At 67.8% G+C, this 55015-nt stretch carries 57 protein-coding genes (1 of these 57 cut by a window edge); 29 read left to right on the forward strand and 28 right to left on the reverse strand.

The window, feature by feature from the left end:
* The 4 genes from IT40_RS15690 to IT40_RS15705 all read right to left on the reverse strand — a co-directional run.
* A partial coding sequence (locus IT40_RS15690; RefSeq protein WP_036757170.1) for an adenine nucleotide alpha hydrolase family protein occupies positions 1 to 212 on the reverse strand: 212 nt, incomplete at its 3' end.
* Positions 212 to 970, reverse strand: a complete 759-nt coding sequence (locus IT40_RS15695) for an electron transfer flavoprotein subunit beta/FixA family protein (RefSeq protein WP_036752139.1) — start codon at positions 968 to 970, stop codon at positions 212 to 214. The genes IT40_RS15690 and IT40_RS15695, both read right to left, overlap by 1 nt.
* 35 nt (positions 971 to 1005) lie before the next feature.
* On the reverse strand, positions 1006 to 3291 hold the full coding sequence (locus tag IT40_RS15700) for a 3-hydroxyacyl-CoA dehydrogenase/enoyl-CoA hydratase family protein (RefSeq protein WP_052096011.1): 2286 nt from the start codon (positions 3289 to 3291) through the stop codon (positions 1006 to 1008).
* A 13-nt stretch (positions 3292 to 3304) separates the two neighbouring features.
* Positions 3305 to 4084: an enoyl-CoA hydratase/isomerase family protein gene (locus IT40_RS15705; RefSeq protein ID WP_036757173.1), complete on the reverse strand. Its 780-nt coding sequence runs from the start codon at positions 4082 to 4084 to the stop codon at positions 3305 to 3307.
* A gap of 280 nt (positions 4085 to 4364) precedes the next feature.
* Here IT40_RS15705 and bktB point away from each other — a divergent pair, with 280 nt between their 5' ends.
* Together bktB and IT40_RS26815 are read left to right on the forward strand one after the other, a co-directional pair.
* On the forward strand, positions 4365 to 5540 hold the full coding sequence (bktB, locus tag IT40_RS15710) for a beta-ketothiolase BktB (RefSeq protein ID WP_036757176.1): 1176 nt from the start codon (positions 4365 to 4367) through the stop codon (positions 5538 to 5540).
* A 292-nt stretch (positions 5541 to 5832) separates the two neighbouring features.
* On the forward strand, positions 5833 to 7008 hold the full coding sequence (locus IT40_RS26815) for a DcaP family trimeric outer membrane transporter (RefSeq protein WP_052096013.1): 1176 nt from the start codon (positions 5833 to 5835) through the stop codon (positions 7006 to 7008).
* A 73-nt stretch (positions 7009 to 7081) separates the two neighbouring features.
* Here IT40_RS26815 and IT40_RS15720 read toward each other — a convergent pair whose 3' ends face one another.
* From IT40_RS15720 to IT40_RS15730, 3 genes are read right to left on the reverse strand one after another with little or no spacing between them, the layout of a single operon-like run.
* Positions 7082 to 8239, reverse strand: a complete 1158-nt coding sequence (locus IT40_RS15720; RefSeq protein ID WP_036757179.1) for an acetyl-CoA acetyltransferase — start codon at positions 8237 to 8239, stop codon at positions 7082 to 7084.
* Positions 8229 to 8615, reverse strand: coding sequence for a Zn-ribbon domain-containing OB-fold protein (locus IT40_RS15725; RefSeq protein ID WP_036757181.1), 387 nt, complete (start codon positions 8613 to 8615; stop codon positions 8229 to 8231). Before IT40_RS15725 ends, IT40_RS15720 begins: the two co-directional genes overlap by 11 nt.
* Before the next feature lie 8 nt (positions 8616 to 8623).
* Positions 8624 to 9916: a CaiB/BaiF CoA transferase family protein gene (locus tag IT40_RS15730; RefSeq protein WP_243700246.1), complete on the reverse strand. Its 1293-nt coding sequence runs from the start codon at positions 9914 to 9916 to the stop codon at positions 8624 to 8626.
* 152 nt (positions 9917 to 10068) lie between these two features.
* On the opposite strand from IT40_RS15730, the gene IT40_RS15735 reads away from it, so the two are divergent.
* The 6 genes from IT40_RS15735 to IT40_RS15760 are packed head-to-tail and all read left to right on the forward strand — an operon-like array spanning position 10069 to position 15024.
* Entirely contained in the window at positions 10069 to 10830 is a 762-nt protein-coding gene (locus IT40_RS15735; protein ID WP_036757183.1) for an SDR family NAD(P)-dependent oxidoreductase, read from the forward strand.
* A 20-nt stretch (positions 10831 to 10850) separates the two neighbouring features.
* Positions 10851 to 12131: an aromatic ring-hydroxylating oxygenase subunit alpha gene (locus IT40_RS15740; RefSeq protein ID WP_116171213.1), complete on the forward strand. Its 1281-nt coding sequence runs from the start codon at positions 10851 to 10853 to the stop codon at positions 12129 to 12131.
* Positions 12118 to 12582 (forward strand): MaoC/PaaZ C-terminal domain-containing protein, encoded by a 465-nt coding sequence (locus IT40_RS15745; protein ID WP_028710216.1) that lies wholly within the window; start codon positions 12118 to 12120, stop codon positions 12580 to 12582. The genes IT40_RS15740 and IT40_RS15745 overlap by 14 nt, the downstream gene beginning before the upstream one ends.
* Positions 12583 to 12594: 12 nt before the next feature.
* The gene (locus IT40_RS15750) at positions 12595 to 13338 is read left to right on the forward strand and encodes a ThuA domain-containing protein (protein WP_036757276.1); all 744 of its coding nucleotides are present in this window, start codon (positions 12595 to 12597) and stop codon (positions 13336 to 13338) included.
* Positions 13335 to 14228 (forward strand): alpha/beta fold hydrolase, encoded by an 894-nt coding sequence (locus IT40_RS15755; protein ID WP_051419585.1) that lies wholly within the window; start codon positions 13335 to 13337, stop codon positions 14226 to 14228. The genes IT40_RS15750 and IT40_RS15755 overlap by 4 nt, the downstream gene beginning before the upstream one ends.
* Positions 14221 to 15024 carry an SDR family NAD(P)-dependent oxidoreductase gene (locus IT40_RS15760; RefSeq protein WP_036757191.1) on the forward strand — a complete coding sequence of 268 codons (804 nt, stop codon included), beginning with the start codon at positions 14221 to 14223 and terminating at the stop codon, positions 15022 to 15024. Before IT40_RS15755 ends, IT40_RS15760 begins: the two co-directional genes overlap by 8 nt.
* A 103-nt stretch (positions 15025 to 15127) precedes the next feature.
* Here IT40_RS15760 and IT40_RS15765 read toward each other — a convergent pair whose 3' ends face one another.
* From IT40_RS15765 to IT40_RS15775, 3 genes are read right to left on the reverse strand one after another with little or no spacing between them, the layout of a single operon-like run.
* Positions 15128 to 16840 carry a class I adenylate-forming enzyme family protein gene (locus tag IT40_RS15765; RefSeq protein ID WP_036757194.1) on the reverse strand — a complete coding sequence of 571 codons (1713 nt, stop codon included), beginning with the start codon at positions 16838 to 16840 and terminating at the stop codon, positions 15128 to 15130.
* A 9-nt stretch (positions 16841 to 16849) separates the two neighbouring features.
* Positions 16850 to 17677, reverse strand: coding sequence for a ThuA domain-containing protein (locus IT40_RS15770; protein WP_036757197.1), 828 nt, complete (start codon positions 17675 to 17677; stop codon positions 16850 to 16852).
* 11 nt (positions 17678 to 17688) lie between these two features.
* The gene (locus IT40_RS15775; RefSeq protein WP_028710211.1) at positions 17689 to 18450 is read right to left on the reverse strand and encodes an SDR family NAD(P)-dependent oxidoreductase; all 762 of its coding nucleotides are present in this window, start codon (positions 18448 to 18450) and stop codon (positions 17689 to 17691) included.
* Positions 18451 to 18629: 179 nt separating this feature from the next.
* Here IT40_RS15775 and lpdA point away from each other — a divergent pair, with 179 nt between their 5' ends.
* On the forward strand, positions 18630 to 20069 hold the full coding sequence (lpdA, locus tag IT40_RS15780; protein ID WP_036757200.1) for a dihydrolipoyl dehydrogenase: 1440 nt from the start codon (positions 18630 to 18632) through the stop codon (positions 20067 to 20069).
* A gap of 49 nt (positions 20070 to 20118) precedes the next feature.
* On the opposite strand, the gene IT40_RS15785 is transcribed toward lpdA, so the two are convergent.
* The 6 genes from IT40_RS15785 to IT40_RS15810 all read right to left on the reverse strand — a co-directional run bounded on the left by IT40_RS15785 (position 20119) and on the right by IT40_RS15810 (position 26881).
* Positions 20119 to 21843 (reverse strand): FAD-dependent oxidoreductase, encoded by a 1725-nt coding sequence (locus tag IT40_RS15785; RefSeq protein ID WP_036757284.1) that lies wholly within the window; start codon positions 21841 to 21843, stop codon positions 20119 to 20121.
* 75 nt (positions 21844 to 21918) lie between these two features.
* Entirely contained in the window at positions 21919 to 23103 is a 1185-nt protein-coding gene (locus IT40_RS15790; RefSeq protein WP_166436124.1) for an AMP-binding protein, read from the reverse strand.
* Positions 23104 to 23122: 19 nt separating this feature from the next.
* Positions 23123 to 24004: an SDR family oxidoreductase gene (locus tag IT40_RS15795; protein ID WP_208021378.1), complete on the reverse strand. Its 882-nt coding sequence runs from the start codon at positions 24002 to 24004 to the stop codon at positions 23123 to 23125.
* 5 nt (positions 24005 to 24009) lie between these two features.
* Positions 24010 to 24810, reverse strand: a complete 801-nt coding sequence (locus tag IT40_RS15800) for an enoyl-CoA hydratase/isomerase family protein (protein ID WP_028710206.1) — start codon at positions 24808 to 24810, stop codon at positions 24010 to 24012.
* Between the two features lie 3 nt (positions 24811 to 24813).
* On the reverse strand, positions 24814 to 26040 hold the full coding sequence (locus tag IT40_RS15805; protein ID WP_243700247.1) for an aromatic ring-hydroxylating oxygenase subunit alpha: 1227 nt from the start codon (positions 26038 to 26040) through the stop codon (positions 24814 to 24816).
* A gap of 166 nt (positions 26041 to 26206) precedes the next feature.
* Positions 26207 to 26881 (reverse strand): GntR family transcriptional regulator, encoded by a 675-nt coding sequence (locus tag IT40_RS15810; RefSeq protein WP_028710204.1) that lies wholly within the window; start codon positions 26879 to 26881, stop codon positions 26207 to 26209.
* Positions 26882 to 27163: 282 nt separating this feature from the next.
* On the opposite strand from IT40_RS15810, the gene IT40_RS15815 reads away from it, so the two are divergent.
* The 9 genes from IT40_RS15815 (at position 27164) to IT40_RS15855 (ending at position 35175) form a co-directional block, all read left to right on the forward strand.
* A complete protein-coding gene (locus IT40_RS15815; RefSeq protein ID WP_052096016.1) occupies positions 27164 to 27721 on the forward strand; it encodes a VOC family protein in 558 nt (185 codons plus the stop codon).
* A 27-nt stretch (positions 27722 to 27748) separates the two neighbouring features.
* Complete coding sequence (locus IT40_RS15820; protein ID WP_036757215.1) at positions 27749 to 28066, forward strand: 2Fe-2S iron-sulfur cluster-binding protein; 318 nt, start codon at positions 27749 to 27751, stop codon at positions 28064 to 28066.
* A gap of 52 nt (positions 28067 to 28118) precedes the next feature.
* A complete protein-coding gene (locus IT40_RS15825) occupies positions 28119 to 29774 on the forward strand; it encodes a class I adenylate-forming enzyme family protein (protein ID WP_036757218.1) in 1656 nt (551 codons plus the stop codon).
* 170 nt (positions 29775 to 29944) lie between these two features.
* Positions 29945 to 31072 carry an ABC transporter substrate-binding protein gene (locus tag IT40_RS15830; RefSeq protein ID WP_036757221.1) on the forward strand — a complete coding sequence of 376 codons (1128 nt, stop codon included), beginning with the start codon at positions 29945 to 29947 and terminating at the stop codon, positions 31070 to 31072.
* A gap of 67 nt (positions 31073 to 31139) precedes the next feature.
* Positions 31140 to 32030 (forward strand): branched-chain amino acid ABC transporter permease, encoded by an 891-nt coding sequence (locus tag IT40_RS15835; protein ID WP_036757225.1) that lies wholly within the window; start codon positions 31140 to 31142, stop codon positions 32028 to 32030.
* On the forward strand, positions 32027 to 32926 hold the full coding sequence (locus IT40_RS15840) for a branched-chain amino acid ABC transporter permease (RefSeq protein WP_024844832.1): 900 nt from the start codon (positions 32027 to 32029) through the stop codon (positions 32924 to 32926). The genes IT40_RS15835 and IT40_RS15840 overlap by 4 nt, the downstream gene beginning before the upstream one ends.
* Positions 32907 to 33677: an ABC transporter ATP-binding protein gene (locus IT40_RS15845; RefSeq protein ID WP_036757227.1), complete on the forward strand. Its 771-nt coding sequence runs from the start codon at positions 32907 to 32909 to the stop codon at positions 33675 to 33677. The genes IT40_RS15840 and IT40_RS15845 overlap by 20 nt, the downstream gene beginning before the upstream one ends.
* A complete protein-coding gene (locus tag IT40_RS15850; RefSeq protein WP_036757230.1) occupies positions 33667 to 34371 on the forward strand; it encodes an ABC transporter ATP-binding protein in 705 nt (234 codons plus the stop codon). The genes IT40_RS15845 and IT40_RS15850 overlap by 11 nt, the downstream gene beginning before the upstream one ends.
* A gap of 6 nt (positions 34372 to 34377) precedes the next feature.
* Positions 34378 to 35175 carry a sugar phosphate isomerase/epimerase family protein gene (locus IT40_RS15855; RefSeq protein WP_052096021.1) on the forward strand — a complete coding sequence of 266 codons (798 nt, stop codon included), beginning with the start codon at positions 34378 to 34380 and terminating at the stop codon, positions 35173 to 35175.
* Positions 35176 to 35187: 12 nt separating this feature from the next.
* Here the strand turns inward: IT40_RS15855 and IT40_RS15860 are convergent, their stop codons facing one another.
* Positions 35188 to 35523: a Rieske (2Fe-2S) protein gene (locus IT40_RS15860; protein WP_036757234.1), complete on the reverse strand. Its 336-nt coding sequence runs from the start codon at positions 35521 to 35523 to the stop codon at positions 35188 to 35190.
* Positions 35524 to 35594: 71 nt separating this feature from the next.
* Positions 35595 to 36758, reverse strand: coding sequence for an acyl-CoA dehydrogenase family protein (locus IT40_RS15865; RefSeq protein WP_036757236.1), 1164 nt, complete (start codon positions 36756 to 36758; stop codon positions 35595 to 35597).
* Positions 36759 to 36884: 126 nt separating this feature from the next.
* On the opposite strand from IT40_RS15865, the gene IT40_RS15870 reads away from it, so the two are divergent.
* Genes IT40_RS15870 through IT40_RS15880 form a run of 3 tightly spaced genes read left to right on the forward strand, consistent with a single transcriptional unit; the run spans position 36885 to position 40303 of the window.
* Positions 36885 to 37850 carry a thiamine pyrophosphate-dependent dehydrogenase E1 component subunit alpha gene (locus IT40_RS15870; RefSeq protein ID WP_036757238.1) on the forward strand — a complete coding sequence of 322 codons (966 nt, stop codon included), beginning with the start codon at positions 36885 to 36887 and terminating at the stop codon, positions 37848 to 37850.
* Between the two features lie 9 nt (positions 37851 to 37859).
* Positions 37860 to 38873: an alpha-ketoacid dehydrogenase subunit beta gene (locus IT40_RS15875; protein WP_024844825.1), complete on the forward strand. Its 1014-nt coding sequence runs from the start codon at positions 37860 to 37862 to the stop codon at positions 38871 to 38873.
* Between the two features lie 2 nt (positions 38874 to 38875).
* Positions 38876 to 40303, forward strand: coding sequence for a 2-oxo acid dehydrogenase subunit E2 (locus tag IT40_RS15880; protein WP_036757240.1), 1428 nt, complete (start codon positions 38876 to 38878; stop codon positions 40301 to 40303).
* A gap of 44 nt (positions 40304 to 40347) precedes the next feature.
* Here the strand turns inward: IT40_RS15880 and IT40_RS15885 are convergent, their stop codons facing one another.
* Positions 40348 to 40821 carry a VOC family protein gene (locus tag IT40_RS15885; protein ID WP_052096024.1) on the reverse strand — a complete coding sequence of 158 codons (474 nt, stop codon included), beginning with the start codon at positions 40819 to 40821 and terminating at the stop codon, positions 40348 to 40350.
* Entirely contained in the window at positions 40818 to 41384 is a 567-nt protein-coding gene (locus IT40_RS15890; RefSeq protein ID WP_036757242.1) for a nuclear transport factor 2 family protein, read from the reverse strand. The genes IT40_RS15885 and IT40_RS15890 overlap by 4 nt, the downstream gene beginning before the upstream one ends.
* A 114-nt stretch (positions 41385 to 41498) precedes the next feature.
* Between IT40_RS15890 and IT40_RS26820 the strand changes: the two genes are divergently transcribed.
* The 4 genes from IT40_RS26820 to IT40_RS15910 are packed head-to-tail and all read left to right on the forward strand — an operon-like array spanning position 41499 to position 44302.
* Positions 41499 to 42026 (forward strand): PaaI family thioesterase, encoded by a 528-nt coding sequence (locus IT40_RS26820; RefSeq protein ID WP_052096027.1) that lies wholly within the window; start codon positions 41499 to 41501, stop codon positions 42024 to 42026.
* Positions 42026 to 42442, forward strand: a complete 417-nt coding sequence (locus IT40_RS15900) for a hypothetical protein (RefSeq protein WP_036757244.1) — start codon at positions 42026 to 42028, stop codon at positions 42440 to 42442. Before IT40_RS26820 ends, IT40_RS15900 begins: the two co-directional genes overlap by 1 nt.
* The gene (locus IT40_RS26825) at positions 42435 to 42803 is read left to right on the forward strand and encodes a hotdog family protein (RefSeq protein WP_052096029.1); all 369 of its coding nucleotides are present in this window, start codon (positions 42435 to 42437) and stop codon (positions 42801 to 42803) included. The genes IT40_RS15900 and IT40_RS26825 overlap by 8 nt, the downstream gene beginning before the upstream one ends.
* The gene (locus tag IT40_RS15910) at positions 42803 to 44302 is read left to right on the forward strand and encodes a class I adenylate-forming enzyme family protein (RefSeq protein WP_084197184.1); all 1500 of its coding nucleotides are present in this window, start codon (positions 42803 to 42805) and stop codon (positions 44300 to 44302) included. The genes IT40_RS26825 and IT40_RS15910 overlap by 1 nt, the downstream gene beginning before the upstream one ends.
* Before the next feature lie 19 nt (positions 44303 to 44321).
* Here IT40_RS15910 and IT40_RS15915 read toward each other — a convergent pair whose 3' ends face one another.
* The 7 genes from IT40_RS15915 to IT40_RS15945 are packed head-to-tail and all read right to left on the reverse strand — an operon-like array spanning position 44322 to position 51296.
* Positions 44322 to 45104: an SDR family NAD(P)-dependent oxidoreductase gene (locus IT40_RS15915; RefSeq protein ID WP_052096031.1), complete on the reverse strand. Its 783-nt coding sequence runs from the start codon at positions 45102 to 45104 to the stop codon at positions 44322 to 44324.
* Positions 45097 to 46029 carry an aldo/keto reductase gene (locus IT40_RS15920; protein ID WP_036757248.1) on the reverse strand — a complete coding sequence of 311 codons (933 nt, stop codon included), beginning with the start codon at positions 46027 to 46029 and terminating at the stop codon, positions 45097 to 45099. Before IT40_RS15920 ends, IT40_RS15915 begins: the two co-directional genes overlap by 8 nt.
* Before the next feature lie 12 nt (positions 46030 to 46041).
* Positions 46042 to 46569 (reverse strand): VOC family protein, encoded by a 528-nt coding sequence (locus IT40_RS15925; protein ID WP_036757250.1) that lies wholly within the window; start codon positions 46567 to 46569, stop codon positions 46042 to 46044.
* A gap of 51 nt (positions 46570 to 46620) precedes the next feature.
* Positions 46621 to 47103 carry a VOC family protein gene (locus IT40_RS15930; protein WP_052096032.1) on the reverse strand — a complete coding sequence of 161 codons (483 nt, stop codon included), beginning with the start codon at positions 47101 to 47103 and terminating at the stop codon, positions 46621 to 46623.
* Complete coding sequence (locus IT40_RS15935) at positions 47100 to 48467, reverse strand: FAD-dependent oxidoreductase (protein WP_036757252.1); 1368 nt, start codon at positions 48465 to 48467, stop codon at positions 47100 to 47102. The genes IT40_RS15930 and IT40_RS15935 overlap by 4 nt, the downstream gene beginning before the upstream one ends.
* Positions 48467 to 50110, reverse strand: a complete 1644-nt coding sequence (locus IT40_RS15940) for a GMC family oxidoreductase (RefSeq protein ID WP_052096034.1) — start codon at positions 50108 to 50110, stop codon at positions 48467 to 48469. The genes IT40_RS15935 and IT40_RS15940 overlap by 1 nt, the downstream gene beginning before the upstream one ends.
* 55 nt (positions 50111 to 50165) lie before the next feature.
* Entirely contained in the window at positions 50166 to 51296 is a 1131-nt protein-coding gene (locus tag IT40_RS15945) for an ABC transporter substrate-binding protein (protein WP_083539207.1), read from the reverse strand.
* A gap of 230 nt (positions 51297 to 51526) precedes the next feature.
* On the opposite strand from IT40_RS15945, the gene IT40_RS15950 reads away from it, so the two are divergent.
* The 4 genes from IT40_RS15950 to IT40_RS15965 are packed head-to-tail and all read left to right on the forward strand — an operon-like array spanning position 51527 to position 54754.
* Positions 51527 to 52417, forward strand: coding sequence for a branched-chain amino acid ABC transporter permease (locus IT40_RS15950; protein WP_036757308.1), 891 nt, complete (start codon positions 51527 to 51529; stop codon positions 52415 to 52417).
* On the forward strand, positions 52417 to 53286 hold the full coding sequence (locus tag IT40_RS15955; protein WP_036757257.1) for a branched-chain amino acid ABC transporter permease: 870 nt from the start codon (positions 52417 to 52419) through the stop codon (positions 53284 to 53286). The genes IT40_RS15950 and IT40_RS15955 overlap by 1 nt, the downstream gene beginning before the upstream one ends.
* The gene (locus IT40_RS15960) at positions 53283 to 54041 is read left to right on the forward strand and encodes an ABC transporter ATP-binding protein (protein WP_036757259.1); all 759 of its coding nucleotides are present in this window, start codon (positions 53283 to 53285) and stop codon (positions 54039 to 54041) included. Before IT40_RS15955 ends, IT40_RS15960 begins: the two co-directional genes overlap by 4 nt.
* Positions 54042 to 54043: 2 nt before the next feature.
* Positions 54044 to 54754: an ABC transporter ATP-binding protein gene (locus IT40_RS15965; protein WP_208021379.1), complete on the forward strand. Its 711-nt coding sequence runs from the start codon at positions 54044 to 54046 to the stop codon at positions 54752 to 54754.
* Positions 54755 to 54780: 26 nt separating this feature from the next.
* Here IT40_RS15965 and IT40_RS15970 read toward each other — a convergent pair whose 3' ends face one another.
* A protein-coding gene (locus IT40_RS15970; protein ID WP_052096036.1) for an NAD(P)/FAD-dependent oxidoreductase crosses the window boundary here: on the reverse strand, positions 54781 to 55015 show its end. 950 nt of this gene lie beyond the right edge of the window; the window shows 235 of its 1185 coding nt (coding positions 951-1185); its start codon lies off the right edge, out of view; its stop codon occupies positions 54781 to 54783.

Raw genomic sequence — 55015 nt, forward strand, 5'->3', positions numbered from 1 at the left:
TCGGCCAGCCGGTGGCCGTAGAGCGGGGCTTCCGCCACCAGAACCTTGGAGACGCCGGCGATCTTCGCCGCCTCCTCGCCCGCGGCCTTGGCCTGCGCGCCGGCGCAGAGCACCGTGACATCACCCAAGGACCCGACCGCGCCCACCGCCTTCGCCGTCGCGTCGCGGTTCAGCACCCCGTTCGTCACTTCCCCAAGCAGCAGAACAGCCATCAGATCACCCCCGCTTCCTTCAACTTGCCGACCAGCTCGTCCACCGAGCCGACCTTGATGCCGGCCTTGCGGCCCTCGGGCTCGCGCACCGAGACCACCTCCAGCCGCGGCGCGACGTCGACGCCGTAATCGGCGGCGGTCTTTTCCTCCAAGGGCTTCTTCTTGGCCTTCATGATGTTCGGCAGGCTCGCGTAGCGCGGCTCGTTCAGCCGCAGGTCGGCGGTGACCACCGCCGGCAGCGCCACCGCGATGGTCTGCAGCCCGCCGTCGACCTCGCGCGTCACCCTGGCCTTGCCCCCGTCGATCTCGAGCTTCGAGGCGAAGGTCGCCTGCGCCCAGCCCAGCAGCGCCGCCAGCATCTGGCCGGTCGCGTTCATGTCGTTGTCGATGGCCTGCTTGCCGGCGATGATCAGCTCGGTGCCCTCGGCCTTGGCCACCGCGGCGAGGATCTTCGCCACCGCCAAGGGCTCGATGTCCTGCTGCACGTCGTCCGTAGCGGTGACGAGAATGGCGCGGTCGGCGCCCATCGCCAAGGCCGTGCGCAGCGTCTCCGCCGCCTGCTTGACGCCGATCGAGACGGCGATGACCTCCTCGGCCACGCCCTTTTCCTTCAGCCGGATCGCCTCTTCGACCGCGATCTCGTCGAACGGGTTCATCGACATCTTCACATTCGCAAGATCGACACCAGACCCGTCAGCCTTCACACGGGCCTTCACGTTGTAGTCGATCACGCGCTTCACGGGCACGAGGATCTTCATGGTTTTTCCCTTCCTTGTTCGCATGCCGTCGCGGATCAGTTCCGCAGCGGCTTGCCGGTCCCGAGCATGTGTTCCATCCGCGCCCGCGTCTCGGGCCGGTCGACCAGCTCGAACAGCACCTGCCGCTCGATCGCCATGTTCTCGGCATCGCTGCGGCTGCCGCCGCCGCCCAGGACGCGGGCCAGGCCCCGCAGCACATGGCGGTCGTAATCCGAACCCTCGCCGGCCAGGTCGGAAAGATCGAGCCCGTCGGGCAGCGTTACCGCCAGTCCCGCGGGCGGAGCATAGCCCTGCCGGGCCATTTCGACCGCCATCCGGTGCGCGCTGGCCAGCAGCAGGTCGCGGTTCATCACCAGCCGGTCCTGCGGCAGCAGGATGCCCGCCGCAAGCGCCTCTTCGGCCGAGCCGGATTGGGATGCCGCAAAGATCGTCGCGGCCGCACGCCGCGCCGCATCGTCGGGAGCCAACCCGGCCTGCAATCCGCGCGCCAGCAGGCAGGTGCAGCCGCCCCAGGCCGGGATCAGGCCGACCAGCACCTCGGGCAGGCCCATATGCACCTCGGCATGGGCGACGATGCAATCGGCGTGCAGCGCCAACTCGCAACCGCCGCCCAGCGCAAAGCCGTGAACCGCCGCGACGACCGGCGCGGGTGCATGGCGCAGGCCCAGGAACAGGCGCTGGCCGCGGTCGATGAAGGCTTCCAGTTCGTCGCGGCGCCCGCCCTCGATCAGCGAGAGGATGAAGCGCAGGTCCGCCCCGGCCGAAAAGGCGCGGGGATCGTCATTGCCGATCACCAGCCCCTGCAGCCGCGCGCCCAGCAGGGGCAGCGTCTCTTCGATCACATCCAGCACCTCGGGGTGCAGGCTGTTCATCTTGGTGTGGACCTGCAACAGGCCGATGCCGCCGCCCGCATCCAGCAGCGAAGCCGAACCGTTGCCCAGGATGGCCCTGCCCTGCGCCCGCAGCCCGGCGGCCGTCAGCGGCACCTCCCGCGCCGCGCCGGCGGCGGGTGCGGCAAGGAAATGCCCGTCGCGATAAAAGCCGCCCTTCTCGGCCGCCTGCGCCAGCAGCGGGGGAACGGGCAGGCCGGCCGAATGCAGATGCGCCGCCACCCGGTCCAGCCCCCACCTGTCGGCCAGCACGAAGGGGCCCTGCCGCCAAGCATATCCCAGCTGCATGCCGGCATCGACATCCGACGGGTCGGCGGCGATTTCGGAGGCGTGATCGGCGGCATAGGCCACCACCTCGCCCAGCACGGCGCGGGCATAGCCGCCATGCCGGCCGGGATCGGCCAGCAGCGCCGCCAGGTCCTTGCCGCCGCCGGGCAGCTTGCCCGGCGCGACGGGCGCGGCGGGACGCCAGTCGCCGGTCGCAAGGTCGCTGGCCTCGAGCCCCGCCTCGGTCTTGCGAAAGAAACCGCCGCCCGACTTGCGGCCGAAGCGGCCCTGCCCGACCAGGGTGCGAAACAGCGGATCGGCCGCGATGTCATAGCGGTGGAAACGGTCCGTCGCCGGCAGTCCATCGACCAGGCTGCGCCAGACCTGCGGCACCAGGTCGAGGCCGATCAGGTCGAAAAGCCCGAAGACGCCGGTGCGGGGGATACCCATCGCCTGGTGGACGGCATCCGCCTGTTCCACGGTCAGGCCGTGTTCGCGCGCCAGCAGCGCGGCGGCGGCCATCCAGAAGCAGCCGATGCGATTGGCCACGAAGCCGGGCGTGTCGCGGCAGTCGATGACGGTCTTGCCCAGCAGTTGCCGGGCCGCCTGCCGCGCGCGCTGCAGCAGCGCCGGATCGGTTTCCGGGGTCGAGACGATCTCGAGCAGCGGCATCAGCCGGGGCGGGTTGAAGAAATGCGTGATCAGGAAGGCGCGGCGGAAGGCGTCGGACATGCCCTCGACCAGTTGCGAATGCAGCAGGGTCGAGGTGTTCGAGGACACGATCGACCCCGGTTTGCGCAGCGCGTCGATGCGCGCGTAAAGGTCGCGCTTGATGTCCAGGCGCTCGACCACCGCCTCGACGATCCAGTCGGCCTCGGCCAGAAGCGGCAGGTCGCGGACGACATTGCCGGTGACGACGCGGCCCGGACCGGCCGGCCCCATGAAGCCCTGGATCCTGACCTGCCGGGCCAGCCCCGCCTGCGCGGGGGCATCCGGCGCGCCACCTTCGGGCCCCGGCATGTCCAGCAATATGACCTTCAGCCCGGCATTGGCGAATTGCGCGGCGATGCCGCCCCCCATCGCCCCGGCGCCGATCACCGCGACGCAGGCGATGTCGCGCGGCAACCCGGCCCAGAACGCCTGGCTGGCCATCATCTTGGTCATGTCTGTTTCCCCCTCAGTTGCCGGTGAACCGGGCCGGCCGTTTCTCGAAAAAGGCAGAAAGCGCCTCGGCGAAATCCGCGGTTGCGGCACAGGTCTTGAAGGCCTGTTTCTCGGCCTCCAGCGTCGCGGCGTAATCTCGCCCGAAACTGTCGCACAGCAGATGCTTGAGCGCGCCCGAGGCACCGGGGGCAAGGCCGGCGAGGCGCGCGGCAAGCCTTGCACCTTCTTCTTGCAGCGCCGCGTCGGGGACGACGCGGTTCACCAGCCCCCAGTCCAGCGCCTGCCCGGCCGGCACGGCGCTGCCTTCCAAGGCGATCCAGGCGGCGCGGCGCAGCCCGACGATGCGGGGCAAGGCCCAGGTGATGCCGCAATCCGCCGGCGCGCCGACCCCCAGATAGGCAAAGCTCAGCACCGCCGATTCGGCGGCCAGCGCAAGATCGGCCGCCAGGGCCAGGGACAGGCCCGCCCCCGCGACCGGCCCGTGCAGAAGCGCGACGGTCAGCGCATCCGATCCGGCCAGCCGCGCCAGGGCGCGGTTCATCGGCGCGATGATCGCCTCGGCCTCGGCGGCGCGATCCTCGGCCCGGCGGAAGGCGGCAAGATCGCCCCCCGCCATGAAGGCCCGGCCGTTGCCCGAAAGCGTCAGCACCCGCACCCCCGCGTCCAGGGCCTGGGCGACGGCGGCCTCGAAGGCGCGCGCGGTGGCCTGGTCGATGGCATTGAGCGCCTGGGGCCGGTCGAAGACGATGCGCCCCAGCGCGGCGTCGAGATGCAGTCGAAGAGGTTCGGTCATCGCAACTCCTTGCAAAAGCCCGCAATGGCGGCGGGCTGGAAAGCCCCTCCTGCCGCGCCCTGATTGCCATGGCCGGCGCGGCTGGGCAAGATATATATACAAACTTCTCTTATAAAAATACAATTATCAGAGCGATCCTGCAGCAACAGCAGCTTCTGCGCCGCAGCTATATAATATTTTTCATTGATTCTATGTATTCATATGGTAGTTGATACATACACAATTGCTGCCAGCCGGCCCTGCTGCATCGCCGCGGAAGGGTCGCAACAAGGGATCATCCATGAACGACATCGTCATCCTGTCCGGGGTTCGGACCGCCATCGGCGGCTTCGGCGGAGCGCTTTCGGGGCTTGCGCCGCACGCCTTGGGCGTCATCGCCGCCCGCGCCGCCATCGAGCGCGCCGGCATCGAGCCCGCCCGGATCGGCACGACCGTCTTCGGCCATGTCATCAATACCGAGCCGAAGGACATGTACCTGTCCCGCCTTGCCGCCATGGGCGCGGGCGTGCCCGACACCACCCCGGCCCTGAACGTGAACCGGCTTTGCGGCTCGGGTGTGCAGGCGGTGATCTCGGCCACGCTGGCCCTGCGCCATGGCGAGGCGGATTTCGCGCTGGCCGGCGGCGCCGAATGCATGTCGCGGGCGCCCTATGCCGTGCAGGCGGCGCGCTTTGGGCAAAAGATGGGCGATGCGGCGATGGTGGACATGCTGGTCGGCACGCTCAGCTGCCCCTTCGGCACCGGCCATATGGGCGTCACCGCCGAGAACGTCGCGGCCGAGCATGGCGTCTCGCGCGCCGATCAGGATGCTTTCGCGCTGGAAAGCCAGCAGCGCGCGGCACGGGCCATCGCCGCGGGCCATTTCCGGGACCAGATCGTGCCCGTCGAGCTGCAGAGCCGGCGCGGGGTGGAGCTGTTCGACCGCGACGAACACCCCAAGGAAACCTCGCTGGCCGCGCTGGAGCAGCTGAAGCCGGTGTTCCGCAAGGACGGTTCGGTCACGGCCGGCAATGCCTCGGGCATCAACGACGGCGCGGCGGCCTTGGTCCTGGCCCGCGCGGATGCGGCCGAAAGGCTGGGCCTGACGCCGATCGCGCGCATCCTGGACCATGCGATCGCCGGGGTGCGGCCCGAGGTGATGGGCATCGGCCCGGTCCCGGCGGTCCGGCAATTGCTTGAGCGCACCGGGCTGAAGGCCGCCGATTTCGACGTGATCGAATCGAACGAAGCCTTTGCCGCCCAGGCGGTTGCGGTGACGCGGGCGCTGGACCTGGACCCGGCCCGCGTCAATCCCAACGGCGGCGCCATCGCCCTGGGCCATCCGGTCGGCGCGACGGGCAGCATCCTGCTGGTGAAGGCGATCAACGAACTCAAGCGCATCGGCGGGCGCCGCGGCCTGGTGACGATGTGCATCGGCGGCGGACAGGGCATCGCCCTGGCCATCGAGATGAACTGAAGGGTCCGAAACCGGACCCTGGAACTTGATGCAGGCTGCGTGAAAACGCGGCCTGCCTGGTCGTTCCGTTTCATACAACCGATTGAAATAACATCAATAATTCTCATTCGTCCTGCAAATAATCCTTGCCCGTTGAACACATTTTTGTCAGTTTCAGTATGCGCAATATGAATATTTGTATGCGCAACTGAGCAGATTCGACAAAGGACCGCCGCCCGCAATTCGGGCGTGACCGTTCCAGCGGATCGACGACACCGCCATGTCCAGGCAAGGACGGTTTGGGAGGAATGGAATGAAAATCAAGGGAAAGATCGGCTCCGTCAGCCAGATGGCCGCGGCAGTCCTGATCGGAGGGACAGGCGCGGCAGCCGCGCAGGATCTGACGGTTCTGGAGGCACGCATTGCCGCGCTGGAGAACCGCCAGGCCGAAAGCGGCCAGTTGACCCTGGCGCCCGGTGTAAAACTGACGTTTTACGGGTATACGAAACTCGACCTCATCAAGGACAACAACTACGATCTGGGCGCGACCACCGGGGCCATGGCCGGGGTGACGGCCGGCAGCCCGCTGGAGGGTTCGGGCTCGAATGCCCATGCCTATGAAAGCCGGCTGGGCCTGCGCGCCAGCATGGACACCGACATCGGCGAGGTGAAGCTGACGCTCGAAGGGGACTTCTTCGGCAGCGGCGGCAATTTCCGCCTGCGCCACGCCTATGGCGAGGTCGGGCCGCTGCTGGCGGGCCAGACCTGGACCAACTGGGTGCCCGCCGAAGGTGGCCCCGCCGCGGTGCAGGACTTCAACGGCCTGGCGGGCGGCAGCTATTACCGCACGCCGCAGGTCCGCTATACCTTCCGGCCCAACGACCAGTGGCGCTTCGCCGTCGCTCTGGAAGAGGATTACGCGCCCGGCACCGCCTCGCGCGTCGCCGTGTCCGGTTTCGCGGGCTATGCCAACGGGCCGCTGAAGATCGGCATGGGCGCGATCTCGCGCGGGCTGGAGACCAGCAGCTTCGGCGACGTCACCGGCTTCGGCTATGCCATCGGCGCCGATTACGAAGCCTGGCAGGGCGGCAAGCTGCATGCGCAATATATCGGCGGCAAGGGCATCTCGACCCTGCTGAACAACGCCGGCTTCTCGGGGCTGGAAGTGGGGACCGCGGGCAAATACGCCTTTGACGTCGATGCCGCGGGCGACCCGGTCAAGGCCAAGGGCGTGAAGCTGGGCGTCACCCAGAAGCTGGGCGAGAAAAGCGACCTTTCGCTGGCGCATGGCTTCCAGCGGTTCGACGATTTTGCCGGCGCCCTGGGCAGCCATACCAAGGAAATCAACTCGACCCACGTGACCTATCGTTACTTCGCGACGAAATCCGTGATGCTGGCGGCCGAGGCGGCCTATGTCGAGCGCGAGCAGTTCGACGGGGCGAGCTTCGACAATACCCGCCTGCAGGGCGTGGTGAAGTTCACCTTCTGAAACACCAAGGCCCGCCATGCCGGCGGGCCTTGTCCTTTCGCGAGGTTGGTCCTTTCGCCTGGGCCGAGCGGGCTCAGACCGTATCCATGCTGCCCAGGATGACGCTGGTCTGCGAGGACAGCACCCCGCCATTGCCGTGGCACAGCGCAAGATCGGCCGCCGCCAGCTGGCGCTCGCCCGCCTCGCCGCGGATCTGGCGCACGGCCTCGACCAGCGTGAACAGCCCATACATGCCCGGATGCACGCAGGACAGCCCGCCGCCATTGGTGTTGACCGGCAGCGCTCCGCCTGGCGCGATGGTCCCGTCCTGCACGAAGCGGCCGCCCTCGCCCTTGGGGCAAAAGCCCAGGTCTTCGAGGAACAGGATCGTGTTGATGGTAAAGGCGTCGTAAAGCTGCACCATGTCCATGTCGGCGGGGCCGTAGCCCGCGGCGGCATAGGCGCGCTGGCCTGACAGCTTGGCGCCGGTGACGCAAAGATCCGGCATGGCGGCGATTTCCTTGTGCGTGGTCTCGGCCCCGGCGCCCAGCACCGCCACCGGCTTCTTGCGCAGGTCGCGGGCACGGGCCCGCGAGGTCACGACCACCGCCGCCGCCCCGTCCGTGACCAGGCAGCAGTCCAAGGCCCCCAGCGGCGAAGAGACGATACGCGCGGCCAGGTATTCCTGCATGTCCAGCGGCTCGCGCCGGAATGCCTCGGGGTTCAGCTGCGCCCAGGCGCGCGCGGCCAGCGCCACCGCGCCCAGCTGCTCCCTGGTGGTGCCATAGTCGTGCATGTGGCGGCTGGCGGCCAGCGCATAGCCGCCGATGGGCATGCGCGCGCCATGCGGCGCCTCATAGACCGAGCCGCGCAGGGCCGAGACCAGCCGTCCCGCCGCCGACCGCTGGTTCGAGCCATAGCAGATCAGCGCCGTGTCCATGTATCCGGCCGAGATCATGAAGCAGGCCGTCATCAGGTGGTTCAGAAAGGACGAGCCGCCGGTGCGGTTGTTGTCCACGAACCGGGCGCCGACACCCAGATATTCCGCAACCGCCAGCCCGCCCAGCAGATCCTCGGGCAGGCAGGTGAAAAGCCCGTCCACGTCGGCAAGGCCCAGGCCCGCATCCTCGAGCGCCAGAAGCCCGGCCCTGGCGGTCATCTCGAGCGCGCTGTAGCCCTCGCACAGGCCGATGCCGAAGGTGGCGGCCCCGGCGATGGCGCAGGCGGCGCGCGGAAAGGCCTTATCCTTCATCCTGTTCCCCTTGCGGCACGAAGAACACATGCGGCGGCTCGCTTTCGCCGGCGATCACCGCGCGCAGGCGCTGGCCGATCGCGACCGGGGCCTCGGCCTGGATCCGCGACAGCAGGCGGAAACCCTCGTCCATCTCGACGATGGCGATGATGCGGCTGGGCGCGGGCGGCTTTTGCGGCTGCTCGGTCACGGCATGGACCCGGCCCCGGCCCGAGGATTGCGCCCATTCCAGCGCCGCCCCGTCGCCGGGCGCGGCTAGGCGGGGCGGAAAGACCGCCCGCCCCTCGGCCGTGCGCTGATAGCAGAAGCGGCCATCGCGCAGGGCTTGCAGATATTCGGCCTCGGGGCCCAAAGACGCTGTGGATGGTGATGCCATGCCTTCCCTCAGATGATCGCTTCGTCGCGCAGCTTCTCCAACTCCTCGGCGGAAAGCGAGAGGCATTGCCGCAGCACCTCGTCGCTATGCTCTCCGGCAAGCGGGGGGGCCGAGCGATAGCTCACCGGCGTCTCGGACAGCCGCAGCGGGCTGCCGACCAGACGCACGGTGCCGGTGACGGGATGCTCCATGGTCACGAACATGCCGCGCGCCTGGAGCTGGGGATCCTCTTCGATGTCGGGCATCTCGTTGATCGGCCCGCAAGAGACCTTGGCGGCAAGGATCCTTTCCATCCAATGCGCACGCAGGTTGGTGGACAGCACCGCGTTCATCTCGGCCGTCAGCGCCACGCGGTTCTCCAGCCGGTCGCGCGAGCGCAGGAAGCGCGGATCCTCGGCCCATTCCGGGTGGCCCAATGCGCCGGCCAGCCGGGCGAACTCGCGGTCGTTGAAGGTCGCGATCAGGATGAAGCCGTCGGCGCATTCGAAGACGCCGTTCGGCACCGCGGTCGGATGCTCGTTGCCGGTGCGGGGCAGCGGTGCGCGCGCGTTCAGCCACGAGCCGATATTGTTCATCAGCAGCGCCACCTGGCTGTCGAACAGCGCGATGTCGATATGCTGGCCCTGCCCGCCGTTCTGGCGATGCAGCAAGGCCGCAAGGATGGCGATGGCGGCATTGTTGCCGGCGGTGATGTCGGCGATGGGCACGCCCACGCGGGTCGGGATGCCGCCATCCGCCTCGGGCTGGCCGGTGACGGCCATCTGCCCGCCCATGGCCTGCACCAGGTAGTCATAGCCCGAACGGTCGTTATAGGGCCCGGTCTGCCCGAAGCCGGTGATCGAGCAATAGATCAGCCGGGGGTTGAGCTTGCGCAGATCCTCGTAGCCCAGCCGGTATCGCGCCAGGGTGCCGGTGCGGAAATTCTCGATGAACACGTCCGATTCGGCGGCAAGCCGGCGCAGAAGCGCGGCCCCCTGCGGGCGCGAGAAGTCCAGCCCGATCGAGCGCTTGTTGCGGTTGACCATCTGGAAATAGGTCGATTGCTCGGGCGCACCGGGGCGGCCCTCGACCCAGGGCGGGCCCAGGGTGCGCAGGTCGTCGCCATCGCCCACGCGCTCGATCTTGATGACGTCGGCGCCCAGGTCGGCCAGGGTCTGCGCCGCCAGGGGTCCGGCCACGACCCGCGTCAGGTCCAGCACCCGGATGCCCGAAAGCACGCCCCGGCAGTCGATCCGGCCTTGGCCGACCGTCGCATCGGTGGCGCATATGTCGAGTTCTTGCATGTCTGTCTGTAGGGTCATGGTTCCTCTGCCCAAGGCTATGCCAAGCAACTTCCGCTTGATTGAATATACAATAGCAATGATTCATTATACAAGAAAAGTATTGTTATTGTTTTTCGCAAGCGGGCATGTAATATTCCGGCAGCAAGCGAAGAACGTCAGCGGAGAGCGCAATGGATCTGCGGTTGAGGGGCCTGAAGGCGGCAGTGACCGGGGGAACTCGAGGAATCGGCAATGCGATCGTGCATGTCCTGGCCGAGGAAGGCTGCGCCCTTGCCACCTGCGGCCGCGCGCCCGAGCGCATCGAATCGCTGTGCCGGCAGATGGACGCCGCCGGGGTCCGTTTCCATGGCGAAACCGTCCAGGGCCGCGACGGCGAGGCCATGCGCAACTGGATGAGGAACTCGGTCGAGGCCCTGGGCGGGCTGGACATCTTCATCGCCTCGCTGTCCGCCGGCGGCGGCACGGACGAGGAACGCTACTGGTATCGCAATTTCGAGATCGACCTGATGTCCGCCGTCCGCGGCGTCGAAGAGGCGTTGCCCGCCCTGCGCCGGTCGCAAAGCCCCTCGATCCTGATCCTGGCGACCATGGCCGCGTCCGAGACCTTCGTCGCGCCCATGGCCTATAACGCCATCAAGGCGGCGCTCGTCACCTGGTCCAAGCAGCTTTCCCAGCAGCTTGCCCCCGAGGGCATCCGCGTCAACTGCCTGTCGCCCGGCCCCACCATGTTCAAGGGCTCGAACTGGGAAATGATCCGCGTCGCGCGGTCGCGCATCTATGACAACGCCGTCCGCCAGCAGCCCACCCGGCGCATGGGCACCGCCGAGGAGATCGCGCGCTCGGCCGTGTTCCTGGCCAGCCCGGCCGCGTCCTGGTGCAACGGATCGCATCTGCTGGTGGACGGCGGCTTTTCCAAGCGCGTCCCGTTTTGAATCTCAGGAAGGTTCCTTTCATGGCCATCGAACGCATCAAGTCGACCGATTTCACCCGCACGCCGGCCGCGCCTGCCGCGAAACCCGATTTCGGCACGGCGATGATCCCCAAGGAACGCTATACCTCGGCCGAATACATGCGCCTGGAATGGGAACGCATGTGGACCAAGGTCTGGCTGCTGGGCTGCCGGACGGACGACATCCCGAATCCCGGCGACTACCACGTCACCACCATCGGCAAGGAAGAGATCATCCTGGTCCGGCAAAAGGACATGTCGGTGCGCGGCTTCTACAACGTCTGCCTGCACCGCGGAAACCGCATCATGGTCGGCGAAGGCAACGCGACCAGTTTCAAGTGCCAGTATCACTTCTGGGAATACGGGCTGGACGGCGCGTTCGAGAACATCCCCGACCTCGAGACCTTCCCGCAGGGCGCGCCGCCCTGCAAGGGCCTGCGCGAGGTGAAATGCGACAGCTGGAACAGCTTCGTCTGGTTCTCGCTGAACCCCGAGGCCGAGCCGCTGCTGGACTATCTTGCGCCCCTGCCCGAGCACCTGGAACCCTATCACTTCGAGCGCATGGTCAAGGTCGCCGACATGACCGTGGAATGGGACTGCAACTGGAAGACCTCGGTCGATGCCTTCAACGAATCCTATCACGTGCAGGGCATCCACCCGGAATTGCTGTATTTCATCGAGGACAAGGACGTCCAGATCGACTGCTACGGCAGGCACAACCGCTATCTGGTGCCCTTCTCGACCATCTCGCACCGGGTCGAGGAAACCACCGAGATCCCGCATCTCATCAAGCACGCGATGAAAGAGGCGGGCATGAACCCCGCCGATTTCGACGGCCGCGTGACCGAGGTGCGCAAGGCGCTGCAAGCCTTCAAGCGCAAGCACGGCCCAGAAATGGGGCTGGATTACAGCGACCTGAACGACGACCAGCTGACGGATGATTACCACTACAACATCTTCCCGAACCTGACGCTGAACACCCATGCCGACGACCTGATGCTGTTCCGCCAGCGCCCGCATCCGACCGATCCCAACAAGATGTTCTTCGACCTGTTCATCTTCAAACTGCTGAAGAAGGACGAGCCGCGCCCGAAAAAGCCGCGCCACGAACAGTTCAGGCATGGCGAGAAATCGCTGGGCCTGGTGCTGGACCAGGACGCCTACAACCTGCCGGGGGTGCAGGCGGGGATGAACTCGGACAGTTTCGGCGGGCTGTGGATCGGCGACCAGGAACTGCGCATCCGCCATTTCCATCACGTGCTGGAATCCTATGTCGGATCGTGACGCCAAGCCCCCGCGCCGCTGGGAAGACCTGACCCTGGGCGAGGAAACCCGCTCGCGCGAGATGCTGGTCGAAGAACAGCCGATGATCGCGTTCGCCACCCGCTACGACCCGCAATTCTTTCACATGGACCCGGAAACCGCGGACCAGTCGCTATTCGGCGGCGTGATCGCCAGCGGGCTTTACACCGCCTGCCTGTGGCGCATCCTGGATCACGAGGTGAATGGCGACATCGCCTGGGTCTGCGGCGTCGCCTGGGACAATGTGCGCTGGTCGCGCGCGGTGCGGCCGGGCGACCGGATCGTGGCGCATTCCCGCATCGAGGCGCTGCGCCCCTCGGCCTCGCGGCCCACCGTGGGGCTGGCGACGTTGCGCCACGCGCTCACCAACCAGGACGGCGAGACGGTGTTTTCCTTTGTCTCGACCGACATGGTCTATCGGCGGGAGGCTTAGGCGATGCGCCCCATGCGCCGGGTTCTGCTGGTGGTCGGCGGGCTTTACCACGACTTCGACTTCGTCCGGCTGGAACTGCTGGCGCACCTGGCCCGGCGCGAGCATCTGCGCGTCGATCTGCGCCACGACTATTCCGACCTGAACGCGCTGGAGCGTTGCGATGCACTGATCACCTATACCGCCGCGCTTTTGCCCGATGCGGCGCAGACCGCGGCGCTGGCCGATTGGGTGGGGCGCGGCGGGCGCTGGTTCGCGCTGCACGGCACGAACTCGGCCATCCAGATCCGGCCCGACGGCAAGGTGCTGACCCCGGCGATGGAGCCGCTGCTGTTCGACCTGCTGGGCAGCCAGTTCCTGGCCCATCCGGTGCCCGGCCGCTATCGCATCCGCCCGGTCGAGGCCCATCCGCTGACCGAAGGCATCGAGGCATTCTTCCTGGAGGACGAGCATTATCTCCAGCGCCATGCCGAGGGGAACCTGGTCCTGCTGGCCTCGGAGTTCCAGGGCGAGACGGCGCTGTTTCAGACCCGCGACTGGCCCAAGGGGCAGCATCAGAGCTTTTACCTGCGCCCGCGCGGCAAGGGCGGCGTGCTGTATCTGACCCCCGGCCATGCCAGGGGGCGCTATGACATGCAGCCCCTGGCCGACGCCTATCCCTTCGTCGAGCGCGGCGCCTGGATCCTGCCGGTGTTCCACCGGCTGATCCGGCGCGGCATCGCCTGGCTCGACCGCGACCTGCCGGAGACCCTGCCATGACAAAGCCCGAGATCCTCGAGTTCCGCACCTCGGACGGGCTGCGCCTGGAGGCGGAAAGCTATGGCGCGGGGCCCACCATCCTGCTGGCCCATGGCGGCGGGCAGACCCGCTATTCCTGGCGCGGCGTCGCGCAGGCGCAGGCGGAAAAGGGCTGGCGCACCGTCGCGCTGGACCTGCGCGGCCATGGCGCCAGCGATTGGGATCCGGCCGGCGACTACAGCCTGGAACGCTATGGCCGCGACATTGCCGAGGTTGCGCAGCAACTGGGCGGCGGCATCTATCACGTCGGCGCCTCGCTGGGCGGCAACGCGGCGCTGGCCGCGGTCGGCCGCTATGCGCCCGAACTGTTTCGCGCGCTGGTGCTGGTCGATGTGGTGCCGCAAGTGGACAAGACCGGCGTGGCCGAGGTGCTGGGCTTCATGGGCAGCCACCTGGACCAGGGCTTTGCCGACCTGGACGAGGCATCGCGCGCCGTCTCGGCCTATCGCAAGCAGGCGCCGCGCCCGGCCGGCCAGGCCTCGGGGCTGGCGCGCTATCTGCGCAGGCGCGACGACGGGCGGCTGGTCTGGCATTGGGATCCGGCCTTCGTGCGCGGCAGGCGCCACGGACGGCTGACGCCGGACCTGGCGCAGCGGCTGGACCGCGACCTGCGCAACATCACCTGCCCGGTCCTGCTGCTGCGCGGGCTGGACAGCAACCTGGTCACGGACGAGGCCGAGGCCGCCTTTCGCCGCAGCGCGCCCGAGGCGCTGGTCTGGCACGTCGACGATGCCGGGCACATGGTCGTCGGCGACAACAACTCGCAATTCGCGGGCGATCTGGACCGTTTCCTGAACCTGGTCCGCAACCGCGAAACAGCCATCGCAAACCAGGGGAGAGCGAATGCCTAGACTCGAGGGAAAGCGCGCCGTCATCATCGGCGCCGCCGGCAAGGACAATCTGGGCCAGGTGCTGGCCCGCCGCTTTGCCGCCGAGGGCGCGCAAGTCACCGTCGCCGGCCGCCACCAGGACGTGCTGGCGGAACTGGCGGCCGAGATCGGCGGCCATGCCGTCACCGCCGACATCACCCGGACCCAGGACAACGAGGCCCTGGCCGAGGCGGCCCTGGCGCGGATGGGCGGCATCGACATCGCCGTGAACTGCACCGGCTGGGGGCTGCTGGTGCCCTTCCTCGACACCACGCGCGACGAGCTTGAGCAGATGACGCGGCTGCAATTCATCGGCCCGTTCGAGTTCTTCCAGTCCATGCTGCGGCGGATGGCGGATGGCGGGTCGATCGTCCAGGTTTCTTCGGCCACGGCGCGGATCATGATGGACGACCACGCCGCCTATATGGGCACCAAGGCCGGGATGGACCACGTCATCCGCTGCATCGCCAACGAGTTCGGCGCGCGCGGCATCCGCGCCAATTCGGTCTCGCCGGGCTTTACCGCCTCGCCCATGACCGGCCGCGCGGCAAGGAACGATGCGGTGGTCGGCGCATTCGCGCGGGAATACCCGCTGGGCCGCGTGGGCACGCTGGAGGACACGGCCGAAGCGATCGCCTGGCTTTGCACCGATGCCTGTTTCCTGACCGGCGAGAACCTGCAGGTCAACGGCGGGCTGACGCTGCGCCGCAACCCCACCAATGCCGAGATCGCAGGTGCCGTGCGGGCCGCGAAGGCCGCCCGCGCCGCCGCGCAATAGTTCCCTCCGCCGGCGGGCCGCACATCGCGCCCGACGGCACTTCAAGGCCCCGATCCGATGGACCGGGGCCTTTTTTTATGCGCAAGGGTGGGACGGCCAGCCGTCAGCCAGCGATGCAGGCCGAGCGGCGCGCGGCCATCATTTGCTTGATGTCGAAATATTCCTCGGCCGCGAATTCGCGCGACAGCCGGAACTTCTGGATCTTGGTGGTGGACATCGGCCATTCGGTCACGAAGCGCACATAGCGCGGCACCTTGTAGCTGGCGATGCGGCCCAGGCAGTAATCCACCACCTCCGCCGCCGTCAGCCGCGCGCCGGGCCGCAGCTCGACATAGGCCGCCGCGACCTCGAACAGATGGGCGTCGGGCACGGCGATGACCTGGGCCAGCTCGATGTCCGGGTGGGTGCAGAGATAGCTTTCGATCTCCAGCGCGGCGACGTTCTCGCCGCCGATCTTCAGCATGTCCTTGAGCCGGCCGTCATAGGTGACGATCCCCCCGGCATCGACATAGCCAAGATCGCCGGTGCAAAGCCAACCGTCCGCGCGCAGCACCTGCGCCGTCGCCGCCTCGTCCTTGAGATAGCCGCTGAACCGGCAAAAGCCGCGCAGCCGCAATTCGCCGCGGGTGTCGGGCGGCAGGCGCCGGTCGGTCTCGGGGTCGAAGGCGGCGATCTCGAGCCCGTCGAAGGCCTTGCCGGAATGGGTGAAGGGATCGTCCGCCTGATCCCAGGGATCGGACCAGACCGGAACGCCGCTGCCCTCGGTCAGCCCGTAGGCATTGACGAAGCGCACCCCCGGCAGGCTGTCGGCATAGCGCCGCAACAGGTCCGCCGGCCCCACGCAATGCAACAGCCGGACCGAGGACAGGTCGGCCTCGGCAAAGCCCGGATCGTTCAGGATGCCGCCGACGATGGTAGGGAAGGACACATAGGCGAATGTCGCCCGCTCGTCCTGCATCTGGCGCAGCGCCTCGTGCGGCTTGAAATGGCCGGTGCAGATCTGCATCGCGCCCGCGGCCCGGCAGGCGGCCATCGGCAGCATCGAGGACATGTGGAAGAACGGCATCGGGTTGTAGACCACGTCCTCGGGGCCCAGCCGGAAGCGCCGGGCAAAGGACATGCCGATCTGCGACAGGTTGCGGTGGCTCAGGATGCAGGCCTTGGGATGCGCCGTCGTGCCCGAGGAATAGATGATCAGCGCATCGCTATGCGACGGGATCTCGTCGCGCAGCCGCCGGGCCTGGTCCAGATGCGCGGGCGTCGCGGCAGACAGGAAGGCGGCCTCGTCTGGCCAGGCCGTCTCGTCGGGGTCGCCGAAGTTGAACAGGCGGCGCAGATGCGGCGCGGCCGCAAGCGACAGCGGCGCCTTGCCGTCCCAGCCCTGCAATTCGGGATAGATCCGCACCAGCATGGCGCGGAAGTCCATGAAGGACTTGGCCTGGCCGCCGATGAACAGGAAACCGGCCTCGGCATGGTCCAGCGCATAGACCAGGTCCGCCTCCTTGAAGCGGGCGTTCAGCGTGATGGCGCAGGCCCCGATCATGCCCGCCGCGTAAAGCAGCTTGACGTATTCCACCGAGTTCGGCCCCAGGATGCCGATACGCGTGCCCGGCCCCGCCCCCTGCGCCAGAAGCGCCGCGGCATAGCGTTCGGCCTCGGCCAGCATCTGCGCATAGCTCAGCCGCTCGCCGTCCAGCAGCAGCAGCGGCCGGTCGGGCCAGCGGCTTGCGGATTGCGCCAGCACCCGCGCATTGGTGTGCTGCCCCGCGGCTTCGACTTCGGCCGGGGGCGTCAGGGTGTTTTCGCTTTGCGACATGGTCTTTCCTTAAACTTGGGCCGGCGCGCCCGCCGCCCATTCGCGCGCGGCAGGGCTCAGCAGCCAGTCGAGGGCGTTTCTCAGCAGCTTGCGGAAGGCTGGATTCGCGAAGGTCGCGCCGTCGTTGCCGCATTGCAACGTGACCGTGGGCGACCGGCCGGAAACCTTGGCCCAGCCGATCAGGTCGGTGCCCCGCGGCGGCGTCCAGCCGTCCGAGGCCCACATCCGCGCCGCAAGCGCATTCCTGGCGGAATGGAACCGCGCGGGGTCGAAATCGGCCTTGGCGCGCAAAAGCGGCACCACCTCTTCCAGCAGCTCGAAAAGGTAAAGCTCGTCGGTCAGCTCGAAACCGTCCTCGAGCCCCTGCGTCACGGGATGCGCGCCCACCGGCTCGGCCCGGTAGGTGACGGGGAACAGATAGCCGGAATCGGGATGCGCCCGGCCCTTGTAGCGGCCCGGCTGATAGAAGAACCGCGCGCCGATCGCCTCGGCATATTCGTCCCACAGCGGCCAGCCCGCGATGGCATGGTGCAGAAACAGCAGCGGCTTGCCGCTGGCCAGCAGCGCGCGGAACCCGGCCTTGAAGCCCTCGTCCGGCTCGATCAGGTCGGGCGGGTTCGGGGTGCGGAACTGGATGCCCGGCACGTCGTAGAACAGGATCAGGTCATGGTCCTGCCCGCCGCCGCAGGCGATCAACTGCGCGGCGGCGGGCTGTTCCACATGCGTCCAGATGATGCCCTTGAGCGAATCGAAAAGCGCGCAAAAGGCCGCCCGATCATAGGGATGCCCCTTGGTCACGACCAAAAGCCTCACCTTGGCATCGTAGCGGATCAGCATGGGCGCGGCCGTCAGAACTGGACGCGCTTGGTGAAGCCGCCGTCCACGACCAGGTTGACGCCGTTGATCCAGCTTGCCGCGTCCGAGGCCAGGAAGGCGATGGCGCGGGCCACCTCTTCCGCCTCGCCCATGCGGCCGTCGGGCTGCTGGGCCAGGATCGAACGGAAGAACGCCTCGTCCTGCTGGCGCACCTGGTCCCACGAGCCGCCCTCGATCATGATCGGGCCGGGCGAGACCGTGTTCACCCGCAGCCCGCGCTTGGCATGGGCCTGGGACAGCTGCTTGCCATAGGTGATCAGCGCGGCCTTGAGCGCGTTATAGGCCATCGGGCCGATGAAGGTCTCGACCGCGGCCGTGGTCGAGATGAAGACGACATTGCCCGAGCCCTGCGCCTTGAAGGTCGGAAACAGCGCATCAAAGCCGCGCACGCAGCCCATCAGGTCGATCTCGAAGGCCTTGTACCAGCTTTTCTCGCCATCCATGCCGCCGCCGGCCGAAACGCCGGGCACGAAGATGTCGACGCCGCCCAGCTCCTCGGCGGCCTGTTGCAGCCATGCCTTGTAGCCCTCGGCATCCTTGACGTTGGCGGTCCCGCCGATGATCCGCGTGCCATAGGGCTTCAGCGCCTCGACGGTGGCATCGACCTCGTCCTGCTTGCGGGCGCAAAAGGCGACATCGGCGCCTTCCTGCGCCAGGATTTCGACCAGACTGCGGCAGATGCCGCGCGTCGCCCCCGTGACGATGGCTCGTTTGCCCTTCAGTCCCAGATCCATGCATTCCTCCTTGGTTTCGCGCGCGCCGCGGGCATACGCGCCAATGGGGCAGGCCGGTGCGATTCCGGCCGGCCGCCGCAGATCGAGCCAAAACTGCACCGGATCGGAAGGAATTGCAATATACAATTACTGCATTCTTTGTATAACGAACCGCAGAATCGCCTGAAACAGAGGAAGCCATGCAGGATTATGATGTCATCGTCGTGGGCGCCGGACCGGGCGGCTATGTCGCGGCGATCCGCGCAGCGCAGCTGGGCCTGAAAACCGCCATCGTGGAGCGCGAGCATCTGGGCGGCATCTGCTCGAACTGGGGCTGCATCCCGACCAAGGCGCTGCTGAAATCGGCCGAGGCGCTGGAAACCGCCCGCCGCGCGGCGGATTACGGCGTCCGGGTCGAGGGGCTGATCACCGCCGATCTGGCGGCGATGGTCGAACGCTCGCGCGGGGTCGCGGGCCGCATGGCCGGGGGCGTCGCCATGCTGATGCGCAAGAACCGCATCGCCGTGATCTGGGGCAAGGCGCGGCTGGACGGGCCGGGCGCCGTGACGGTCGAGCCCGCCCAGCTGCATCCCCGCAACGCAGCGGCCAAACCGCCCAAGGGTGCGCTGGGGGCCGGCCGCTATACCGCGCGGCATGTCATCCTGGCCACGGGCGCGCGCCCGCGCGTGCTGCCGGGGCTGGAGCCCGACGGCCGGCGCGTCTGGACCTATTTCGAGGCGCTCGCCGCGCCCGAACTGCCCGGCCATCTGCTGGTGGTCGGCTCGGGCGCCATCGGCATCGAGTTCGCATCCTTCTTTGCCGCGCTTGGCGCGCAGGTGACGGTGGTCGAGGCGGCGGGGCGCATCCTGCCGGCCGAGGATGCCGAGATCGCGGATTTCGCCCGCCAGCAATTCGCCCGGCGCGGCATCGCCTTTCATACCGGCTGCACGGTGACGCAGCTTGACCGGGGCGCAGAAGGCGTGACCGCCACGCTCCGGGACGGCAAGGGCGAGACGCGCAGCATCGAGGCCAGCCATGTCATGGTCGCCGCGGGGGTCGAGCCCAACAGCGAGGACCTGGGCCTGGCCGAGGCCGGCGTGGCGCTGGAGCGCGGCTTCGTGCGCACCGACGCCCTGGGCCGCAGCAATGTTGCGGGCATCCATGTCATCGGCGACCTGGCCGGCGGGCCGATGCTGGCACACAAGGCCGAGCACGAGGCGGTGATCTGCGTCGAGGCCATCGCCGGCCAGAACCCCCATGCGCTGAACCGCGACCGCATTCCCGGCTGCACCTATTGCGACCCGCAGATCGCCTCGGTCGGGCTGACCGAGGAACGGGCGCGGGCCGAGGGCCGGGACATCGCGGTCGGCAAGTTCCCCTTTCTCGCCAATGGCAAGGCCATCGCGCTTGGCGCCGAGCAGGGGCTGGTCAAGGTCATCCACGACCGCAGGACCGGCGAGCTTCTGGGCGCGCATATGGTCGGGGCCGAAGTGACCGAGATGATCCAGGGCTTCGTCCTGGCCATGGAGCTTGAGACGACGGATCGCGAACTGGCCGAGGCGGTCTTTCCGCACCCGACCCTTTCCGAGACGATGAAAGAGGCGGTTCTCGCCGCCATGGGCCGGGCGATCAACATCTGACCGGCCGCCGCCGGCCGGGGCGCGGATCGTCCCGGCCCCGGCGGCTTCGTCAGGCGCCGCCGGGCACCTCGAGCCCCGCCTGCCGGGCGATGTCGCGCGCGGCGATCCAGCCGAAGGTCACGGCCGGGCCGATGGTCGCACCCGCACCGGGATAAGAGCCGCCGAACACGTTGGACTGGTCGTTGCCCGCCGCGTAAAGCCCGGCGATGGGTCGGCCGCCCTGCCCGATTACCCGCGAATGTTCGTCGGTCTTCAGGCCCTTGTAGGTGCCGATCTCGCCCGGATAGATGCGCACCGCGTAATAGGGGCCCTTGTCCAGCGGCCCCAGCGCCGGGTTGGGGCGATGGTTCTCGTCGCCCTGATAGCGGTCATAGGCGGATTCGCCCCGGTGGAACTCGGGGTCGCGCCCCTCGGCGGCATGGCGCGAGAAATCGCGGATGGTCCGGGCCAGCGCCTCGGGGTCGATGCCCAGCTTGCGCGCCAGCGCCTCGGGCGTGGCGGCGCGCGTCAGGTAGCCGTTGCGCAGGTAACGCCCCTTGGGGATCGGGAAGGGACGGACGAAGCCCATGCCCCAGCGCCGGATCGCCCGGTCGTCGCCGATCAGGAAGGCGCGGTCGGCGCCGCGGCTTTCGAAGGCGTCCAGCATGGCGGGCACCAGGTCGTGATAGGGCGCGCTTTCATTGGCAAAGCGCCGGCCGTCCGGCAGCACCATGATGAAGCCCGGCTTGTTGCGGTCGGTCAGGTGCGGCCAGACGCCGTTCTGGTCCACCGCCCCCGGCAGGCGCGAGGTCGGCAGCCAGGCGGCGGGCTGCAGCAGCTCGGCATTGAACTGCGCGCCGACCTCCTCGGCCATGCGGATGCCGTCGCCGACATTGGTGACGGGGGCGGGCGTCACCGGCTCCATCGTCCGGGCATGGCCGGGATATTGCCGGGCGCGGCGGTCCTTGTCGCGCGGAAAGCCCCCCGCCCCCAGCACGACGGCATGGCGCGCCAGCACCCGCACCGGCTTGCCGTCGCGCAGGATCTCGGCCCCGACGACGCGGTCGCCCTCGCGGATCAGCCGCTCTGCCGGGGCGTTCAGCCAGAACGGCACGCCCAGGTCATGCGCCGTCCGCGCCAGCCGCGCGATCAGCGCCCGGCCGCGCACGATGCGCTGCGACGATCCTTTCACCGCCAGGTCCATGAAATGCCGCGCCATGCGGCGGATCACATAGGCCATGGCCCTGGGCGAACGTCCCGCCGCCAGGAACTGCTTCATCTCCAGCGTCGAGCCGATGGCCAGCCCCAGGAACAGCGTCTGCGGCAGCTCGCCCTTGAGCGTCTTCATCAGCTCGCCCATCTTGGCCGCGTCGTAATCCATCGTCCCGACCGAGCGGATGCGCGAGCCGCCCTGGGCCTCGGGGTGATAGTCGGGAAACTCCATCGGATAGAATTTCACCTCGGTATGGTCTTCCAGATACTCGACCATGCGCGGGGCATGTTCCAGATAGGCCTCGATCCGGGCCTCGTCATAGCAATTGCCGGTTTCGTGCCGCAGATAGGTCCGCACCAGGTCACCGTCGTCCTCAACCCCCAGCCGGGCGCCCAGCGCCTTGGCATGGCGGCTGCCCGGCACCCACAGCACGCCGCCCGAGGTCGCGGTGGTGCCGCCGAACTGCCCGGCCTTTTCGGTGACAAGCACCTTGAGCCCGGCCTTGGCGCAGGTCACTGCCGAGGTCAGCGCCCCCGCCCCCGAGCCGATGACCAGGACGTCGCAGGTTTCTGTCTGGGTCATCCTTGCCTCCTTCATGGATTGTCCGCCCGCTGCACGCGCCTCGCGCAACGGCCAAGGGAAAGAAAACCGGCGGGTTCAGATCTGCGCGAAGGCGTCGCGGCAGACGATCACGCGGCCCTCGGAATCGAGATAGCCCATGTCTCCGGTCTTGAAGAAACCGCTGCGGTCCAGCACCTTGCGGCTGGCGCGCAGGTCGTCGTGATAGCGCAGCATCAGCGGCGCGCCGCGAATCCAGATCTCGCCGATCTCGTAAAGCAGCATGTCCATCGAGGTGCGGGGATCGACGATCATCACCTCGACCCCGCGCAGGGGCCGGCCGGCGGTGGCATGCGCGGTATGCGGCGGGTCGCGCGGGTCCGAGCAGATGGCGATCCCCGCCAGCTCGGCGCGCTGGTAGCTGTTGAAGATGCGGCTGTGCGGCAAGGCGCGCTGCCAGCCGCGGACCAGCCTTGCATCGCCGCTGAGCAGGACCATGCCCGGCTGCATCTGCACCGCGGGCGGGGCTTGCGGCGGCACCGGCGCCGCGTCCGCCAGGATCAGGTGGCTTGCGGGCGCCGAAAAGGCCGGCAGGTCGCAAAGCGCCGCGCCCGCCAGCAGTGCGGCCAGCTCGGCGGTCAGCCGGACGGCGTGGTTCAGGGGCAAGGGCACCGCCAGCCGCGACCCCGGCCCCATGCCATAGCGCGCGGCCAGGCCCCGCGCGGCGCAAAGCAGCGCCCGGTGGCTCAGCACCACGCCGCGCGCCGTGTCCTGCTGGCCCTCGCCGTAAAGGACGACGGCGGGATGGTCGGGCAGGACGCGCCCGGCGCGTTCGGCCAGTTGCCCAAGGTCGGGCGCATCGCCCTGGGCCAGCAGCTCGTCGCAGGCGAGATGGCGCACTGCCGCAAGGCTCGTGCCGCGGCCCGCGCCTTGCGAATGATGCACCAGCAACCGCAGGCCCGAGCCCTGGAGCGCCATGGTCAGCCGGGCTTGCGGCAGGCTGGGCTCCAGCGGCACCACCACGCCGCCCAGCCACCAGATCGCCGCGCAAAGCGCCGTGCGGTCGGCCGAGGGCGGCATCGAGACGCCGACCCGCTGGCCGCGGCGAAGCTCGGCCGACAGCAGCCCGGCGGCCAGGCGCAGGATGCGGTCGCGCATCGCCGCATGGCTGGTCGCGCCCTGTTGCGCGACATGCGCGGGCAGGTCGCCCCAGGATGCACCCGCCAGGGCGGCGCCGATCACCGGGTCGCCCAACCGAAAGCCCGTGCCTATCGCCCTGTCCACGCCCATGCCCCGCCTGCCGTCATACCACGTTGAAATGCTCGGGCACGCCGGCGGGCCAGACCGTGCCCCACATCTGCATGCCGCCGTCGATGGTCAGCACCTCGCCGGTGATGAAATTGCCCGCATCCGAGGACAGGTAGGCCACGCCTTCCGCGATGTCCCAGCCGTTGCCCATGCGCCGCTGCGGGTTGACGTTGCGAAAGCGCGCGGTGGCGTGCTCGGGATATTTCGACAGCCCTTCCGAGGCGATGGCGCCCGGCGCGATGCAGTTCACCCGGATGTTCAGCGGCGCCCATTCCGTCGCCACCGTCCGGCTGAGATAGATCACCCCCGCCCGCGCCGCGCAGGTATGCGCGGCCTGCGGCATGCCGCGCCCGACATGGGCCACGATCGAGATGACGTTGCCGGCCTCGTCCCGGTCGTGCCAGCGTTGGGCGGCGCCCTGCATCATCCACCACGTCCCGTTCAGGTTCAGGTCGATGACCGAGTTCCAGCCCTTGCGCGAAAAGTCGATGGCGTCCTGCGGGAACTGGCCGCCGGCATTGTTCACCAGCGTGTCGAGCCCGCCCCAGTCGCCGAAGACCCGGTCCAGCAGCGCATCGACCTGGTCGGGGTCGCGGATCGACATCGGCATGTAGTCGACATGCTGGCCGGTCAGGCGCCCGACCGCCTCTTGCGCATCGGCCAGCACCTCCTCGCGCCGGCCGGCGATCATGACCTTCGCGCCCAGCCGGGCCAGCAGGAAGGTCATCGCCCGGCCCATGCCGGTGCCGCCGCCGGTGATCAGGAAGCGCTTGCCCGCGAAAAGATCGGGGGCGTAGATCGTCGGCCGGCTTGCCAGTTCCTCATCGGTCAGGAACCATTGAAACCCGTGCGGGCCTGCCGCCGAGGGCTGTGCCATTTCGTTCATATCCGTGTCCCATTGGCGAAATTTGCGTCCCGGCCCTGGTTGAAGGCCGCGATCCCCTCGCGGCTGTCGGCCGAGTTCATCAGCGCGGGGCCGTGCCGGTGGCCCCAGTCGATCGCGGCTTGCAGCGTCTCGTCCCGCGCCACCTCGTAAAGCTGCTTGGCAAGGCGCAGGCAGTGCCAGGAATTGGCCAGCACCTCCTCGGCCAGGGCGACGGCCTCGTCCAGCACCCGGTCGCCCGGCACGACGCGATTGACCAGCCCCAGCGCGGCGAAAGCCTGCGCCGGGTAATGGGCGCCCGAAAAGATCACCTCGAAGGCCTTCTGCCGCGGCAGGATCTGCGCCAGCCGCTGCACGCCGCCGGCAAAGGCGACCATGCCGCGGCGGATCTCGGGCAGGCCGAAGACCGCGTGGTCCGCCGCGACGACCAGGTCGCAGGCCAGCGCCGCCTCGCAGCCGCCGGCGACGGCCGCGCCGTTGACGGCCGCGATCAGCGGCTTGGGGCAGCGCCGCTCGGTCACGCCCAGAAAGCCCGCGCCCGGCACCAGCCCGGTGCCCGAGCCCATGCGGCCGGCCTCCTTCAGGTCCATGCCGGCGCAGAAGGCGCGCTCGCCGGTGCCGGTCAGGACGATGGCGCCGACGCTTTCGTCGGCCTCGGCATGGCACAGCGCCTCGTGGACGCCGTAGGAGGTGGCGCGGTCGGCCGCGTTGCGCAGTTCGGGCCGGTCGATGCGAATGATCGCCACCGCGCCGCGCCGTTCATAGCGAACGGTCGGAGGAAGGACGGGCAGGTCCGGCATGGCTCAGGCCCGCTCGGTTTCCGAGGGTACCTCGGCCGGTTTCCAGTGGCTGTCCCAATAAGGCTGCAACAACGGCTTGATGCGCAGCGCCGGGGGCACGCGGTCGGCACCGATGCGGCGGTCGAGTTCCTCGTGCCAGTGATAGATCCGCCGTTCCTGGTAGTTCAGCGGAAAGTCCCGCAGTCCGCTGGACATGGCGGCGATCTGGATCTTGTCGGCGAATTGCAGGTCTTCTTCCAGGATCGCGGCGAAATTGCGGATGCGCATGTCCCAGACCTCGGGGCGCGGCCCCTCGCCCCAATGCGGCGCGAACCAGTACACGTCGATCGACATGGTGTCGATGGTTTCGGGCCAGAAGGCCAGGACCGGGATCCCCCAGGGCGAAACCGGCGTGACCAGGTTCGGATAGCCCATCAGCGACAGGTTGGTGTCGCCGAACCAGGGATCGACGCCGTCGATCTCGGGCAGGCCGCGCACGCCGGGGTCTTTCCAGCCCTCGCGCTTGAAGGGCGTGACCATGCGGGAATGCCCGTGTTCGTATAGCGTGATGGCCGAGCCGCGGTGGTCCAGGAAACGGTCCACGGTGTTCTGGTGGATCGACTTGAGGTGATAGACCTCGAGGAAGGCGTCGATCAGGATCTTGACGTTGCATTTCACCTGGATCGTGGACTTGTCGATCAGCGCCAGCGTGTCGGGCTTCATCTCGTCCAGCGCCTGCGCCACCGGGCCCAGATAGTCGCGCAGGGCCATGGCGTCGGAATCGAGGTTCACGAAATACAGGTTGCCGATATTCTCGCAGCGCACCTCGACCAGCGAACGGCAGCTGAGATCCAGCCCGACGAAATCGCGCCGGTCGCGCAGGTTGATCAGCTCGCCGCGCGTGTTGTAGGTCCAGCCGTGATACTTGCAGGACACGCCGCGGGACTTGCCGGACGGCTCGGTCACGACGGGCGCACCGCGATGGCGGCAGGTGTTGTAAAAGCAGCGGACCTTCCGGTCCTCGCCACGGATGAAGAACAGCGGCTCGCCCAGGCGCGACCACTGGATGTAGGAGCCGACCTCGGGCAATTCGTCGGCATGGACGGCATAGAGCCAGGTCTTGCGCCAAAGATGCTCCATCTCCAGCGCGAAGAAGGCGGGATCGGTATAGCGCAGGCCCGGCAGGTCGGGGAATTGCGGGAACCCCTCGGGCGGACCCCCGCGCGCGCTTTCGTAAGCCTGCTGATCCAAGATACGCTGCTTTTCTTGCGGATTCATCGCCATTCCTCCCCAGAAGACGCTGATGCGATCAGGCCATGGGGCGGAAAGCATCCGACCCGGCCGATTAGTATGTATTTTTATAGATCATTACTGCATACGCAAGAACAAAATTTGTGGATTGAAATCGGCAGGGAGATCAGCTGGCCCGGACGCGCTCCTCGTTCATGGCGATGTAATCGGCCAGGATGTCGCCCTGGACCTTGGTATGCTTGCGGAATTGTTCGGCCGCCCGCTCGACGTCCTGGGCCAGGATCGCCTCCAGAATCGCGCGGTGATCCTCCAGGTTCGACTGCGACTGGCCCGGATAGCCCAGCTGGAAGCGGCGATAGGGCACCAGCTTGCTGCCGAGCTTGTTGGTCATGTCGATCAGTTCCTTGTTATGCGTGCCGTCGATCACCAGCAGGTGGAACTTGCGGCTCAGCGCATAATAGTTGTCCTGGTCGCCGGCGGCGAAGGCGCGCTCGGACTGTTCATGCACCTCCTTCAGCGTTGCGCGCTCTTCCGGGGTCATCCGCCGGGCCGAGTATTTGGCGCAGATGGATTCCAGTTCGGACATCACCTCGAACTGCCGGATCAGGTCGGTGACATCGGTCATGGTGACGACTGCGCCCTGCCGGGGCCGCTTTTCCACGATGCCGGACTCGATCAGTTGCAGGATGGCCTCGCGCACGGGGGTGCGGGAAACCTCGAAGCGGCGGGCAAGCTCCTCTTCGTCCAGCGAGCTTCCCGGCGCGATGGCGCCCGAGAAGATGTCCTGTTCGAGCGCAAGCCGAACCTTCTCCGAATGCGTCATTCCGGCAGATCGTGCCATTTTTCTTCTCCTTCTCTGCCCATGAGCTTGACCCGGTCGAAACAGGCTTCCCATATACGCCAGGTGGCAGCAGATTGTATGCTTACACTTCACGCCCAGCGTATTCCAAGCCCGAGTCGCTCTGCAATACTGTTGCCGATGGCAAGGTGGCCACACCGGCTGGAAGCAGCCCGTTTTCGCGTCCGGGCGGGCCTTCAGGATGAAAATCTCGCATTGGCAAGAATTGTATATTGAAATGCGGTAAAAAATACACAATGATGCCGCCACGGAGGGGGAGGATCAATGCCGGACAGCTTCGATCCCGTGGGAACCAAGGCCAGGTCGCGCCAGGGCGCCATCGTCCAGATGGGCTATGTCGTGCCCGACCTGGAGTGCGCGCTGGCACATTGGACGCAGACGCTGGGCGTGGGCCCGTTCCTCGTCACCCCGCGAATCGACTATGCCGAGCTGCATTATCGCGGCCGGCCGATCCAGGTCGAGAACGCGGTGGCGCTGGCTTCCTGGGGCGGCATGCAGATCGAGATCATCCAGCAGACCGGCGGCGACGATTCGATGTTCACCGATTTCATCGCGCGGCGCGGCGGCGGCCTGCATCACGTCTGCCTGCTGTCCAGGGATCTGGACGCCGACCTTGCCGCCTGGCAGGCCGAGGGCATCGAGGTGCTGATGGGCGGGCGCACCGCGGCCGGCATTCCCTTTGCCTATCTGGACAGCGACCCGCTGGACCAGGGCCGGGTGATCGAGATCGTGCAGCCCTCTGCCGGGCTCGTGAAATTCTTTGCCCGGCTGGAGTCGCTGGCGGCCGATTGGGACGGCTCGCAGCCCATCCGCCATCTCTAGCCCCAGATCGACAGACAAGGACGCCAGATGCCACGAATCACAGCCACGGACCGCGACGGAAGCGTGAAGGAGTTCGACGCAGCACCCGGAACCAGCCTGATGGAGGCCCTGCGCGACGTGGCCGGCCTTGACGTCGCCGCGATCTGCGGCGGTTCCTGCTCTTGCGCGACCTGCCACATCTATGTCGCGCCCGGCTGGCTCGACCGCCTGCCGGAACAACAGCCCGACGAACGGGAACTGCTTGAATTCATGGAAACCTATCGCGACACATCGCGGCTGAGCTGCCAGATCCCCGTGACCGACGACCTTGCCGGGCTCGAGGTGACGCTGGCACCCGAGGAATAGCCGCAATCGTCGCAGCAATGAGGGGCCCGGCGCGAACGGGCCGGGGGGAAAGATGTCAGCTACGCTCAACTACACGGCCACCACCACGGTCGGCGATCTTCTGGTCCGGGCAACGGCACGGACGCCGGACAAGGACGCGATCCGGTTTCCCGACCAGAACCGCAGCTTTCGCCAGCTGCACCAGGCCGCCATGCTGCGGGCCCGCGAACTTTACGGCCTGGGCGTGCGGCCCGGCGACCATGTCGGGATCTTCCTGCCCAGCTGCATCGAATACCTGGAATACTACTTCGGGCTGGCCTATCTGGGCGCGGTCTCGGTGCCGATGAATGCCCGCTATCGCGAACACGAGCTGCGCTACCAGACCGTCAACGCCGACCTGGTGCATATCATCTCGACAACGCAGGTGGCCGAGGGGCTGGACTTCCGGGCGCGGCTGCACCAGGCCTTTCCGGCCCTGCGCGACGCGCCCCCGGACCAGCCGATCAGCCTGCCCGAGGCCCCCCGCTTGCGCGGCATCACCCTGCTGACCGACGAACCCTCGGCCGGATGCCTGCGCCAGTCCGTGTCCCAGCGCTTCGCCGCCGATGTCGAGGACGCGCTGATCGACCGGCTGCGCCGCGCCGTCACGCTGCGGCAGACGGCGCTGATATTGTATACTTCGGGGACGACCTCGAATCCGAAAGGCTGCATGATCAGCCACGAGGCGCTGGTCCGCACCGGCATGGGCCTGGCCGAGCGCTACGGGATGACCGATCGGGACGCGTTCTGGTCGCCCCTGCCCATGTTCCATGTCGGCGCGCTTTTCCCGCTATGCGCGGCCTATCATGCCGGCGCCACCTATATCGGCATGCAGCATTTCGACGCCGGCGCTGCGCTGCGGCTGGTGCGCGAGGCGCGGCCGACCATCGGCTATCCCAGCTTTGCCCTGTTCCTGTCGGACATGGTCTATCACCCGGATTTCCGCGCCGAGGACATGGCATCGCTGCGGCTCATCAACTGCTCGATGGCGCTGAGCCCGGAGCCGTTCCGCGAGTTGATGCGCAAGAGCTTTCCCAACGCGGTCTTCGTCGGCACCTATGGCATGACCGAAACCGCCGGCACCGTCACCACCAGCGACCCCGCCGACAGCGAGGCCGAGCGCTTCAACCGCCTTGGCCGTCCCTTCGACGGGCTGTCCGTGCGCATCGCGCGCGAGGACGGCACCGAGGCCGCGCCGGGCGAGATCGGCGAGATCTGCGTCAAGGGCTTCTCGATCTTCACCGAATATTACGGCGATCCCGAAAAGACCGCCGAGGCCAAGCGCGACGGCTGGTTCCATACCGGCGACCTCGGCTCGCTCGACGCTGCCGGCACGCTGATGTTCCACGGCCGGGCCAAGGACATGCTGAAGGTCGGCGGCGAAAACGTCGCCGCGCTGGAGATCGAGATGGTCGTGGCCCAGCATCCCGCGGTCAAGACCTGCCAGGTCGTCGGCAAGCCCGATCCGCGGCTGCAAGAGGTGCCGGTGGCCTTCGTGGAACTGGTGCCGGGCCAAAGCGTGGACCCGGCCGCGCTGATCGCCTATTGCAAGACGCGCATCGCCAGATTCAAGGTGCCGCGCGACGTCCATTTCATCGCCGAATGGCCGATGTCCGCCAGCAAGATCCAGAAATTCAAGCTGCGCGACATGGTGCAAGAGATGGCGGCGGATAGCTGCGCCGCCCAATAATCCATCACAAGTATTTTTACTTCGTTCTACAATATTTTTATATCCATCTGTGATATACATAGTATTGTGGAGGAAGCCGAGAATCCGTCACGGATCGCGAAGGATCGCGATCCGATACCGGGCGACCGCCAGGTCAACCCGCCGTTCACATTCCTGGGGAGGAAACCGTCGTGAAACTGTCCAATCTGTTCGCCACCTGCACCGCAATGGCGTTGCTGCCCGCCATGGCCGCCCAATCCGACGAGTATCACGTCGTCGTCCTGCAAGCCCTGACCGGCCCCGCAGCCTTCATCGGCACCGCCGTCGCCGACGGCATGCGCCTGGCCGAGCAGCAGATCAACGAACAGGGCCTTCTGGGCGAGGGCAACACGCTCAAGGTCACCTATGCCGACGACGCCACGGATCGCACGCAGACCATGTCGCTGATCGCGCGCTATGCCAACGATCCGTCGATCCTGGGGATCCTGGGTCCGACCAGCGGCGCGGTCGCGATCGCCGGCGCGTCCTCGGGCAACCAATACAAGGTGCCCGTCGTCACCACGACGAACACGCCCGAGGTGCTGGATCAGGGGCCCTGGTCGTTCATCCTGACCCAGCCGCCGGAAATCACCATCCCCTATCTGGTGGATTACGCGGCCGATGTGAAAGGCGTGAAGGAATGCGCCGTCATCGGCATCCGCGACATCGAGGCCTATGTCGCGCTGCAAAAGCAGTTCGAGAAGCTGATGACCGACAAGGGCGTCAGGATCACCACCGTCGAACAGGTCGGCGGCACCGATTCCGACTTCTCGTCGGTGGCGACCAAGATTGCCACCTCGCAGCAGGATTGCGTCTTCGTCTCGGCCTCGGCCTCGCAGGGGGCGAACATCATCGTCCAGCTGCGCCAGGCCGGACTGGACCCGGCGACGCCGGTCTTCGGCCACAATGCCTTCGCCTCGCCCGAATTCCTGAACCGCGGCGGCGCCGGCGTCGAGGGCGTCACCTTCATCGCCGACTGGGTGCCGGGCGGCTATGACGATTTCACCAAGGCCTTCGCCACCGAGTTCAGCGAGACGTTCGGCCACGAGGCCGACAACTGGAACGCCGTCGGCTACGGCGGGATGCTGGTGATGGCCAATGCGCTGAAGTCCATGCCCGAACCCACGCGCGAGGCGCTGCGCGACCAGCTGGGCAAGACCAGCGAGGTCCGCGTGGCCGCCGGCCAGGGCAGCTATTCGGTGGACGAGAAACGCTATCCGCATGTGGGCATGAACGTGCTGACGGTGCAGGACGGCGCCTTCGTCCAGGCTCCGCGCTGATCGCCCGCGCGCCATGGGCCGGGGCGCCGGGCGCCCTGGCCGCAACCCTTTTGGACGGACCACCGGGATGCTACTGCAACAGATACTCAATGGAACGGTGTCCGGCGCGATCTATGCCCTGTTCGCGCTTGGCTTCACGCTGATCTTCGGCGTGCAGAAACTGCTGAACCTCGCCCATGGCGCGATCTTCATGGCCGGTGCCTTCATCGCCTATTACGCGACGGCGCAGGGGCTGCCCTTCTGGTTCGCGCTGCTGCTGGCGACCATCGCGACCGGGGCGATCTCGGTCGTGGTGGATTTCGTGGCCTTCCGGCAATTGCGCAAGTCGGGCCATGCCGAATTCGCCGCCATCGTCACCTCGATCGGGGTGGACCTCATCCTGATGAACATCGCCCAGCAGGTCTCGAACACCAAGGTGCTGAGCTTTCCCTTCGGCACCTTCCCGGTCAAGTTCTTCAGCTTCTGGGGGATGCGCATCTCGCTGTTGCAGCTGACCATCCTGGGGCTGGTGCTGGTCCTGGTGCTGGCCCTGGCCTATTACATCAACCGCACCAGCTTCGGCCGCCAGGTCCGGGCGGTGTCCAGCAACGAACATGCCTCGGCGCTGCTGGGCATCTCGGCCGCGGCGGTCTATCGCCAGACCTTCTTCATCGCCGGGGCGCTGGCGGGGCTGGCGGGGGTGCTGATCGGCCTGTCCTTCAACTCGATCCACTTCATGATGGGCGAGCCCTTCCTGCTGCAAGCCTTCGTCGTGGTGGTGATCGGCGGGCTGGGCTCGCTTCAGGGCGCGGTGGTCGCGGCGATCCTGATCGGGATCGTGCAGTCGCTGACCATCGCCTATCTGTCCAGCGAACTGTCCACCGCGATCATCTTCGCGCTGCTGTTCGTCACGCTGCTGTTCTTTCCGAACGGCCTGTTCGGACGCGCCGGCAACTATGCAGGAGGAAGCCGCAGATGATGTCCTTTTACTATTCCTATCAGCCGCTCATCGACTTCTTCCTGATCGCGGTCGGGCTGGGCTACAGCCAGCAGCTGGCGCTGCGCGCGGGCGTGTTCTCGATCGCGACGGCGGGCTTCTCGGCGCTTGGCGCCTATGCCACGGCGATCCTGGTGACGCGATACGGCGTCCCGGTGCCGGCGGCCATCCTGGTCTCGGCCGTGGTGGGGATGGCGGTCAGCTATGTGCTGTCGGTGCCGCTGGCGCGGCTGCGCGGCGCCTTCCAGGCCATCGCCACGCTGGCCTTCGTGCAGGTGGTGATCGCGCTGCTCTTGTATTTCGAAAGCTTCACCGGCGGCGCCATCGGCATCTCGGGCATCCCGCGGGTGATGAATACCGGCTGGCTGCTGCTGGCGGTGCTGGTCACGATCTACGTGATCTGGTCGATCAACCGCACCTCGGTCGGCCGGGTGTTCAACGCGCTGCGCCAGGACGATTCCGTCGCCGCCTCGCTCGGCGTGCCGATCAAGTCCTATTACGCGCTGGCCTTCGTGCTGTCGGGGCTGATCGGCGCGGTCTTTGGGGCGCTGCGTTCGCTTTACGTCTTCAACATCGAGCCGGTGGATTTCGGCTTTCACGCCATGGTCGCCAGCCTGACCGTGGTGGTGCTGGGCGGGCGCAACACGCTCCTGGGCCCCATCGCCGGGGCGCTGATCATGGCGATCCTGCCCGAACTGGCGCGCCCGCTGGCCGAGAACCGCGGCATCCTGAACGGGGTGATCCTGATCCTGGTCATCACCTTCCTGCCGAACGGCGTGGGCGATGAGCTGGTCTACTGGCTGCGCCGCCGCCTGCGCCGCGCGCCCAAAACCATGTCCAAGCGGAAGGAGGGGGCCGATGTCGTCGCTGCGGATTGAGGACGCCTGCAAGTATTTCGGAGGGCTGAAGGCCGTCGACGGCATCAACATGACCGTCCCCGCCGGCCGGATCACCGGGCTGATCGGCCCGAACGGCGCCGGCAAAAGCACCGTCGTCAACATGATCTCGGGCGTCTACAGCCTGACCAGGGGCGAGGTCTACCTGGACGAGCAACAGCTTACGCGGCTGCATGTGGACGAGGTCGCCCGCTGCGGCATCGCCCGCACCTTCCAGAACATCCGCCTGCTGCCCGAGGAAAGCGTCCTCGACAATGTCGTCATCGGCTATTTCCGCAAGCAGCGCAGCGGGGTCATGTCCAGCCTGATGGGCCTGCCCGCCGCCCTGGCCGAGACCCGCCGCCTGCGCGAGCAGGCCTGGGAGCTGCTGGGCCGCTTCGGCATCCAGAAATATGCCGATTACGAGGCGGGCAGCCTGCCCTATGGCCATCAGCGCCGGGTCGAGATGGCCCGTTCGATCGCCGCGGCGCCGCGCATCGTCATGCTGGACGAGCCCGTGGCCGGCATGAACGAGGTCGAATCCGCCGAAATGGCCGAGATCTTCGAGGATCTGGCGCGTTCGGGCATGGGGCTTTTGCTGATCGAGCATAACGTGGCCTTCGTCTCGCGCCTGTGCAGCCAGGTCTATGTGCTGGATTCCGGCCGCATGATCGCCGAGGGGCCGCCCGAGGCCGTCACCCGCGATCCAAAGGTCATCGAAGCCTATATCGGAGGCAAGGCCGATGCTGCTTGAAGTCAGGAATCTGAGCGTCTCCTACAAGGGCATCCAGGCGCTGCGCGATGTCAGCCTGCATGTGAACCGCGGCGAGATGGTGGCGCTGGTCGGCTCGAACGGGGCGGGGAAATCGACGCTTCTGAACGCGCTGAGCCGGACCGTGGTGCCGCAAAGGGGGCAGGTCGTCTTCGACGGCAAGGATCTGGGCCGCATGGCCGCCTTCCAGGTCTCGCGCCAGGGCCTGCTGCATGTCCCCGAGGGGCGGCAGGTGCTGGCCGACATGTCGGTCTGGGAAAACCTGCAGCTGGGCATGCTGGCCCTGGGCCAGCGGCCGGCGCGATACAGCCTGGAACAGGTCTACGGCATCTTCCCGATCCTGGAGGAGCGCGCCGACCAGATCGCCGGCACGCTCTCGGGCGGCCAGCAGCAGATGCTGGCCATCGGCCGGGCGCTGATGGGCGCGCCCGAGATCCTGCTGCTGGACGAGCCGTCTCTGGGCCTGTCGCCGCTGATGGGCGACCAGGTCTTCGACGCGCTGACCCGGCTCAACCGCGAGGGGCTGACCATCCTGCTGGTCGAGCAGAACGCCTATCGCGCGCTGGAATGCACGCAGCGGGCCTATGTTCTGGATCGCGGCCGGATCGTGATGGAGGGCGCCTCGGACGTGCTGATGCGCGACCAGCGGGTGATCGAAAGCTACCTGGGCGCCTGAGCGGACATGGCCGAGCGCATCCTGACCCTGCACCAGCTCAGCCTGCGCGACACCGATCCGGTGGCGCTGGTCCGGGCCGCCGCCGCGGCGGGCTTTCCCTTCGTCACGGTCTTTCTGCACCCGCCGGCGCCGCAGCTCGACATCTTTCCGCGGCTGCTGCCCGGCGCGCCCACGCGGGCCTTCGTGCAGGCGCTGGGGGCCGAGGGCGTGCAGGTCCACAATGTCGAGGCCCTGCCCTTTTCCGGCCGCACCGATTCCGCCGACTACCTGCCGGTGCTGGACCATGCCGCCGAGATCGGGGCGCGGCGCGCCACCGTGCTGGTCTACGACCGCGACCTGCCCCGCGCCTCGGGCCGACTGTCGCAGACCTGCGACGCGGCAGCCGCGCGCGGCATCGCCCTTTCCATCGAGTTCATGGCGTTTTCCTCGCTGCGCACGGTGGGCGAGGCGGCGGATTTCGTGCGCCAGAGCGGCCACGCGAACCTGAGCCTGCTGGTCGATCCGCTGCACCTGGCGCGCACCGGCGGCAGCCCGGCCCAGCTTGGCGCCCTAGCCGACACCATCGGCGCGCTGCAATTCTGCGACGCGATGCTGGCCCCGCCCGAGGACGCCTTTCGCGAGGCGGTCGAGGATCGCGAGATACCGGGCGAGGGCGAACTGCCCCTGCAAGCCCTGCTGGACGCCACCGATCCCGGCCTGCCGCTGGATGTCGAGGTGCCGATGCTGAGGCTTGAGAAACAGGGGCTGGACCCCATCGCCCGCGCGCAACTGCTGAAACGGGCGCTGCTGCGCTATCGGCTGTGAAGGGCCGGGCCTTCAGCTGCGCCGCACCAGCACGCGGCGGCCGGAAATCCTGACCTCGACCCTGGGCAGGTCGCTGCAAAGCGAGGACATGGCCTTGCCGGTCGAGCAGTCGAAGCGGGCGCCGTGCTTGGGACAGATGACCACGTTGCCTTCCACCTCGCCCTCGGACAGGCGGGCGAAGTTATGCGTGCAATTGCCCGAAAAGGCGACGATCTCGCCGTCGCGGCGGCACAGGATCACCTCGCGCCCGCCCGCGGTGACGAACCAGGGCCCCATGCTCGGCACCTGCATGACCGCACCGACATCGACGAATTCCTCGGCATCGGCGCCCAATCCTCTGGGGATCATTCTCTGCCCTTCCCTTCTTGCGGCAGGTTTCAAGGGAAACGCCGGGCCGGTCAACCGGCCCGGCGCATGGCTCAGGCGCGGCGCTGGTCGAAGCGACGGCCGATCATGGCGGCGGTGATGTTCACCTTCTGGATGTCCACCGCGCCGCCGGCGATGCCCCAGCCCCAGGAATCTCGCAGCCGGCGTTCCATCGGATATTCCTTGGAATAGCCGTAGCCGCCCATCAGCTGCACGGCATTGCCGGTCACTTCGCGCGAGATCTCGTTGGCAAAGCATTTCGCCAGCGAACTGTCCAGGATCGAAGGCATCCCGTCCTGGGCATTCTGCGCCGCGCGATGGATCAGAAGCCGCGCCGCATCGACGCGCAGCCGCATCTCGGCCAGCTTGATCTGCACCGCCTGGAAATCGACCAGCGGCCGGCCGAACTGGTGGCGTTCCTGGACATAGCCCAGCACATCCTCGAGCGCGCCGGAAGCCTGGCCCAGCGACATGGTGGCATTGCCGCAACGCTCCAGGTCGAAGGCTTCCATCAGCCGCTTGAAGCCGCCGCCGGGCACGACGACATTCTCCAGCGGCAGCTCGACATTGTCGAAGAACAGGTCGCTCGACGGCACGCCGCGGAACCCCATCAGCCGCTCTTGCGGGCCGAAGCTGAAGCCGGACGTGCCCTTTTCCACATAGACCGCACCGATCGAGCCCGCGCCCGGCCTGTCGTCGAAACGGGCATAGACCAGGTAGCCCTGGGCATGGCCGCCGCCGGAACACCAGCGCTTCGCGCCGTTCAGCACCACCTTGTCCGATTCGACGCGGGCGCGGGTCTTCAGGTCGGTCAGGGCCGAGCCGGCATCGGGTTCGGACATGCCGATGGCGACGACCTTCTCGCCCCGGCAGACGGCGGGGATCACCCGCGCCTTCAGGCTTTCCGGCGCGAAACGCTCGATGGCGCGCACCGGGCCGACGCAGGATTCGAAGACCGGAAACGCCACGGCCGAGCTGATCTTGGCGAACTCCTCGACGACGAGCAGCGCCTCCAGGTTGCCAAGCCCCATGCCGCCGTATTCCTCGGCCACGTTGATGCCAAGAAAGCCCAGCTCGGCATAGCGCCTGACCCATTCATGCGGGACGGGCTCTGCCTTCTCTTCAAGGTCGCGGGCAAGATCCACCAGCTCGGTGCGGGCGAACTTGCGCGCCGCCTCTTGCAGGTCACGCTGGATCTCGGTCAGCCGGAAATCCATCCTCTCCTCCAAAAATACAGTTTATGCTTTCTTAGTATACGTAAAGGCCATCGTTTGAACATATATAAATTGACACGCCCGCAAGAATCGACCAGTTTCCGGGGGCAAGACGAGCGGGAGAGGGCCATGCAACAAAGCCGCACCGACATCCTGAAGGCCTATCGGCAGATGCGGATGATCCGGGACTTCGAGGAAAGACTGCATATCGAGAATCGCAGCGGCGAGATCGCCGGCTTCACGCATCTGTATGCGGGGCAAGAGGCGATCGCCGTCGGCATCTGCGAGCATCTGACCGACCGCGACTATATCAGTTCGACCCATCGCGGGCATGGCCATTGCATCGCCAAGGGCTGCGACCCGCGGCTGATGATGCACGAGATCTATGGCCGCGCCGACGGGCTGTGCAAGGGCCGCGGCGGCTCGATGCACATCGCCGACATCGACAAGGGGATGCTGGGCGCGAACGGCATCGTCGGCGGCGGCCCGCCCATCGCGGTGGGGGCGGCGCTGGTCTGCCAGGCGCGCGGCGACGGCAGCGTGGCGGTGTCCTTCGGCGGCGGCGGCTCGTCGAACCAGGGCACGGTCTTCGAGGCGATGAACATGGCCGTCGTGCTGAAGCTGCCCAAGATCTTCGTCTTCGAACTGAACGGCTATTCCGAACACACCGGCGAAGGCTATGGCATCGGCTCGGACCTGGTCGGGCGGACGCGAGGCTTCGGGCTGCCGGTGTTCGAAGCGGACGGTTTCGACTATTTCTCGGTCCACCAGGCGATGGCGGATGCGCTGGAGCATGTGCGCGCAGGCAAGGGCCCCTGCGCCCTGATCGCCGAGGCGACCCGCTATTTCGGTCATTTCGAGGGCGACCCGCAGAACTACCGCGCCAAGGACGAGGTCAAGACCCTGCGCGAGACCCAGGACGCCCTGCTGCGTTTCCGCCGGAAAGTCACCGAGGCCAAGCTGATCGAGGCGGCCGAGCTGGATGCCATCGACGCCGAGATCGCAGCCTTCATCGAGGATTGCGTGGCCTCGGCCCGCAAGGCGCCGGCGCCGGGGGTCGAGATCATGCTCTCTGACGTCTATGCCGATTACTAGGACCGCATCATGACCGTGAAGACTATGCGAGAGGCGCTGAACGAGGCGCTGTTTCAGGAGATGCGCCGCGATCCCGGCGTCATCGTCATCGGCGAGGACGTATCGGGCGGTGCCGGCGGCTCGTCGGGCAGCCGCGATGCGGCCGGCGGCATCTTCGGCGTGACCAAGGGTCTGATGGGCGAGTTCGGCGACAAGCGCGTCATCGACACGCCGATTTCGGAAAGCGCCATCATCGGCCTGGCCAATGGCGCGGCGCTGGCCGGCATGCGCCCGGTGGCCGAGCTGATGTTCGCCGATTTCGTCGGCGTCGCCATGGACCAGATCTATAACCAGATGGCCAAGTTCCGCTATATGTTCGGCGGCAAGGCCAAGGCGCCCATCGTCGTGCGCATGTCCATGGGCGCCGGCATGAACGCCGCCGCCCAGCACAGCCAGACCATCTATTCCATGCTTTCGGCCGTGCCGGGGCTGAAGGTGGTGGTGCCGTCGAACCCGGCCGATGCCAAGGGCATGCTGGCCGCAGCGATCCGCGACGACGACCCGGTGATCTTCCTGGAACACAAGGCGCTTTATTCCAGCAAGGGCGAGGTGCCGGACGGCGAATACGTGGCGCCGCTGCATGGCGCGAGCCTGGTGCAATCGGGCAAGGACGCGACCGTGGTCACGCTGGGCCGCATGGTCTCCTTTGCCGCAAAGGCGGCGGCGAAGCTGGCCGGGGACGGGATCACCGTCGATCTGATCGACCTGCGTTCCACCTCGCCCATCGATGAAGAGATGATCCTGGAAAGCCTGTCGCTGACCGGGCGGCTGGTGGTCGTGGACGAATCCAACCCGGTCTGCTCGATCGCCTCGGAAATCGCCGCCATCGCGGCCGAAAAGGGCTTTGCCTCGCTGCGTGCGCCGGTGGTGCGGGTCACGGCGCCGCATACGCCGGTGCCCTTCGCCCGCGAATTGGAGCGCATGTATGTTCCCGGCCCCGACCGGATCGAAGCGGCCATCCGCAAAGCCGTGAAAGGAGAGTGAGCATGGCCCGGATCCATCCCGTCACCCTGCCGAAATGGGGCCTTGAAATGTCCGAGGGCCAGATCTCGCGCTGGATCGTCGCCGAGGGCGACAGCGTCGAGCCGGGCACCGAGCTGGTCGACATCGAGACCGACAAGATCGTCAATACGCTGGACACCGACAGGGGCGGCACCCTGCGCCGCATCCTGGTGCCCGAGGGCGAGACCGCCCCGGTCGGCGCGCTGATCGCCGTGCTGGCCGAGGCCGATGCCAGCGAGGCCGAGCTGGCCGAATTCATCGTCTCCTATGTGCCCGTCGATGCCTCGTTCGAACCCAAGGACGAGGGACGGGCGGAATCCGCAGGGCCCGAACCCTCCCCCGCCGCCGATGCTCCTGCGGATGCCGGCGCCGCACCGAAAGCCTCCCCCTTGGCGCGCCGCATCGCCGAGCAGGACGGCATCGACCTGGCCGGGGTCGAGGGTTCGGGCTGGGGTGGCAAGATCAGGAAGGCCGACCTGCCGCCGCGCCCCGCCGCGCTTGCCCCCGACGAGGCGGCAAGGCGGAATGCGGGCGCCCATGCCAGCCCGGTCGCGGTGAACTTCGCCAATGCGCTTGGCTTCGACCTGACCGGGCTGAAGCCAAGCGGCTACCGCGGGCGCATCTCGCTGGCCGATGTGCAGGCGGCGGTCCAGGCGGCCGGCCTGTGGTCGCCGCAGGCCACCGCGATTCCCGCCGCGCCTGGGGCAGCGCCGGCAGCGGCTGCGGCGCAGGGGGTCGAGCAGCCCTTTACCGGGATGCGCAAATCCATCGCCAACGCGCTGCGCCATTCCAAGCAGACCGTGCCGCATTTCTACACCGCCATGGATGTCGAGATGGACGCGCTGATGGCGCTGCGCAGCCAGTTCAACAGCGGGCGCGAGAGCGCGAGAATTTCGGTCAACGACTTCCTGCTGCGCGCCGCCGCCCTGGCCCTGGCAGCCCATCCCGAGGTGAACATCCAGGTCTCGGACAGCGGCATCACCCGCTTCGACCAGGTGGACCTGTGCGTCGCGGTCGCCATCGACGCCGGGCTGGTCACGCCGGTGATCCGCAATGCCGCCCAGCGGCCCCTGACCGAGATCTCGGCCGAAGCGGGCCGGCTGATCGCCGCCGCCCGCGACCGCAGCCTGACCGCCGAGGATCTGCGCGGCGGCACCTTCACCCTGTCCAACCTGGGCATGTATGGCGTGCGCAGTTTCGATGCGATCATCAACCCGCCCCAGGGCGCGATCCTGGCGGTGGGCGGCCCCCGGCGCGAGGCGCGCGAGACCGCCGATGGCGGGCTGCGTTTCGCCAGCGTCGCGACGCTGACGCTGTCGGCCGATCACCGCGGCATCGACGGCGCGGTCGCCGCGCAGTTCCTCTCCACCCTCAAGGCCCGGATCGAAGCGCCGATGTCGCTGGTGATGTGACGCCGCATCCCGGCGCGGCAAAGGCCCCCTTTCGGGGGCCTTTCCTATTCGGGGACGGGCCAATGCGCCGCGAAGGGATGCGAGGCGTCGTAAAGCTCCAGCAGTTCCACGACATTGCCGTCCGGGTCATGGCCATAGACCGCGTTGAAGGTCGGCCGCGGCAGGGGCGAGGAATGGAACACCACGCCCTTCTGCCGCAGCCGTTCGTATTCGGCGTCCAGATCCTGCACCGCCAGGCAAAGATGCGTCAGCCCGGCCCCGAACAGGCGCTGATGCGGGCTGCGCCGTTCCGGGGCCGGCGCCTCGAACTGGAACAGTTCCAGATAGCAGTTCCGGTGCCGCAGCATCGCCAATTGTGCGGCCGAACCGCTGGCGCCCAGCAGCGCGTTCTGGACCTCGGCATCGGCGGTCCAGGACTGGCGGTGGACCAGCTCGAACCCCAGCACCTCGGTATAGAAGCCGATCAGCCTTTCGATGTCATGGGTCGAGATCGCCGCGTGATGAACCCCCAGGATCACGCCCGCTGTTCCTCGGGCTGGTAATGCCGCAGCCAGCCGGTCCAGCTGGGCAGCGATTCAGGATAGTCGCCGGGCATCGGCGCCTCGTATCCGCGCTGGCGCAGCGGCGAGGCCAGCGCCTCGGCATAGCTTTGCACCGGGACGTAATACAGGAACTTCAGCAGCCGCGAGGCGAAATACCATTTCCCGTCGCGGCGGCGGTATTCGTCCTCGTAGCGTAGCGAGCCGACCAGCACCTGCTGGTTGCGCACCGCCTCGGCATGGCAGAACACCTCGCCGGTGGCGCGGTCCGGGTCGGCGGGATCGAAGGTGACGACAGTGTCATGGGTCCAGTGGACCGACAGGCCCAGCACCTCGAACCGCTTGCGATACATCTGCATGATGCCCCCGAGCCCCTCGCCCTTCATGCGTCCGTCGGCGGAGCGCACCCAGGAATCCTCGCGAAACAGCGACCGCAACAGGGGCACGTCGCGGTCGTCGCAGGCTTTGCAGTAATGCGAAATCAGCGCCAGGATCTCGGCACGCGATTCCAGGCGGTCCAGCCGGGTTTCCAGATCGGTCAACTTGTCTCTCCCTTACAGCAGTAAAACTGTTATTGCACACATTGACTCGGTTTTCATTATATAGTTTTATCGTTTGTGTATAAATATGCCGCGCAGCCAGTTCGGGATCCGCTGATGACCCTTGACGCGTTCCACCCTCTCAAGGCCTCGGAAAGCACCCCGCCCGCACCGGAGGGCTGGATCGAGCTGCCCTCGCCCGGCGGGTTCTGCGACACCTTCGGCCCCGTGCATGCGACGCGCGACGGGGCGGGGCAATTCGCGGTAGGCTTTCGTTGCGCGGAACGCCACCTGAACCCATCGCGCTATTGCCACGGCGCGGCGCTGGCGGCCTTTACCGACATGCAGGCTTACGGCGTGCAGCATCTGGTCGGCCATGCGGCGGCGGTGGTGCCCACGATCTCGATGAACATCGACTTCCTGTCCATCGTCCACCTCGGCGACTGGGTGCGCGGCGACATCGAGGTGACGCGCAAGACCCGCAACCTGGTCTTTGCCCAGATGCGATGCAGCGTCGGCGACCGGCCGGTGATGAACGCCCGAGCCCTGTTCAAGGTGATGGCGATGGACGCGCTGGCCGACACCACCTATTTCGACCGCATCGGCCCCGAGATCGAGCGCCGCTTCGCGCGCATCGGCCGCTGATGGCAAGCCAGCCCCCCATCCCCGGCAGGCGATACGACCTGACCGCCGCGCTGGACGACCGGGTGCGCGCACTTTGCGCCGCCCCGCCGCGGCAGGGCGACCTGGCGCATCCGATCCACGCCTATCTGGGCGCGCTGGCGGCAATGCCGGCGCCCATCGGCGATTTCAGCCGCAACCTGGGGCTGGCCTTCGATGCCGGTCCGGTGCTGGGCGAATGCCGGCTGTCCTTTCCCGGCCGGCTGCGGGTCGGCCAAGCCTATGACGCCACGGTCGAGGTTCTGGACCTGACGCGCAAGCCCAGCCGCCGCTTTGGCCAGGCCGACCATCTGGCGCTGGCCATCACGCTGTCGGACCAGGCCGGCCCGGCCAGCGTGCTGCAATTCAGGATGATTACCCCGGTGGTGGCCGATGACTGACAGGCAGGACGAAACCGGCTGGAGCTTCGGCCCGGTCAGCGGCCCCGACATGGCGGAATGGTGCGCGCTTCTGCGCGACGACAACACCATCCACCTGCGGCGCGAGGCCGCCGAGGCGGCGGGCTTCGGCCCCCGGCGCGTCAATCCCGGCCCGGCCAACCTGGCCTATGTCATCAGCGCCGCCATGGCCGCCCATCCGCAGGCCGAGTTCGCCGAGATCGCCGCCTTCTTCGCCGACAACGTCTTCGAAGGCGACCGGCTTGCCGCCCGGCTGACCCCCGAGCCCGGCGGCGCACTTTACGCCGAGGGGCGCGGGGCACCGGTCCTGCGGGTCCAATTCAGCTTCAAGGAGCATGACTGATGTCCGATATCCTGACGGCAAGCGGCACGACGGTCTGGCGCCTGATCGCCGGGCGCGCCCATGACCGGCCCGAGGCGCCGGCGCTGATCGAGGGCGACCGGGTGCTGAGCTATGCCGGGATGATCGCCGCCGCCGACCGCATCGCCGCCGATCTGGCGGCGCGGGGCGTGACGCGGGGCGACCGCGTGGCCGTCCTGTCCGAGAACTGCATCGAATACGGCCTGACGCAGCTGGCCTGCGCCAAGCTGGGGGCGATGGTCGCCTGCCTGAACTGGCGGCTGGTGGCGCCGGAACTGGCCTGGTGCATCGACCTGGTCCAGCCGCGGCTTATGCTTTGCTCGGCCCGCCACCGCGACCTGGCCCGCGCCGCCTGCCCCGACCGCAAGGCCCTGGACCTGCGCAGCCTGGGATGCGAGGGCGAGGCCCCCGACCAGGCCCGGCCCGAGGACGGGTTCATCATCATCTATACCTCGGGCACCACCGGCCGGCCCAAGGCCGCCGTCATCAGCCAGCGGGCGCAGATCGCGCGCATGTGCGCCTTTCGGCTGGACCTGGGGCTCGCGCGCGAGGACGGCTATATCTCATGGGCGCCGATGTTCCACATGGGGGGCACCGAGCATCTGTTCTCGACCCTGCTGATCGGCGGCGCCGTCACCGTGATGGACGGGTTCGACGCCGACCGGATCATCGACACGCTGGAGCAGCAGCGCATCGGCTGGCTGATGACCGTGCCCGCCACCACCGAGCTTCTGCTGGCCCGCCTGCGGACGCGCCGGCCCCGGATCAAGGGCGTGCGGGTGGTCGGAGCCATGGCGGACATGACGCCGGCCGCGGTCATCGACGAGGTGACGCGGCGTCTCGACGCGCCCTATCTCAATTCCTTCGGCGCGACCGAGACCGGGATGCCGCCGCTCTCCGGCGACCTGATCCGGCCCGGAGAGATGCCGCGCAGCCTTGCCAAGAAGCTGAGCGTGCTGACCGAGCTGCGCCTTGTCGGCCCCGACGGCCGCGACGTGGCCCAGGGCGAGACCGGCGAAGCCTGGGTCAGGGGGCCGACGCTTTTCAGCGGCTACTGGAACGCCGACGAGGTCAACCGCGACAGTTTCAGCGGCGGCTGGTTCCACATGGGCGACCTGTTCCGCCGCACGCCCGCGGGCTATGAATTCGCCGGGCGTTCGAAATATCTCATCAAGTCCGGGGGCGAGAACATCTATCCGGCCGAGATCGAGCGGGTGATCCTGGCCGATCCGCGCGTCGCCGACGCCATCGTCGTGCGCCGCCCCGATCCGCATTGGGGCGAGGTGCCGGTGGCGGTGGTGGCGCGCTGCGACGACAGCCTGGACGAGGCCGGGGTGATCGCGCTGTGCCGCGCCAGCCTGGCCGGCTACAAGCGCCCCAAGGACGTGGTCTTCGTCCCGGTCGAGCGCTTTCCGCGCAGCACCAGCGGCAAGATCATCCGCGAAGAGGTCGAAACCATGGTGCTGGACGCCACGGCCTGAACGGCCGCGGCGCCCTGCTTCATTCGACGAAACGGCCCGGCGCCTGGTGATAGGCGGGCGGGACCACGGCGACGTCGAGCCCGCTGTCGATCACCAGAACCTGCCCGGTGATGCCGCGGGCCGAGGGACCGGCCAGATAGGCGAAGGCATCGGCGATGTCCGCGGCCGTGCAGACATAGGGGATGGGATTGCGCGCCAAGGCCCGGTCATAGGCCGCCTGCTCGCCGCCGCTGAGGCTGCTGGTCATGCCCGTCACCACATTGCCCGGCGCCAGCGCATTCACCCGGATCGCGCGCGGCGCCAGCTCCACCGCGCTCGAGCGCGTCAGCCCCACCACCGCGTGCTTGGCGGTGGTATAGGAATGGTTGGCCCAGGCCCCGACCCCCGCCAGGCTGGCGGTGTTCAGGATCACGCCGCCCTGGTCGCCCATGGCGTTCGCGGCGTGCTTGGTGCCATGGAAAACACCGCTGACCATGACCTCCAGCACGCGGTTGAAATCGCGCGCCGCGGTCGTTCCGATCGGGCCGATGGCGCCCAGGATGCCGGCATTGTTGATCATGCAATCCAGCCGGCCGTGACGGTCCAGCGCCGCCTGCACCAGCGCCTCGACCTGGCGCTCGTCGGCGACGTCGCAGGCCAGGGCGGTCGCGCCAAGCTCCCGCGCCAGGGCCTGCACGCCCTCGGGCCGCAGGTCGCCCAGGACCAGCCTCCAGCCCTCGCGGTGAAAGCGGCGGGCGGTCGCCGCGCCCAGCCCCGAGCCCGCGCCGGTGATGACGGCGACCTTGTCCAGCGTGTCATTCATCTTGCAGCAGCGCCTCCAGCTCGCCGATCTGTGCCTCGCTCAACCGCAATTCGGCGGCCTTCGCATTCGCAATCACCTGTTCGGGCTTGGTCGCCCCGGCCATGACCGAGGCCACGACGGGCCTGGACAGCAGCCAGGCAAAGGCGACCTCGGTCATGGCAAGCCCGTTCTGGTCGCACCAATCGGCGATGCGGTCCACGCGGGCCAGGTTCTCGGGCGTCAAATAGCGGTCGGCCAGCCGCGCGATCTTGCCGAAACGCCCCTCGCCCGTGTCGCCGCCGCGGTATTTGCCGGTCAAGAGCCCCGAGGCCAGCGGGAAATAGGGCAGCAGCCCCAGCCCCAGCGCGTTCAGGCAGGGGATCGTCGTCGCCTCGGCCTCGCGCCGGATCAGCGAATATTCCGCCTGGAGCGAGATGAAATGCTGCACGCCCAGTTCCCGCGCCAGGTGGTGGGCATGGGCGATTTCCCAATCCGCCATGTTCGAGGTGCCGATATAGCGGACCTTGCCCTGGGCGATCAGCCGGTCCAGCGCGTCCAGCGTCTCCTCGATCGGGGTGGTCGGGTCCGATTCGTGCAGCTGGTAAAGGTCGATCCAGTCGGTGCCCAGCCGGCGCAGGCTGTCCTCGACGCAGCGGATGATATAGGAGCGGTCGGCGCCGCGGCTGCCGTCGGCCATCTGCATGCCGAACTTGGTCGCCACCACGGCCCGGCCGCGCCGCGGGCCCAGCGCGCGGCCCAGGAACTCTTCCGAACCGCCTGAACGGCCATAGATGTTGGCGGTGTCGAAAAAGGTGATCCCGGCATCCAGCGCCGCATCGACCACGCGGCGCGATTGCGCCTCGTCCGTGGTCCAGTTGAAATTGTTGCAGCCCAGCCCGACCGCCGAGACGGTCAGGCCCGAGCGGCCCAGCTTGCGATAGTCCATGCTTGCACCTTTCTAGAGTTCGCGGATCACGTCGCGCCCGTCCCAGCCCACCGAAGGCAGGCGCATGCGGTCGAACATCTGCCGCCGCTCGGGCTTCAGATCGACCAGTTCGATCATCGGCGCATCGGGATCGGCGGGGTCGCACAGATAGCACATGCGCGACAGGGCCTGGCGGCCCTCGATGGCGCGGACCATGCCGCGCGCCTCGGCCGCCGCCAGCTGCGCGTCGAAATCGTCGCAGAGAAAGCCGAAATGCTGAAGCCCGGCGCCGCGCCTTTCCAGGAAGTCTCGATAGGGCGAGGCTGCGTCGGCCGGCTCGATCAGCTCGATCTGCACCGGGCCGGTATAGCCCATCAGCACCCGCCTGTGGATCTGGACCGAGACCGGCTCGTCCCAGATCTTCAGCACCTGGAACGGGATCGGCACCGGATAGACGAAGAAGGGCCCGACCCCCATGCGCCCGGCCCAGTCATGGGCGGCGGCATCGGCATCGGGGACCACATATCCGTGCTGGAACAGGGTTCCGTAATGGCGGCTCATGCTTTGCCTCCTTGGTGGCGGGTGGTTGCCGCGATCCGCGCCGCGGCGGCGCTACGGCCGGCCATCCCGGGCCGGCCCCAGCGTGGCGAAGGAAAAGGGGTGGCTGTCATCCGTCACCTCCAGCAGTTCCAGCACATTGCCGTCGGGATCGTGGCCGTAAACCGAGGCATGGCTGGCCCGGCGCTGCGGGGCCGAGCGAAAGCGGATGCCCGCCGCCTCGAGCCGGGCGACCTCGGCCGCCAACTCGCGGACATGCAGGCAAAGATGGGTGATGCCGTGGTCCTGGATACCGCGGTCCGGCCGGCTGGGGGCGGGGCTCGAGAACTCGAAAAGCTCCAGAAAGCAGTTGCCGGCGCGCAGCTTGGCCTGGCGCGCCGCCGATCCCCTGAGGCCCATGATCGTGTCGGGCAGCGCCGCGCCCTGCGCCCAGTCCATGCGCGAGGCGACGGTGAAGCCCAGCACGTTGCAATAGAAATCCAGCGCCCGGTCCAGGTCCGGGGTCGAGATGGCGGCGTGGTGGATGCCCAGGATCATGGCCGCGCCTCGGCCGCCGCATTGCTGCCCGCCACCCGGCCGAAGACGATGGCATTGCCGATCGAGGCGCCGCCGCCGGCATAGCAGGGGCCGAACATGCCGCCCGTCGTCTCGCCCGCGGCATAGAGGCCGGCAATCGGCCGGTCGGCCTGGTCCAGCACCCGCGCCTCGGTGTCGATCCTCAGCCCGGTGCCGGTCCAGCACACGATGGCCGGCCGGATGCGCGCGCCGTAGAAGGGCGGGGTCGAAATCGGCTTCAGATGCTCGGCCGGCTTGAAGAAATGCGCATCCCGCCCGGTTTCGGCGGCGCGGTTGGCGGCGGCGACGGTGGTGGCCAGCGTCGCCGCGTCGATGCCGAGCTGCGCCGCCAGCCCCTCCAGCGTATCGGCCTGCGCGACCTGCCCGCGGGCGGCGAAATGCGCCAGCCGGTCCGCCGACCAGTTCGGCGCGGTGGCCGAGCGGGCCTCGCGCCGCGCCGCCTCGTCGAAGATCGCGAAGCATTCGCGCGCGGTCTGTTCGTTCAGCAGTTCGGACAGGATGGAATATTCGCAGGATTCGTCGACGAAGCGGCGCCCCTCATGCGTGACATGGATCAGCCAGGGCGGCAGATAGGTCTCCAGCTCCTTTTCCCAGCCCGGCGTCATCAGCAGAAGGCCGCGATCCGGCCGAGTGATGCCGGCGCCAAGGCGGCGGCCGATGCGAATGCCGTCGCCCTGGGAATGGGGCGAGCCGATATACCAGGACAGCTCGCCCTGCGCCGCGGCCGTGGGGTAAAGCTCGGCCAGCAATTGCCGGTTGGCGCCGAAGCCTCCGGTGGCCAGCACCACCGCCCCCGCCGTCACCCGGTCGCCCTCGACCAGGATGCCGGCGACGCGGCCATCCTCGACCAGCAACTCCTGCACCCGGCTGCGCAGCGCCATGTCCACGGCAAGGCCGCTCAGCGAGCCCTCCAGCACCTCGGCGATCTCGGCGCCATGGCCGCGGGCGCGATGGCCGCGCCGGATCTTGTCCACGCCCGAGCAATAAAGGTTCTCCTCGGGGAAATCGACGCCCAGCCCGACCAGCCAGTCGAAGGCCGGCGTCGCGTCGTGGCACAGCCGCCTGACCAGCGCCGGGTCGAGCTTGTATTGGTTGATATGCAGGTAATAGCGGTAAAGCGCCTCGGGCGTGTCCTCGATCCCCGCCCGGCGCTGGAGCGAGGTGCCCGCCGCATAGAACACGCCCCCCGACAGGGCGGTCGAGCCGCCGGCCTTGTCGCCCGCCTCGACCATCAGCACGCGGGCGCCGGCCTGGGCGGCCATATGCGCCGCCGCAAGCCCGGCCCCGCCGGCGCCCACCACGATGACGTCGTAGTCCCTGTCCATCACGCTGCTCCCTTCATCCCCGGTGCGGCGCCCTGGGCCATGTCCTCCAGGACCATGGCGGCGCATCTCTCGCCGATCATGATCGACGGCGCGTTGGTGTTCCCGGCCGGCAGCCGCGGCATGATCGAGGCATCCGCCACGTAAAGCCCGCCGATGCCATGCACGCGCAGCCGGTGATCGACCACGCCGCCCGCAGCCAAGGGCAGCATGGCGCAAGAGCCCACGGGATGCAGGTTCGCGATGCCGTTGCCACGCAGCCAGTCGACGATCTCGGCCTGGGTCCGCACCGCGGGGCCGGGGCGGATCTCTTCGGCCATATAGCGGGCCAGCGCCGGCTGGCCGGCGATATGGCGCGTGATGCGGACGGCATTGGCCATGGCCATCCGGTCCACCTCGTCGCGAAAGAAATTGTGCCGGATCACCGGATCGGCAAAGGGATCGGGCGCGCGCAGCCGCACCTCGCCGGTCGCCACAGGGTCCAGATGCACCGGGCTCATGGTGAAGCCGGGAAAGTCGTGGACCCGCATCCCCCGCCTGTCGCGCGAGGCGACCGACCATATGTTGGTGTTGATCTGCAGGTTGGGCCGGTCCCTGGTCTCGTCCGTGCGGGTGAAGATGCCGGCAAAGATGCCGTTCGCGGCCAGCGGACCGCGCCGGGCCAGCACATATTGCGCCCCGGCGATGGCCTTGCGCAGCGGGCTGCGCGCCAGTTCGTTGATCGTCACCGGCTCGCGGCAGCGAAAGATCAGCGAGCAATAGAAATGGTCGCGCAGGTTGGCGCCGACGCCGGGCAAGTCGTGCAGCACCTCGATGCCGTGGTCGCGCAGATGATCGGCCGGGCCGATCCCCGAAAGCTGCAAGAGCTGGGGCGAGCCGAAGGCCCCGCCGCAGACCACGACCCCGTGCCGCGCCCGCGCCCGCAGGATGCGCCCGCCTTGGCGGTATTCGATGCCGACGGCCTTGCGGCCCTGAAACAGCAGCCGCGTGGCATGGGCGCCGGTGTCGACGCGCAGGTTGCGGCCCGCCGCCGACAGGTAGGCGCGGGCCGAGTTGCAGCGCCGCCGGTTGCGGGTGGTGGTCTGGAACAGGCCCGCCCCCTCTTGCTGGGCACCGTTGAAATCGGGGTTTGCGGGGATGCCGGCCTGTTTCGCGGCCTCGATGATCGCCAGCGCCACCGGCGATGGGTCGGGCTGGTCCGAGACGGCCAGCGGCCCGCCGATGCCGTGATAATCGTCGGGGCCGCGCGCCTGGTCCTCGGCCTTCTTGAACCAGGGCAGCACGTCCTGCCAGCTCCAGCCGGGATTTCCCAGCTGCGCCCAGTTGTCGTAATCGCTCGGATGGCCACGGATATACAGCATGCCGTTGATCGAGCTGGTGCCGCCCAGAACCTTGCCGCGCGGGTTGTACATCGGCCGCCCGTTCAGTTCCGGCTCTGGCTCGGATTCGAACATCCAGTTCACCTTGGGATTGGTGAACAGCATGGGATAGCCCATCGGCACCTTGATCCAGAAGGCGCTGTCGCGCGGGCCCGCCTCGAGCAGCAGGACACGGTATTTCCCCGATTCCGCCAGCCGTCCGGCCACCGCGCAGCCCGCGGAACCGGCGCCCGAGACGATGAAGTCGAACTCGCTGTCGAAACGCATTGCGTCCTCCTTGCGCAACGGGCGCGCCCCTGCCGGCGCGCGCGCATGCGATGCCTTACAGATCCTCGGGGCGCGCGAAGCTGCCGTCCTTGACGGTCAGGATGCCCATGCCGAAGGTCGCGGCGCGTTCCGGGGTGAAGTTGTAGACGCCCTCGCCCACGATCACCGGCACGTCCTTGATGCCGGCCAGGGCGTCGCGCATCTCCTCGCGCGTGGCATCCGGCCCGGCACGGCGCAGCGCGTCGGCAAAGACCATCATCGTCGAATAGCCCTGCGGCGCCCAATTGTCGGCCTCGACCCCGTGCCTGGCCTTGTAGGCTTCGGCAAAGGCGCGCGAGGGCTCGTCGAAGCCGCCGGGCGTCCATTCGCCGATCACGGTCACGCCCTCGACCGCGCTGCCGCCGGTGTTGAGGAACTCGGGCGAGGCCAGCGATTGCAGCCCGAAGATCTGCACCTCCGGGTCAAGGCCCGCCTGCTTGAACTGCATGATGACATTGGCGCCAAGCGCGGCCGGCGTGGCGATGAACAGGCAGTCGGCATCGCTTTGCGCCACCTTCACCGCCAGGGCCGAGAAGTCGATGTCGGACAGCTTGACGCCGTCGAGCTGCGCCTTCACTCCGTGTTCCTTCACCCGCTCCATGAACACATTCGCCATGGCGACATAGGCTTCGTTGTCCAGGACGGTGATGACCGCGCAGTCCTGCACGCCGCGCTTTTCGGCGGCATAATCGGCGATCGGCGGCGTCGCGATCGAGGCCGGCTGCGAAAACGGGAAGGACCAGGGCCCGGCCTGCGGCACGGCGTCGTTGTTTGACTGCATATAGGCCAGGATGCCCAGATCGTTGGCCGCGGCCGCAGCCGCCGGGGCGATGGCGCCGGTGGTCGGGCCGATGATGGCGATGTTTTCCGAATCCGCGGCGCGCCGGCCGATCAGGCCCAGCGCCTGGCCGCGGTCGCCCGCATCGTCGTCCAGCGTATACTGGATGGTGACGCCCTCGCCCGCCAGGCCCTTGGCATTGATGTCCTCGATGGCCATGACCGCGCCGTCGGCGATGCCGCGGCCGATGAAGGCCGGGCTGCCGGTCAGCGACTGGATGATCGCCACCTTGACCTCCTTGGCCATGGCCATCGGCGCAAAGGCGGCAGAGGCGGCAAGCGCGGTGCCCATCAGGATTCTCAGTGACATTCGTTCCTCCCGTCCTTGGGCGCGCTGCCGCCGCGCCCTGGCGCGGCAATCCGGCTGCCCCTGTTGAAACCGGCGCCCGACACGGCCGCACCGGAAAAGCGGCGGGCGGTCGTCGATTCGTGCACGCGGGTAAATGAACACAAATTCACAGTTGTTGTATACAAAAATATGTGCCTATGAATTATTGGACGGAAGAATCCGAAGAACCCCGGCCGGGAAGGGAGAGGCTCGTGTTCCTGCAACAAATCGTCAACGGATTGGTGATCGGCGGGGTCTATGCGCTGTTCGCGCTTGGCTTCACGCTGATCTTCGGCATCCACAAGATCATGAACCTCGCCCATGGCGGGATCTTCATGACCGGGGCCTTCATCGGCCTTTACTCGGTCCAGGCGGGATTGCCGCTTTGGCTGGCCTTCATCCTGGCGATGATCGGCGCCGGCCTCGTCTCGGTCATCATCGAGGTCACGGCCTTTCGCCGCCTGCGCCAAAGCGGCGAGGTCGAGTTCAGCGCCCTGATCTCCTCCATCGGGGCGAATCTGGTGCTGGTGTCCATCGCGCAGATGCTGTCCAAGACCCAGGTGCTGCGCTTTCCCTTCGACACCTTCCCGGTGGTGATCTTCAAGGTCTGGGGGCTGCGGGTCTCGGCGTTGCAGCTGGCGATGGCGGTGCTGGCGATCCTGCTGGTGGCGGGGCTTTCCTGGTATCTCTACCGGACCGGCTTTGGCCGCCAGGTCCGCGCTGTGGCGCAGAACGAGCGCGCGGCGCTGCTGGCGGGCATCCGGCCCAGCGTCATCTATTTCCAGACCTTCATGCTGTCGGGCATGCTGGCAGGGGCGGCGGGGGTGCTGGTCGGGCTGGCCTTCAACTCGATCCATTTCATGATGGGCGACCCGTTCCTGCTGCGCGGCTTCGTGGTGGTGATCCTGGGCGGGCTGGGCTCGGTCGCGGGGGCGCTGGTCGCCTCGCTGGGCTTCGGCGTGCTGCAGACGCTGAGCGTCGCCTACCTGTCCTCGCGGCTGTCCGACATCATCATCTTCGGCCTGCTCTTTGCTGTGCTGCTGCTGCGCCCCAACGGCCTTTTCGGGCAGGACGAGGCCGGCGTGCTGAGGGGGCGCCGCTGATGGACACGCTGCTGAGCTTTCGCCCGCTTTTCGACCTGTTCCTGATCCACCTGGGCTTTGCCTATTCGCAATATATCGTGCTGCGCGCCGGCGCCTTTTCCATCGGCAATGTCGGCCTGTCGGCCATCGGCGCCTATACCGCGGCCATCCTGACGGTGAACTACGGCCTGCCGCTGCCGGTGACGCTGCTGGCCGGGGCCTTTGCCGGGCTGGCCTTCGGCGCGCTGCTGGCGATCCCGCTGGCGCGGCTGCGCGGGGTCTACCAGGCCATCGCCTCGCTGGCCTTCGTGCAGATCGTGCTGTCGGCCAATCTTTATGCCGAGAACGTCACCGGCGGCGCCATGGGCTTTTCCGGCATCCCCAAGCTGGTCGGCACCGGGACGCTGCTGGTCTTTGCCCTGGCGACGATCCATGTGATGCTGGCGATCTCGCGCTCGCGGCTGGGCCGGGCCTTCGACGCCGTGCGCGAGGACGAGGGCATGGCCGTGTCGCTGGGCATCAACGCCGCGCGCACGCAGGCCATCGCCTATATGATCTCGGGCCTGCTGGCCGGGCTTTTCGGCAGTCTCGAGGCGCTGCATTCCTATGCGGTCGAGCCGAACCAGTTCGGCTTTCACCTGATCATCGTGATCCTGTCCTATGTCGTGCTGGGCGGGCGGCGCAGCGTCTGGGGGCCGCTGGTGGGCGTCGCCCTGCTGATCGCGCTGCCCGAGATCTCGCGTCCGCTCGCCGATGCGCGGATCATGATCTATGGCCTGATCCTGATGGCGGTGATGAACTTCATGCCGCGCGGCATCGTCGACACGCTGGTCGCCCGCCGCACCCGCGCCGCCAACCCCGAGGTCCGCCAGGCAGAGGTGAAGGGATGACCGATCTTGTCCTTGAGCATGTCCACAAGAATTTCGGCGGCGTCATCGCCTCGAACGATGTCAGCATGCGGGTGCCGGCGGGCCGGATCACCGGCCTGATCGGGCCGAACGGCGCCGGAAAGACCACGCTGATCAACCTGATCACCGGCATGCTGTCGCTCAGTTCGGGCAGGGTGCTGTTCGGGGGGCGCGACATCTCGGCCGAGCCGGCCGACAAGGTGGCGCGCGCCGGCATGGGCCGCACCTTCCAGAACATCCGCCTGCAGAAGGAGGCGAGCGTGCTGGCCAATGTCATGGTCGGCTTTCACCGGCACGAGACCTGTTCGCTGGTCGCGGCGATCCTGGGCCTGCCCTCGTCGCGGCGCGAGGATGCGCTGCTGCGGCAAAAGGCGATGGCGCTGCTCGGGCGGTTCGGGATGGCCGGGCATGCCGACAGCCCGGCGGGCAGCCTGGCCTATGGCCATCAGCGCAAGGTCGAGATGATGCGGGCGCTCGCCACCGATCCCGACCTGATCCTGCTGGACGAGCCCGTCGCCGGCATGAACGACGTCGAGGCGCTGCAACTGGGCCGGATCTTTCGCGAGCTTGCCGACGAGGGCAAGGCGATCCTGCTGATCGAACACAACATGCGCTTCGTGCAGGAGCTGTGCGACCACGTCTATGTGCTGGACGGCGGCCGGCTGATCGCCGAGGGCAAGCCCCGCGACGTGGTCGCCGATCCCGCCGTCATCACCGCCTATCTGGGAGAGGAATGATGCTGCTGACGGTGACGGACCTCCATGCCTCCTACAGCGGCATCCGCGCGCTGGCCGGGGTTTCGCTGAACGTCGCGCAGGGCGAGATGGTGGCGCTGATCGGGCCGAACGGCGCCGGGAAATCGACGCTGCTGAACTGCATCAGCGGCATCGTCCGGCCCGGTGCCGGCCAGATCCGGGTCGAGGAGGCCGAGCTGGTGCGAAAGCCCGCCTGGGCCATCGCGCGCATGGGCATCCTGCAATCGCCCGAGGGACGGCAGGTGCTGCCCGACATGTCGGTGATCGAGAACCTGCGGGTCGGCGCCAACGCCCTGCACGGCCGCCGGCCCACCCATGACATCCAGGCGGTGTTCCGCCTGTTCCCGATCCTGCGGGAGCGGCAGGAACAGCTGGCCGGCTCGCTTTCCGGGGGCCAGCAGCAGATGCTGGCCATCGGCCGCGCGCTGATGGGCGGGCCGCGCCTGCTGCTTCTGGACGAGCCCAGCCTGGGGCTTGCCCCGGTCATCGTGCAGCAGGTCTTCGACGCGCTGGCGCAGCTGCGCCGCGACGGCATGACGATCCTGCTGGTGGAACAGAACGCGCGCAAGGCCTTGCAGGTCTCGGACCGCGCCTATGTCATCGAACACGGCCATGTCGTGGCCGAGGGGCCCAGCCGCAGGCTGGCGCAGGACGACGGCGTGATCGCGCATTACCTGGGCACCGGCGGGCATTAGCCCGCCCTGCCCTTGTCCCCGCGCCGCTATGCGGCCGCGGCTTCGGTTTCCAGCGCCCGGCGCGCGCGCATATGTTCGGCCGGCAGGTTCACCGTCTCGACGCAGACCAGCCTTTCGCCGCGATAGCTGCGCACCAGAAGCCGCGCCGGGTCGGGCAAGGGCTCGATCTCGGTCCGGTCGGCGCCATCGCGCAATCCGGCGATTTGCAGCTTGTGCGGGCCCTGGTCGCTCCAGAACCAGGGCGTCCTGGCAAAGGGCACG

The sequence above is a fragment of the Paracoccus versutus genome (genome assembly GCF_000763885.1).
GTDB classification, from domain to species: Bacteria; Pseudomonadota; Alphaproteobacteria; order Rhodobacterales; family Rhodobacteraceae; genus Paracoccus; species Paracoccus versutus.

Excerpts from the sequence above, each read along its gene's own strand:
- IT40_RS15695 (WP_036752139.1), bottom strand. The coding sequence starts at position 970 with ATGAAGATCCTCGTGCCCGTGAAGCGCGTGATCGACTACAACGTGAAG.
- IT40_RS15700 (WP_052096011.1), bottom strand. The coding sequence starts at position 3,291 with ATGACCAAGATGATGGCCAGCCAGGCGTTCTGGGCCGGGTTGCCGCGC.
- IT40_RS15705 (WP_036757173.1), bottom strand. The coding sequence starts at position 4,084 with ATGACCGAACCTCTTCGACTGCATCTCGACGCCGCGCTGGGGCGCATC.
- bktB (WP_036757176.1), top strand. The coding sequence starts at position 4,365 with ATGAACGACATCGTCATCCTGTCCGGGGTTCGGACCGCCATCGGCGGC.
- IT40_RS26815 (WP_052096013.1), top strand. The coding sequence starts at position 5,833 with ATGAAAATCAAGGGAAAGATCGGCTCCGTCAGCCAGATGGCCGCGGCA.
- IT40_RS15720 (WP_036757179.1), bottom strand. The coding sequence starts at position 8,239 with ATGAAGGATAAGGCCTTTCCGCGCGCCGCCTGCGCCATCGCCGGGGCC.
- IT40_RS15725 (WP_036757181.1), bottom strand. The coding sequence starts at position 8,615 with ATGGCATCACCATCCACAGCGTCTTTGGGCCCCGAGGCCGAATATCTG.
- IT40_RS15730 (WP_243700246.1), bottom strand. The coding sequence starts at position 9,916 with ATGACCCTACAGACAGACATGCAAGAACTCGACATATGCGCCACCGAT.
- IT40_RS15735 (WP_036757183.1), top strand. The coding sequence starts at position 10,069 with ATGGATCTGCGGTTGAGGGGCCTGAAGGCGGCAGTGACCGGGGGAACT.
- IT40_RS15740 (WP_116171213.1), top strand. The coding sequence starts at position 10,851 with ATGGCCATCGAACGCATCAAGTCGACCGATTTCACCCGCACGCCGGCC.
- IT40_RS15745 (WP_028710216.1), top strand. The coding sequence starts at position 12,118 with ATGTCGGATCGTGACGCCAAGCCCCCGCGCCGCTGGGAAGACCTGACC.
- IT40_RS15750 (WP_036757276.1), top strand. The coding sequence starts at position 12,595 with ATGCGCCGGGTTCTGCTGGTGGTCGGCGGGCTTTACCACGACTTCGAC.
- IT40_RS15755 (WP_051419585.1), top strand. The coding sequence starts at position 13,335 with ATGACAAAGCCCGAGATCCTCGAGTTCCGCACCTCGGACGGGCTGCGC.
- IT40_RS15760 (WP_036757191.1), top strand. The coding sequence starts at position 14,221 with ATGCCTAGACTCGAGGGAAAGCGCGCCGTCATCATCGGCGCCGCCGGC.
- IT40_RS15765 (WP_036757194.1), bottom strand. The coding sequence starts at position 16,840 with ATGTCGCAAAGCGAAAACACCCTGACGCCCCCGGCCGAAGTCGAAGCC.
- IT40_RS15770 (WP_036757197.1), bottom strand. The coding sequence starts at position 17,677 with ATGCTGATCCGCTACGATGCCAAGGTGAGGCTTTTGGTCGTGACCAAG.
- IT40_RS15775 (WP_028710211.1), bottom strand. The coding sequence starts at position 18,450 with ATGGATCTGGGACTGAAGGGCAAACGAGCCATCGTCACGGGGGCGACG.
- lpdA (WP_036757200.1), top strand. The coding sequence starts at position 18,630 with ATGCAGGATTATGATGTCATCGTCGTGGGCGCCGGACCGGGCGGCTAT.
- IT40_RS15785 (WP_036757284.1), bottom strand. The coding sequence starts at position 21,843 with ATGACCCAGACAGAAACCTGCGACGTCCTGGTCATCGGCTCGGGGGCG.
- IT40_RS15795 (WP_208021378.1), bottom strand. The coding sequence starts at position 24,004 with ATGGCACAGCCCTCGGCGGCAGGCCCGCACGGGTTTCAATGGTTCCTG.
- IT40_RS15800 (WP_028710206.1), bottom strand. The coding sequence starts at position 24,810 with ATGCCGGACCTGCCCGTCCTTCCTCCGACCGTTCGCTATGAACGGCGC.
- IT40_RS15810 (WP_028710204.1), bottom strand. The coding sequence starts at position 26,881 with ATGGCACGATCTGCCGGAATGACGCATTCGGAGAAGGTTCGGCTTGCG.
- IT40_RS15815 (WP_052096016.1), top strand. The coding sequence starts at position 27,164 with ATGCCGGACAGCTTCGATCCCGTGGGAACCAAGGCCAGGTCGCGCCAG.
- IT40_RS15820 (WP_036757215.1), top strand. The coding sequence starts at position 27,749 with ATGCCACGAATCACAGCCACGGACCGCGACGGAAGCGTGAAGGAGTTC.
- IT40_RS15825 (WP_036757218.1), top strand. The coding sequence starts at position 28,119 with ATGTCAGCTACGCTCAACTACACGGCCACCACCACGGTCGGCGATCTT.
- IT40_RS15835 (WP_036757225.1), top strand. The coding sequence starts at position 31,140 with ATGCTACTGCAACAGATACTCAATGGAACGGTGTCCGGCGCGATCTAT.
- IT40_RS15840 (WP_024844832.1), top strand. The coding sequence starts at position 32,027 with ATGATGTCCTTTTACTATTCCTATCAGCCGCTCATCGACTTCTTCCTG.
- IT40_RS15845 (WP_036757227.1), top strand. The coding sequence starts at position 32,907 with ATGTCGTCGCTGCGGATTGAGGACGCCTGCAAGTATTTCGGAGGGCTG.
- IT40_RS15850 (WP_036757230.1), top strand. The coding sequence starts at position 33,667 with ATGCTGCTTGAAGTCAGGAATCTGAGCGTCTCCTACAAGGGCATCCAG.
- IT40_RS15855 (WP_052096021.1), top strand. The coding sequence starts at position 34,378 with ATGGCCGAGCGCATCCTGACCCTGCACCAGCTCAGCCTGCGCGACACC.
- IT40_RS15860 (WP_036757234.1), bottom strand. The coding sequence starts at position 35,523 with ATGATCCCCAGAGGATTGGGCGCCGATGCCGAGGAATTCGTCGATGTC.
- IT40_RS15865 (WP_036757236.1), bottom strand. The coding sequence starts at position 36,758 with ATGGATTTCCGGCTGACCGAGATCCAGCGTGACCTGCAAGAGGCGGCG.
- IT40_RS15870 (WP_036757238.1), top strand. The coding sequence starts at position 36,885 with ATGCAACAAAGCCGCACCGACATCCTGAAGGCCTATCGGCAGATGCGG.
- IT40_RS15875 (WP_024844825.1), top strand. The coding sequence starts at position 37,860 with ATGACCGTGAAGACTATGCGAGAGGCGCTGAACGAGGCGCTGTTTCAG.
- IT40_RS15880 (WP_036757240.1), top strand. The coding sequence starts at position 38,876 with ATGGCCCGGATCCATCCCGTCACCCTGCCGAAATGGGGCCTTGAAATG.
- IT40_RS26820 (WP_052096027.1), top strand. The coding sequence starts at position 41,499 with ATGACCCTTGACGCGTTCCACCCTCTCAAGGCCTCGGAAAGCACCCCG.
- IT40_RS15900 (WP_036757244.1), top strand. The coding sequence starts at position 42,026 with ATGGCAAGCCAGCCCCCCATCCCCGGCAGGCGATACGACCTGACCGCC.
- IT40_RS26825 (WP_052096029.1), top strand. The coding sequence starts at position 42,435 with ATGACTGACAGGCAGGACGAAACCGGCTGGAGCTTCGGCCCGGTCAGC.
- IT40_RS15910 (WP_084197184.1), top strand. The coding sequence starts at position 42,803 with ATGTCCGATATCCTGACGGCAAGCGGCACGACGGTCTGGCGCCTGATC.
- IT40_RS15915 (WP_052096031.1), bottom strand. The coding sequence starts at position 45,104 with ATGAATGACACGCTGGACAAGGTCGCCGTCATCACCGGCGCGGGCTCG.
- IT40_RS15920 (WP_036757248.1), bottom strand. The coding sequence starts at position 46,029 with ATGGACTATCGCAAGCTGGGCCGCTCGGGCCTGACCGTCTCGGCGGTC.
- IT40_RS15925 (WP_036757250.1), bottom strand. The coding sequence starts at position 46,569 with ATGAGCCGCCATTACGGAACCCTGTTCCAGCACGGATATGTGGTCCCC.
- IT40_RS15930 (WP_052096032.1), bottom strand. The coding sequence starts at position 47,103 with ATGATCCTGGGCATCCACCACGCCGCCATCTCGACCCCGGACCTGGAC.
- IT40_RS15935 (WP_036757252.1), bottom strand. The coding sequence starts at position 48,467 with ATGGACAGGGACTACGACGTCATCGTGGTGGGCGCCGGCGGGGCCGGG.
- IT40_RS15940 (WP_052096034.1), bottom strand. The coding sequence starts at position 50,110 with ATGCGTTTCGACAGCGAGTTCGACTTCATCGTCTCGGGCGCCGGTTCC.
- IT40_RS15945 (WP_083539207.1), bottom strand. The coding sequence starts at position 51,296 with ATGTCACTGAGAATCCTGATGGGCACCGCGCTTGCCGCCTCTGCCGCC.
- IT40_RS15955 (WP_036757257.1), top strand. The coding sequence starts at position 52,417 with ATGGACACGCTGCTGAGCTTTCGCCCGCTTTTCGACCTGTTCCTGATC.
- IT40_RS15960 (WP_036757259.1), top strand. The coding sequence starts at position 53,283 with ATGACCGATCTTGTCCTTGAGCATGTCCACAAGAATTTCGGCGGCGTC.